The organism is Demequina sp. (assembly GCF_016278775.1).
Classification (GTDB): Bacteria; Actinomycetota; Actinomycetes; order Actinomycetales; family Demequinaceae; genus Demequina.
Map to the genome: position 1 here is coordinate 1 of NZ_JADQBF010000005.1, position 43016 is coordinate 43016.

Sequence of the window (43016 nt, forward strand, 5' to 3'; positions counted from 1 at the left end):
GACCACGTTCATCACGACCGAGCTGGGATACACGGCGAGGCCGCCGGGCACGTAGAGCCCCACGCGGCTGACCGGGACCCAGCGCTGCGAGACTCGAGCGCCCGGCGCGAGGTCCACGCTCACGGGCGGGGGGACGGTCGCTTCGTGGAAGGCGCGCACGCGCCTGATGGCCTCCTCAAGGCCCGCCCGTACGGCGGGGTCCAGGGTGGTCAGGGCCGACTCGATGGCGGCCGGGTCGATACGCAGACTGTCCGGCGCGCCCCCGTCGAAGCGGTCGCCGTACTCCCGCAACGCCTGCTCTCCCCTGGCCCGCACGTCGGCCAGGATCGGCAGGACGGTGGCGAGTGCGGCGTCGACATCAATCTCGGCGCGGGGGACGATGTCAAGAAGTTCACGTGCGCTGAGTGCACGCCCGCGCAGGTCGGTGACGGAGAGCATAACGCCAGTCTAGGAGTCCGCGAGCGGGCGTCCATCCTCGTCGAAGTCGATCTGCTGGCTCGAGCCGCCCTCTGCCCACGCGATGGTCGCTGCCACCTCGCCCGAGGCTGACCACAGTCGTACAGTGACCGTGCCGCCGACCGTCTGGTTGATGACCTGTGCAGCGCTCGCGGTCAGCCGGTCCATCGCGCCGGGGCGGTCGAGAGGGCGGGCACGGCCGTCAATCAGCTCCACGCGCACGCCACGGGCACGAGCCGAACGGGTCGCGGCCACGACCACCGGTGTCGTGAGCGACCGGGCGCGAACCGAGTCCTGCAGGTTCGCCTCGGCCAGCCCGTACTCGCGCCGATCTTGGTCGGTCATTACTGGTGACTGAATGATGCGGGTGAGCAACGGGGCGGCCTCCGCGGCCAACTCTTGAGTACGCGCCTCGCGCGTCTCGCGCTCCGCCTCGGTTGCCGCGGCCGACGTGACGAGGCTCACCGATCTCGCGTTGAGTTCTTTGATCCGCGCAGACGCGCGGCGCAAACCACGCGCGAACAGGCTGCACACAAACAGCACCGCAGCGCTGGTTTGGAAGGCAAGCAGTTGGCCCACGAGTCCTCGCCCGGTGTCGAGCGCCCACACCGTCTGCACCAAGAGCATCATCCCGAACGACGTCCAGGCCAGGCCGACACGACCCCTGAGTGCCATCAGGAACAGAACCCACACGTTGCTGATGGCGTACCAGGCCTCGCGGCCCGGTTCGTCGGCAACAATCTGCCAGGCCACGAGCGCCACGGACGCCGGCACCGCGAACGACACGATCGCCGCGTCGCTCGCGGGCATCGGATCTCCCGAGGACCTCAGCATGAGCAGCGCGGGCCCAAGGAGTACCGCAAGCCCCGCGACTACCATCCACGGATTGGCGACCCGGTCGAGGGTGGTCAGCGCGAAAGTCGCGGTGCATGCGGCAAACAGGCCATACACAAGCCACGCGCTCACGCTGCCGATGCCGAGCAGCACCGAGACGTCAGACTCGGCGCCTCCCACGGGGGCACGTCCGCCCGGTGCCGCCGCACCCGTGCGTGGGCTCAACGATGCCGTCGCGCTCATGCGAACCTCACCCATCGAAGTGTCACTACCGTGCCGCGGCCTGGGCGCGAGTCAATGTGCGCGCTGCCGCCCGCCAGGGCCTGCATTCTTTCCATCACGCTCACCCGCAGTCCCATTTTCCGCTCGTTGACGGCACGCACGTCAAAGCCCACGCCGGAGTCCTCCACCGCCACCTGAACCACGTCGTCGGCGATGGTCACGTTGACCACCCGCGTCACCAAGCGACCGTCCGGCGCGGCGTGCCGCAGGCTGTTGCGCACAGCCTCGGCGGTCGCTTCGGAAAGGGCCTCAACCACCTCGGCCGCTATGCGACCGGTGCCCCACTCGCGGTGCCAGAACTCCACAGTGCCCTCAACATCGGACGCTGCCGCCCGCAGCGCCGCCAACACATCTTCTGGTGAGTAGTCGACCGCCTGGCTGGAGCCCGATCCGATGGTGCGAATGCGCTCAAGCGCGGCCCGTGCCGCTCCCGTCACCTCGTCGGTCAGCGGGCTGGTGGCCGCGAGTCCAAGGGCCGTCATCACCTCGTCAAACACGATCGAGTTGATGCGGGCCTGTTCGCGACTACGGGTGCGACTAGCGGCGTCTCGCGCCGCAAGCGCGCGTGTGTGTTGCTCCAACGCGTCCTGTTTGTCTCCGGCAGACACGAGTGCAAGCGCCGCGCCCGCCAACAGTCCGGAGAACAGCACGGACAGCACGCCGCTCAGGATGCCCTCAAGCCATGGCCCCTCCGTGGAGACGCGTTGCGTGACGGCGACGAGCGGCAACTGAGCAAAGACGTACAGCCACACTCCCCAGTGGCGGTAGGCCGCTGCAGCAATAAGCACGGGGATTGCGTTCACGGCCTGGAGCCACGGGCCTGCGTCCATTCGGTCCACAGTCATGAACGCCAGCCAGCTCGCGTGCACCACGAAGAATGCGATCGGGATCACTTTGGCGTACCCAGTGACTGCCCGGATGGGCATGAGGAAGGGCAACACGATTAGCAGCGCCGGCATGACTGCACCCACCGCGAACGCGACGATCGCGTACGCGGGCATGACCGCCTCGCTTTGGTCCAGGAGCTGACCCACGCGCAAGCCCACGAACACCACGGCCGCGATGCCGATGGAGATGTAGAGCACGCGCTGGATGCGTTCGCGCGCCACATGGTTTCCCGTGACGGGTGGTGTGGTCACCGCGCCCGCGACGGTGCGCGCCTCACTCACCTTGGGTGGTGATGGTAACGACATCGCCGCCTCCCTCCCTCAGACGCTGCCGGTCTCAACTTAGCGACAACTGGTCCTGCTCGCCGGGCGATGAAGTCGGCGTGTGTGACAACGCCAACAATCCCTAGCGATTCTTGTGCCGTCTCGACGGCACGGAGGCGCGCGGCACCACCGCAAGCAGCTCGCTGGTGGACAGTTCCTGACCGCGTAGATCGATGGGCCTCAACACGCCCGTCAGGCGACCGGCGCCACGGGAACGCCGTGTGATGGCGCCGCCTCCCCCGCAAGAGTGATCGGACGTACCCCGCAAGAGTGACGGGACGTACGCCCCTCATACCTACGGTTGCGTAAGTTACGCTTGCCGAAACGACGGGAGAGGCCCCCCATGGCGACTCACATCGCAGCATCACCCCACGCTGGCCACACCGAAGGCCGGAGCCTACCGAGCATCATCCAAGGCGGCATGGGCGCCGCAGTGTCTTCGTGGCGCCTCGCTTCGCAAGTCGCACAGGCCGGACAACTGGGCGTCGTGTCAGGCATCGGCCTCGACATGGTGCTCGCGCGCAGGTTGCAGGATGGCGATAAGGGCGGGCACATGCGTCGCGCCCTCGCGGCCTTCCCCGTGCCCGAGATCGCCGAGCGCGCCCTCGAGGAGTACTTCCTGCCAGACGGTCGCGACGAGGCACAGCCCTACGCGGCCGTACCGAAACTGGTGATCGAGCAATCTCGCGAAGCCCAAGAGTTGGCGGTGCTAGGCAACTTTGTCGAGGTCTGGCTCGCCAAGGAGGGCCACGACGGCTTGGTGGGCGTCAACTATCTCGAAAAGGTGCAGATGGCCACACCTACGGCGGCCTACGGCGCCATGCTCGCCGGGGTCGATTACGTGCTCATGGGCGCGGGCCTGCCACGCGAGATTCCTCACCTGCTTGACCAGCTTGCCGGGCACGCCACGGTGGCTTTCCCCGTCGACGTGGTGGGGGCCGAGCGGGGCAGCTACTCCGTCACGCTCGACCCTGTCGACCTCCTCGGGACCGCCTTGCCGCCACTCAAGCGGCCCCACTTTCTCGCGATCGTGTCCGCCCACGTGCTCGCGGAATACCTCGCCCGCGACGACGCGATCCGTCCAGACGGCTTTGTGATCGAGGGCCCCTTGGCGGGCGGCCACAACGCACCCCCGCGCGGCAAAGCCGTCCTCGACGACGCTGGGGAACCCCAATTCGGTCCTCGCGACTACGCGGACCTCGCGAAGGTCGCCGCGATTGGTATGCCGTTCTGGCTGGCGGGCACCTACGGCACACCGGAGGGCCTCGTCGCCGCCAAAGAGGCCGGGGCGGTCGGCGTGCAAGTGGGCACCCTCTTCGCCCTCAGCAACGACGCCAACTTCGAGCCGTCCATCCGCAAAGAGCTGGTGTCCCACGTGGCCGACGGAACACTGCGGGTCACCACCGACTTGCGGGCCTCCCCCACCGGATTCCCGTTCAAGGTGGCCGAGCTGGAGGGCTCCCTGTCCGAGCCGGAGGTAGTCGAGGCACGTCCGCGGCTGTGTGATCTGGGCTTCTTGGGAGTTCCATTCGTGAAGCCCAACGGCAAGGTGGACAACCGTTGCGCCGCAGAGCCGGAAAGGCCCTTTGCGCGCAAGGGAGGCAAACCGGAGGATGCGGCCGGACGGCTATGCCTGTGCAACGCCCTGATGGCCAACGTCGGCCTGGGGCAGACGCGCGCTACCGGCTACGTCGAGAAACCACTCATCACGCTCGGTGCTGACCTTGAGGGGCCGCGGCGACTCGCTGAGCGCCACCCCGGAGGATGGACCGCCCGCGAGGCTCTGGAGTGGTTACTCGCGCCCACTGACGGCTAGCCAGCCAGGCGCGCGCGGTGGCCAGGATGGAGCGCGCGGTGGCCAGGACAAGGCACGCGGATCATTGCGCGGCGTCGGCGTCGAGGGGGCGCTTTCCGATCCAGCCCAGGTGAGTGTGCTGAAAGTCGTCGCTGTGCTTGAGTCCGTACCCGAGCGCCCGGTCGACGCCCACGTGGAAGGCCCACGAAGTCGCCACGATGATCCACGCCTCCGCGCCTGTCGCCGCGAACACGGCCGCAGCCGCCACCGGGCCCACGTACGAATGCCCGGCGTTGTACACAGCCGCGCCGATGCGAGGCCCAGCCGTGTACCCGGCCGCCGACACGTCGAACGCCAGGAACAAAGCGAGCGGCCACCACCACGCCTGCCCGAAGCCGATCACGAGCGACGCCACCGAGGCGACCGCAATGGCCGCACCCTCAAGTTTCTGCCACGCAATCACGGTCATGGCGCCACCCTAGCCCGCAGGCGTCTCGGGGGACCGCCCCACGGAAACCATGTTCGGCCGCACTGTCAGGGGTCACGGCGACCGTGGCGGCGCCGCACGCCGTTCGGGAGGTTCGGTGAGCCCGACCGCCCTACACGGCCAAGCAGCTGGGCCCCAGCGCCGCCTTCAGGTCGCCGTACAACGCCGACGACTTCTCCACCCTGAACTCGTCGCCCAGGCGCATCGTCAGCGGCTTGTCGCCGCCCGTCAGCACCATCCGCACCTCCACTGTGCCTGGATGCGACCGCAGAATCCCCTTGACCTCTTCCACCAACGGAGGGGTCACGCGTGCCGCTGGCACGTTGATCGCCACGGGCGCGTTGTCCACCACGTTGACGTTGGGGATCCGCAACTCGATCGCGGAGAACTGCAGGCCACCGTCTCCACGCTCCCGTGAACGGGCCTTGATGGTGACCACCGAGTCCTCCGTGAGGTCTCGCGCGTAGGTGTCGTAGGTCTTGGCGAAGAACGACACCTCGACCTCGCCCGTCATGTCCTCGAGCACCACGATCGCGTAGGCGTTGCCCGAGCGCGCGATGCGCCTATCCACGCGCGTGATGAGCCCGGCGAATACGACCTGCTCGCCCTCGCCGAGCCCATGCGCCGGTGTGGCATTGAGGATCTGGTGCGTCGCCTCGGCGCGCAGCACGTGGTCCAGCCCCGACAGCGGGTGATCGGACACATACAGCCCGAGCATCTCCCGCTCCAGGTTGAGCAGCGTCTTCTTGTCCCACTCCGGCACGTTGGGCACCTCGACGCGCACGCCGCCGCTGAGGTCGGCATCGCCGCCGAACAAGTCGAACTGCCCCGTCGCCTCTTGGCGCTTGAGGCCCACCACGGAATCGACTGCCTGTTCGTGGATGAGCGACAGCGACTTGCGGGTGTGGCCCAGCGAGTCGAACGCGCCCGCCTTGACGAGCGAGTCGATGGTGCGCTTGTTGCACACCGATGCGGTCACCTTGTCCAAGAAGTCGGGGAACGACGCGTAGTCACCCTTCGCCTCTCGCGCCTTCTGGATTTCCGCAACCACGTTGGCGCCGACGTTGCGCACCGCGGTGAGCCCAAAGCGGATGTCTTTGCCAACGGCCGAGAAGTTCGCCTTGGAGTCGTTGACGTCAGGCGCCAACACCGTGATGCCCATGCGGCGGCATTCGGCCAGGTAGAGCGCCATCTTGTCTTTGTCGGTGCCCACAGAGGTGAGCAGCGCCGCCATGAACTCCGTCGGATAGTGCGCCTTGAGGTACGCCGTCCAGAACGACAGCACCCCGTACGCGGCCGTGTGCGCCTTGTTAAACGCGTAGTCGGCGAACGGAACCAGCGTGTCCCAGAGCTTCTTGATTGCCTCATCGGAGAAGCCGTTCGCCTTCATGCCAGCGTTAAACGGCTCGAACTCCTTGGCGAGCACCTCTGGCTTCTTCTTGCCCATGGCCCGCCGCAGCAGGTCTGCCGCTCCGAGCGTGTAGCCGGCCACGATCTGCGCAATGCGCTGCACTTGCTCTTGGTAGACGATCAGCCCGTACGTGACCTCCAGCACCTCGCGCAGCGGCGCCTCGAGTTCCGGGTGGATGTAGTCGACCTGCTGGCGGCCGTTCTTGCGCTCGGCGTAGGCGGTGTGCGAGTTCGCGCCCATGGGGCCCGGCCGGTACAACGCCAACACTGCGGAGATGTCTTCGAACGTGTCCGGCTTCATCTGGCGCAGCAGCGAGCGCATGGCCACGCCGTCGAGCTGGAACACGCCCAGGGTGTCGCCACGCCCCAGCAGGTCGAAGGTGGCTTGGTCCTCGAGCGCCAGATCCTCCAGCACCAAAGGCGGCTTGCCGTTGTCGACGATGTTGTCCAATGCGTCGTCGAGGATCGTCAGGTTGCGCAGCCCCAAGAAGTCCATCTTCACCAGGCCGAGGCCCTCGCACGTGGGGTAGTCGAACTGGGTGATGATGACGCCGTCTTGCTCGCGCCTCATGATCGGGATGATGTCGATGAGCGGCTCGGACGACATGATGACGCCAGCCGCGTGCACTCCCCACTGACGCTTGAGGCCCTCGAGCCCTAGCGCCATGTCGACTACTTCGCGCGCCTCAGGGTCGGCCTCGACCGCCGCCCTGAAATCGCCGCCCTCGTTGTAACGATCGTTCTTCTCGTCGAACACGGCGGCGAGCGACAGGTCGCGGCCCTGCTGGGGGTCGGGGTACGCCTTGGTGAGCAACTCGCCCAGCGCGTACGGCTTGCCCAGCACCCGCGCGGAGTCCTTGAGCGCCTGCTTGGCCTTGATGGTGCCGTACGTGACGATCTGGGCGACCTTGTCTTCGCCGTACTTGTCCGTCACGTAGCGGATCACTTCGCCGCGACGACGCTCGTCAAAGTCGATATCGAAGTCGGGCTTGGACTCGCGTTCGGGGTTGAGGAACCGCTCGAAGTACAGCTGGTGTTGGATCGGGTCCAGGTCGGTGATCCGCATGGCGTAGGCGGCCATGGAGCCGGCACCCGAGCCGCGGCCAGGCCCCACGCGAATCTTGTGGTCCTTGGCCCACTTCACAAAGTCGGCGACTACCAGGAAGTACCCCGGGTAGCCCTTGTCCGCGATCACATCGATCTCGAAGTTGGCGCGGTCCTGCACGTGTGCAGGAATCTGCTCGCCAAAGCGGTCGTGTAGCCCGCGCTGCACCTCCTTGACAAACCAGGAGTGCTCGTCCTCCCCCGGCGGGACGGCGTAGCGCGGCATGTAGTCGGCGGACGTATTGAACGCCACCTCACACTGTTCGGCGATCGCGAGGGTGTTGGTGAGCGCCTCCGGGTGCCTGTCGCCCCACAGGTCCCACATCTCTTCCGCCGTCTTGACGTAGTAGCCGTCGCCGTTGAACGCGAAGCGCTTGCCGCCCTGGTCGTAGGTGGGCTCGTCGAGGGTCGCACCCGACTGGATGCACAGCAACGCCTCGTGTGTCTTGGCGTCGTCCTTTGACGAGTAGTGAAGGTCATTGGTGGCCACCAGCGGCGCGCCCAGGTCCTTCGACAGACGCACCAGGTCCTCGTAGACCCGCTTCTCAATCTCGAGATCGTGGTCCATCAACTCCACGTAGTAGTTCTCGCGACCGAAGATCTCTTGGAACTCCCCCGCCGCCTTGAGCGCCTCGTCGTACTGGCCAAGGCGCAGCCTGGTCTGCACCTCCCCGGACGGGCAGCCAGTGGTAGCGATGATGCCCTTCGCATAGCGCTGCAGCAGGTCGCGGTCCATGCGGGCCTTGTAGAAGTGCCCCTCGAGAGACGCGTAGGACGCGAGCCGGAACAGGTTGTGCATTCCCGCCGTGTCCTTGGCCCACATGGTGGCGTGCGTGTAAGCGCCACCCGAGCTGACGTCGTCCCCCGCCTGACCCTCCTGCCCCCACTTGACGCGAGAACGGTCCGAGCGGGCTGTGCCTGGGGTGAGGTATGCCTCAAGCCCGATGATGGGCTTGACTCCGGCCTCCGTGGCCTTCGACCAGAACTCGTAGGCGCCGAACAGGTAGCCGTGGTCGGTGGTCGCAATGGCCTTCTGGCCCAGCTCGTTGGCGCGCTGCATGAGGTCGGTGATGCGGGCGGCGCCGTCCAACATCGAGTACTCCGTGTGCACATGGAGGTGGACGAAGTCGCGCGACGGCATGGAGTCGATTCTAGGCGCGGTGGCCGACAGCCAGGGCCGCCGACGCGCTGCCTCCGGCCTCCTTCACACCTCGCCAGGGCGGCGTTCTGGCGCCCGCGCCGCGTACCGTCCCTGACACTCACCGGACACTCCAGGCGGCGTTATCGGCGTGTCGTCCGGCGAGTCGCGGCGCCGGGTGTCAGGGACGGTACGTTTCGCGCACGCGCGGGGTCCGCGACAATAGGCACATGACCTCCTCGCGCCGCACCGACCCTGGCGCGCCCGCACGGGGCGGGGGCCGGGGCGCTGGCGGCGGCGCATCTCGCGCCAAAGCCGCGGCGGCTCGAGCCGCCGTCGAGGTCCCGACGATCACCTACCCCGCCGAGCTCCCCGTCAGCGCAAGACGAGAGGACATCGCCGCGGCAATCCGCGACCACCAGGTCGTGATCGTCTCCGGCGAGACGGGCTCCGGCAAGACCACCCAGATCCCCAAGATCGCGCTCGACCTCGGCCGCGGGCGCACCGGGCAGATCGGGCACACCCAGCCGCGCCGCATCGCCGCGCGCTCGGTGGCTGACAGGATCGCAGAGGAACTCGGCACCACTCTCGGCGATATCGTCGGCTACCAGGTGCGCTTCAACGACACCTCATCCGAGAGCACGCTGCTCAAGGTGATGACCGACGGAATCCTGCTGGCACAGATTCAGCGGGATCCTGAGCTGCTTGCGTACGACACCCTCATCATCGACGAGGCCCACGAGCGCTCCCTCAACATCGACGTGCTGCTCGGCTACCTCACCAACCTGCTCCCCCGCCGCCCAGACCTCAAGCTCATCATCACGTCCGCCACGATCGACTCGCAGCGCTTCGCGCGGCACTTTGCGCCTGGCGGACCCATCAGGGACGACGAGGGGGCTGGTGGGGACGCCGCGGCGCGCCCCGCCGCCCCCGTCATCGAGGTGACGGGCCGCACCTATCCCGTCGAGATGCGTTACCGGCCGCTCGCTGGTGAGACGCGCGGCGAGGAACGCGACCTCATGACCGGCATCACCGACGCTTGCGACGAGCTCATGCGCGAGGGGCCAGGCGACATCCTCGTGTTCCTGTCGGGCGAGCGCGAGATCCGCGACGCGGTGGAGACCCTCGAGGGCCACCTCGGCCCACGAGCGCGCGACCCCAAGCACCCCCAGGCAGTGGAGATCCTGCCGCTCTACGCCCGCCTGTCTTCCGCCGAGCAGCACCGCGTCTTCGCGCAGCACTCCCGCCGCCGCATCGTTCTCGCCACCAACGTCGCCGAGACCTCGCTGACGGTGCCCGGCATTCACTACGTGGTGGACCCCGGCACCGCCCGCATCTCTCGCTACTCCAAGGCGACCAAGGTGCAGCGCCTGCCGATCGAGCCCATCAGCCAGGCGAGCGCCAACCAACGAGCTGGCCGCGCCGGCCGCCTCGCTGACGGCATCGCTCTTCGCCTCTACGCACCAGAAGACTTCGAGTCCCGCGCAGACTTCACCGAGCCGGAGATCCTGCGCACCTCTCTCGCGTCGGTGCTGCTGCAGATGATCTCGGTGGGGGTGGTGTCCACTCCCGACGAGGTGGCCGCCTTCCCCTTCGTCGAGCCGCCCGACACGCGCGCCATCAAGGACGGCATCCAACTGCTGTCCGATCTGGGGGCCGTCACCACGAACCGCACCGGCAGGGCGCGACTCACGGTGGTGGGGCGCAAACTCGCACGCCTGCCGATCGACCCGCGCCAAGCCCGCATGATCGTCGAGGGCGAGCGCCACGGTGTCGCCTACGAGTCCGCCGTGATCGCCGCCGCGCTCTCGATCCAGGATCCGCGAGAGCGGCCAAGCGACAAGCGCGACGAGGCCGACCAACACCATCGGCGCTTCTCCACCCCCACGTCGGACCTGCTGGGCTACCTCAACCTGTGGGCGTACCTACGGGACCGCCAGCACGAGCTGTCCGGTAGCGCATTCAGGCGGATGTGCCGGTCCGAGTTCCTCAACTACCTGCGCGTGCGGGAGTGGCAGGACCTAGTGCAGCAACTGCGGCAGGCGGCCAAGCCGGTGGGGATTCACGTCAAGGCACGCGCGGCGCAGCCCGTCACGTCGGAAGACGGCGTGTCCCAGTTCCTCCACACGTGGGACGAAGACGCCATCCACCGTTCCGTGCTCGCGGGCCTCCTCACGCAGATCGGCATGCAAGACGAGGGCAAGGTCACCGCATCCGGCTTCACGCACCTGCGCGGGGAGGCCAAGGCGATCGCGATGAAGCGCGCCCGCAAGCGCGCCACCAATGAGTACCTCGGCACCCGGGGCGCCCGCTTCGCGATCCAGCCGAACTCTCCCCTGTCCAAGAAGCCGCCGGCCTTCGTGATGGCCGCCCAACTGGTGGAAACCAACAGGCTGTGGGCGCGCGACGTGGCCCGCATCGACCCTGCGTGGGCGGAGGAACTCGCTGGCGACCTGGCCAAGCACACCTACTCGGAACCGCACTGGTCCACCAAGCAGGGCGCCGCCATGGCCCACGAGAAGGTGCTGCTCTACGGCGTGCCCATAGTCGCCGAGCGCCGCATCCTGTGGGGCAAGGTCAATCCCGCCGAGGCGCGCGAACTCTTCATCAGGCACGCCCTGGTTCAGGGCGAGTGGACCACCCACCACGAGTTCTGGAAGGCCAATCAGGCCGCCTTGGCGGAAGCGGCCGATGTGGAGGCGCGCACCCGCACCTTCGGCCTGGTGGCGGGCGAGGAGGAGCTGTTCGACTTCTACGACGAGCGCGTCCCCGACCACGTCGTCTCTGCCGCCCACTTCGACAAGTGGTGGAAGGGCGCCCAACGCCAGCAGCCGGAACTGCTCACCTACACGACCGAGCTCCTCATGCCGGACGCCACAGAGGTTGACGCCTCTCAGTTCCCAGACGAGTGGCCCCAAGGCGAGCTCACCCTGCCCCTCACGTACCAGTTCGAGCCCGGCGCCGACGCCGACGGAGTCACCGTCCACGTCCCCCTTGCGGTGCTGCCCCGCGTCACGCCTGACGGCTTCGACTGGCTCGTGCCCGGCATGCTGCCCGAGCTGACCACCGCGACCATCAGGGCCCTTCCCAAGCCCGTGCGGCGACTGCTGGTGCCCGCCCCAGACGCGGCGCGGGACATCGTCGCGTGGATGGCGGCCAACACCCCCGCGTGGGAGGACCTTGCACGGGCCGGGGACATGGCGGAGTCCTACCGGGATGCCTTCACACGGGCCACGCGCGCGCTGAGGGACGTCACCATCCCGGCCGACGCGTGGGACGAGGTGGACGAGCGTCTTCCCTCCCACCTGAAGATGACGTTCCGGATCGTCGAGCACCACGGCAAGCGGGAGTCCATCGTCGACGAGTCAACCCACCTGCTCGCTCTCAAGCGCTCGCTCGCCCCACAGACGGCCGACGCCGTGCGCAAGGCCGTGGGCGCGTCGCCCGACACCAGGCAAAGGGCAAAGGTCGCCGCCGCGGCGAAGCCCTCCCCAGCGTCGTTCGCTGGCGGCCCAGTATCGGAGAAGGCACAGTTGACCACCTGGCCCGCGGACCTGCCGGGCGGCGCACTGCCCGAGGTCATCGAGTCCGACGTGGGCGGCGGGGTCATCGTGCGCGGCTACCCGGGTCTGGTGGCCGAGAAGGCCGGTGCAGCGGTGCGCATCATGGCCGACGCCCCGACGCGCGATGCGGCCCATGCGGAGGGCGTGCGGCGGCTGTTGCTCACGGAATGCGGGCTGGCCACCAAGCGCATCACGTCGCGCTGGACCAGCTCCGAGTCGCTGACGCTCGCGGCATCGGGCTACGAGACCACGGATTCCCTGGTGGCGGACCTGCAACTCGCGGCGATTCGCGCGCTCACGGCGCCAGGCACGGACGACGACGCGGCCGGGGTGCGTTCGGCCGCGACTCACGCGGCGGTGCGGGGGCGCGTGCGCGACCGACTCGAAGACGAGATCTACCGCATCGTGGGGCTGGTGGTCCCCATCGCGGAGGCCGCTCGCGCGCTTGACGCCGACATTCGCTCGACCACCTCGATGGCACTGTTGTCGACGCTCGCGGACGTGCGCGCCGTCGCCCAAGAACTCGCTGGTGACGGCTTCCTCTCACGCACTCCCCCCGACCGTCTTCGACATCTTCCGCGCTACCTCAAGGCCGCGCGTCATCGGATCGACAAGGCACAGTCGCATCCGGCCAAGGATGCCGAGCTGGCGTGGCGCGTGCGAGAGATCGCGGAAGAGGTGGAGCGCGAGCGCGAGGCGGGCGCCGCGAGCGGCCCTGATGCCGCGCGTGCTGCGCGCATCGAGGCGGCGCGATGGATGCTGGAGGAGTTCAGGGTGTCGCTGTTCGCCCAGCAACTGGGCACCGACGGACCGGTGAGCGAGAAGCGGATTCGCGCGGCGCTCGCCGGCGCTACTGCTCGGTGACCACCTTGAAGGCGTCGTGGTGCGAGATTCCCTCGTCCATGTAGGCGTCGCCGAAGATCGTGTAGCCCAGCTTCTCGTAGAACGGCATGGCCTGATCCTGGGCGCTCAACTCGACGCGCACGCTCCCGCTAGCGCCGTGACGCGCGAGTGCCTGCGCCTCTAGTTCGAGCATGAGCGCGCTGCCCGCGCCTGAGTTTCGCGCGACCTTCCGCACGGCAACACGCCCAATGTGCGGTAGCGCTGGGTCCATCGCTCCGAACGCCCCCTCGCCGTGAAACACGTCTGTGTGGGGCGCAAGCAGGCGGCCAGTGGCCAGCGGAATGCCCTCGTCGTCAACCACCAGCGAATGGAACGTCCTCGGATCGGGGTCGAGCTCATCTCTCTCTGCCGCTGGGTCTACGCCCTGTTCGTCGACAAACACCTCGAACCGAATGGCCAGCGCAACCTCGAGTTGCTCTGGCGTGGTGACGGCGACAGTTTGCATGGACTCAACCTCTCAGTTGCGCGAGCGCGACCGCAAGGTCCGCGGGATATTCGGACGCGACGCGAAGCTCGTCTCCGCGTGTGGGGTGTGCGAAGGCGAGCTCCTTGGCATGCAACCACTGCCTGGTCAGGCCAAGCTTCTTGGCTTGCACCGGGTCGGCCCCGTAGGTGAGGTCTCCCACCAGTGGGTGTCGCATGGCGGTCATGTGCACCCGGATCTGGTGGGTGCGGCCCGTCTCGAGGTGCACCTCCACGAGTGATGCGGCAGGGAACATCTCGAGCACCTCGTAATGGGTGATGGATGGCCTTCCGCCCTCAACGACGGCGAACTTGTAGTCGGAACTTGGATGACGCCCGATCGGCGCGTCGATCGTGCCTTGAGTCGGCTCCAGATGTCCCTGTGCCACGGCGTGATACACCTTGTCGACGGTACGTTCCTTGAACGCCCGCTTGAGGGCAGAGTAGGCCGGTCCCGTCTTGGCGACCACCATGAGGCCGGAGGTGCCGACGTCGAGCCGATGCACGATTCCCTGGCGCTCGGCCGGTCCCTCTGCGGCAAGAGTGACCCCCGCGTCGGCGAGGGCGCCCGTGACAGTCGGCCCCTCCCAACCGGGCGACGGGTGCGCCGCAACGCCCACGGGCTTGTCGATCACGGCGATGTCCGCGTCCTCGTAGAGGACGGTCAGGCCACCGGGGATCGTGGGCTCCGGCATGGCAGCCCGCCGTTGCGGGAGATCCACGGCGAGGGTGCCTTCCCTCACGATGTCTGACCTTCCCACGATCGCGCCCTCGAGGCTCACGCCTCCCCCGTCGATCAGCTCGGCAGCCTTGGTGCGGCTCATGCCAAGCATCCGTGCGACGGCCACATCCGCGCGCTCACCGACCAGTGCGTCTGGCACGGGCAAGTAGCGGGTGTCGCTCACGGCGTCGCGTTACGGTCGGGCGCCGCGTTGGTTCTTGCGGGCTCCAGAAGCCTCTTGCCGAACAGACTCGCCAGCATGAAGACCGCGGCGGCGCCCACGATCGCGATGTCCGCGATGTTGCCCACAAACATGTCGTTGTAGTTGATCATGTCGACCACGTGACCACGCCCGAAGCCAGGCTCGCGAAACAGTCGGTCAATCAGGTTGCCGACGGCGCCGCCCAACGCGACGCCCAAGAGCCCCGTCGCGAGCGGGGTTCTGGCGCGCCTGGCGTAGTAGACGAGTCCCGCCGTGACCACCACAGCAACAATGGTGAGGATCCACGTGTAGCCCTCCCCCAGCGAGAAGGCCGCCCCGGAGTTGAAGACGAGTTGCACGGATATCACGTCACCGATCACGGGGTGCTTGACGCCCGGCATGAGCGCGGCGAGCGCCCACTGCTTGGAGAACAGATCGATCGCGATCACGAGGATCGCGGCCAACCAGACGGCTGGCCGAACTCTCAACGGCGCTCCTCGCGCTGCTTGCACGTCACGCAGTACTTGGCACGCGGGAAGGCCTGGAGGCGGGCCTTGCCGATACCCTCGCCGCACGACAGGCACGAGCCGAACGTGTGGGCCTGGATGCGGCGCAAGGCGTCGACGGACTCCTCAAGCATCTCGCGCGTGTTGTTGACGATCGACATCTCTTGTTCGCGCTCCAGCGCGGTCGACCCGGCGTCTGCCTGATCGTCACCCGAGCCCTCGGAGGTGTGCAGCAGGTCGTCCAGGTCGTGCTCGTTGGCATGGAACTCTTCCACGAGACGCTCAACGTCGGCGTTCAGCGTGACGACGATGTCGCGCAGCTCGCCGACCTTCCACGGCTGGTCACCTTCTCGCACGGCGAGCGCCTTCGCGTCGGCGGCCTTCAGGTCCGCAGGGTCCACCTTGACGATGGGAACTTCGGTGCTTGTCATGACGTCCTCACTTGGGTAACGCAGTGAGAGTAGTCGCACTGCGGGGGGAAGGCAAAGCGCCGCGCCCGGCCTTGCGGTCCGACGCGGCGCTGAAGCGTGGTGGTGCTAGGAGTTCCAGCGCGGAGCGTCGTTCGGATTCTCACCGGACTCGTCATCCTTGCTGGGTGGAGCGGGGGACTCATTTCCCTGAGCGGGCGAGACCGGCGCCTGTTGGGGCGTCCACGGTTCGGTCGAGCCGAACGGGTTCTGTTCGCCCTGAGGCTGCTGCTGGTCGCCGAACGCAGCGCCCGACTCGGGGGACGCGGCAGCGGACCGCTGACGCGCCAGGGGTGCGGCGTCGGCGCTCGGCGCGGCATCTGAACGAGGCTCGGTACCCGGAACGCCGAAACCCTCTCCGAAGGCCAAGGGCGCGCCGGGCTCACCAGGGGCATCTTGCTGAGGAGTGGAAGCCTGCTGCGCGTCAGGATCGGAGGCAGACGACCCCACGGGCCCTGCGCTCGCCTTCGCCGCGTTGTGCTCAAGGTCGCCCAGCAGATTCTCCAGGTAATTGCGCAAGTGGCCTCGATAGTCGCGTTCAAAACGACGCAGGTCATCGATGCGGCGCTCCAGATCGGCGCGCTCGGTCTCGAGGTCCTGCATACGTGCGCGGGCGTCGCTCTCCGCCCGCTCCACAATCGTCTCGGCCTTGACCTTGCCCTCGTCGATGAGGCGGTCACGTGCCTCCTCGCCCGCTTGGACGTACTCGTCGTGCAGCTTCTGGGCCATCGCCAACATGGTGGTGGCCGAGGGCGGGTTCGGGTCCGTAGCGGCCTGCAAGAAGCTCTCTGAGCCCGAGGGCGCGGTGGCAGCGGCTGGAGCCGGTGTGGGAGCCGGTGCTGGCGCGGCGGCTGGCACGACGGCGCCACCCGCCTGAGCCTGGGCAAGGCGCTGCTGAAGTTCGTCGCGCTCGGCGGTCAGAGCGGCGATCGAGTTGGCCACCTCGTCGAGGAAGTCGTCAACCTCGTCCTGGTCGAAGCCCTCGCGGTACTTCGTTTTTGAGAAGGCCTTGTTGAGGACGTCTTCGGCGGTGAGCAAAGCCATGCGTCGTCCATCCTTACGTTGGGGCGGCGCCGGGCGTCCGCCAGTTGTTCAGTCATCACGTACTCCCCTTACGTATCGGAAAGCACTTGAGTTCCTCTTGTGCCGGATCTATGGACCCGCAAGGTCCCAACGCACCTGGGTAAGAACGGCACGCATCACAATAACGGCAAAGAAGACCAGCAAGAATGCTACGTCAAGTCTGATCATTCCGATGGTCAACGGGGGCAATACGCGACGCAACGGCTTGATGAGGGGGTCAGTGACCACGTAGACGGTCTCGACCAAGAGCGCGGAAACCCCGGTGGGTTGCCACTCCCTGGCGAACGTGAAGATCCACGACATGGCGATCCTCGCAAGCAGGAACAGCATGAGGATGAGTAGCGCAAACAGCGCGAGGTCAATGGCGAAGATCACGTGTCAAGGGTAGCCGAGCGCCGCGGGTCGGCCGGGCAACTCCAGCTGCTAGTTGCCGAAGAACCCGGCGTCGGCAGCGGGAGGCTGGGTGTCGACCGCGATCTCGACGTGCGCGGGAGACAGGAGGAACACCGCAGTGGTCACCCGCTCGATGTTCCCGTGAAGGCCAAAGGACAGACCCGCAGAGAAATCCACGAGCCTCTTTGCCTCTGCATCGGTCATCTCCGTCAGGTTCATGATGACGGGAACACCTTGGCGGAATGCCTCACCGATGAGGCGTGCGTCGCTGTACGAGCGCGGCTTGATCGTCTGGATGCGGCGCAGGTCGCCGTGGTCCGCCGGCTGGGACCTTTGCTGGCGCACCGCAGACGTCCGCGGCCGGGAGTCGTGTTGTTCCCGCACGTGGGAAACATCGTGCAGGTTCGTGACGGGCGCGAGTTCTTCGTCGGCGTACTCGTAGTCGTAGTCGTCACGATCCGCGACTTCGAAACCGAAGTACTGCATCGCCTTGCGCATAGCGCTCATGGTTTCGCTCCGCTCTTGCTTGCCGTGTCCTGCATCCTCCACGGTAAGTTGTTCCGGCCCCGCGGCTCCGCACCGACACGCCGGACCTCGAAGGCGCTCACGGGAGTGGCCCCTCGCATGACACCACGCCCGCTTGACGTCCAGTGACGTGGTCGCGCCTGTACGAGAACAGGCGCCGATCCTCGAAAGTGCAGTGGCGGTGGCGGACGACGCGGTCGAAGCCGAGTTCGGCGAGCCTGCCTACCACCGCCCGCGGCAGGTCAAGGGCGGGAGTGCCCCAACCCGTGGTTGACATGGCGAGCGGGTGGCGAGCGGCGACCTCAGCACGCACCTGGCTCGACACTTCGTAGCACTTGCCGCAGATCGCGGGGCCGACGCTGAAGGTGACGGATTGCGGGCGGGCCCAACCGTGCCTGACGTCCACGATGGCCGCGACTGCAGCGTCGACGACACCAAGACGAAGACCCTCGCGCCCGATGTGGGCGGCGACCACGGCGCCCGTCTGCGCGTCGTGAGCGAGCAGCGGCACGCAATCGGCCGCGAGCGTCGCAAGGGACAGGCCCTCGACAGTCGTGAGAAGAACGTCGGCCGTAGGCGGCTCACGGCCGTCGAGGTAGGACTCGTCCAGGCGAGCTACCCCCACGCCGTGCGCGGGTTTCATGAACACCACCGCGCCGCCCGCAGACTCTTCCACCACACCGCGGTTGATCGCGACGACGGATGGGTCGTCGCCCACGTGAGACGCGAGGTTGAGGGTGTCGTACGGCTTGTCGCCGGCGCCGCCGTTCCGGTCGGTGAAGAACGCCCTGACCGGCAGCCCGGCGTCCATCACTACTTGAGGAAGTCCGGCACGTCCAACGCGTCGTCGTCCGACCACGAGGGGTGCACGTGGATCGCGTCCGTGCGCGGCTCGGGGTCGCGCCGATGAGGGGGTTCCGCGTCCGCCAGCGAGGTGGGCACGGCGTCCAGTTCCATGGGGGCGTCAACGGGCTCGAGTTCTTCCGCGGACGGCGTGGGCGCGGCGCCCTCGATGGTGCCGAGCGCTCCCTGGTGGCGGCGCACAGGCGGTGCCCCGCCGTCGAACCCTGCCGCGATGACGGTGATGCGTAGTTCGTCGCCAAGAGCATCGTCGATCACCGTGCCAAAGATGATGTTCGCCTCGGGGTGAGCGGCCTCGCGCACCAGCTTGGCCGCGGTCTCGACCTCCTTGATGCCCAGGTTGGAGCCGCCCGCGATGCTGAGCAGCACGCCGTGAGCGCCCTCGATGGAAGCCTCGAGCAGCGGCGAGGAGATCGCACCTTCCGCCGCCACGAGTGCGCGGTTTTCGCCGCGAGCGCTCGACACGCCCATGAGCGCCGTACCTGCGCCCTTCATGACGGACTTCACGTCGTTGAAGTCGACGTTGATGAGGCCGGGGGTGGTGATGAGGTCGGTGATGCCTTGCACACCACCCTGGAGCACCTGATCGGCCGCGGCGAAGGCGCCCAGCACCGACAGGTTCTCGTCCTGGATGTCCAGCAAGCGGTCGTTTGGGATCACGATCAGCGTGTCGACCTCGTCGCGCAAGCGCTCGATGCCCGCCTCTGCTTGGTCATAGCGCCGCCTGCCCTCAAAGGTGAACGGGCGCGTGACGACGCCAACGGTGAGAGCGCCGAGTGCGCGGGCGATGCGGGCCACCACGGGCGCGCCGCCCGTACCTGTGCCGCCTCCCTCTCCCGCGGTCACGAATACCATGTCCGCGTCGCGTAGGGCCTCGGAGATCTCCTCCTCGTGGTCCTCGGCGGCCTTGCGACCCACCTCAGGGTCCGCCCCTGCACCGAGTCCGCGGGTCATCTCGCGGCCGATGTCGAGCTTCACGTCCGCGTCGGACATCAGCAGGGCTTGGGCGTCAGTATTGATGGCGATGAACTCGGCACCCTTGAGGCCGACCTCGATCATCCGGTTGACGGCGTTGACTCCGCCGCCGCCGACGCCGACGACCTTGATCGCCGTGATGTAGTTCTGCGGTGCGGCCATGGCCTTCCCTTCAACATTAAGGTTCAACTTGAGGGTTAGGGTTATGTCAAGTCGATCTGCAATGACGGTACGTGGGCAGTGCCCTCACAGGCCGAATTGGCGCGCGTGTCGCTCCAGAAACCGGCTACGACTCCTGCCGCGTGATCGGCAGCGTCGGGGCCGACACGTCGATCACGTCGGCGGTGGCCGCCGCGCCCGATGCCAACATCACGTCGAGCACCTGGGCCTTCAGAGCGGAGTCCTCGGCACTTCCCCACTCGACCCGTGGCCCATCGCGCAAGGTGAACGAGACCGTATCTTCCGTCTGAGCCCCCACCGTTTCCACCCGGTCCAGAATCGGCTGGGGGAGGTTTCGCACCACGTCAAGCACGGCGCCAAGGATCCGGTCATTGTCGGTCCCCAACGGAATGTCGAGCACCGGCAGGCCCTCAGGCACCACGTCGACCTGTCCCACCCTCACCGCATCGGCGTCCAGCAACACGAAGCCGTCGCCGCTCGCAATCGCCGCCACCGGGTGGCGAGGGGTGATCGTGACGCGCAGCCCAGAAGGCCACACCCGCTCCACCGAGGCGTCGCGTACCCCCGCGAGATCGCCCAACTGGTCCGCGACGTGAGGCACGTTGAGGAGCGCAAGCGACGAACCCTCGTACTGCGCGAGCACGGCGTCGACGGCAGCGGCGTCGACCTCAGGCGTCACTCCAGACACCTCGATCTCGTCGAGGTCGAGCGAGAAGAACGGCGATTGCAGCACCAACCAGACGATCAGCGCCACCACCCCCGTCGCCAGGCCATACTTGCCCCACTTGACGGCGGCGCGCCTGCGCTCGGTACGGCGCCGCTCAGCGAGCCGCTCCCGCATCCGATGCGTCACGGTGTCGACACGCTCGCGCTGCTTGACGGGTTGCCACGCGGGGGCCTGCGGGGCGTGCGCGCGCGCGGGAGTAGACGCAGTGCTGCTTCTGGGCGCTGGCGTCGTGCTTGCCGCTCGCGGCGCGACAGGCGCGCGACGGGCCGGCACCTGTCGGGAAGGCACGGCGCTTGGGGGCCGACGCTCAGCCATCGGCCTTGCTCCAGGCGTCAAGAATCCAGCTGGCGGCCTGAGTCACGGTGCCGGACCCGATCGTCATGACCGTGTCCCCTGGGCGAGCGCTCGCTGCGGCGCGCGCGGCAGCGTCTTCGAGACTGTCGGCCAACTCCACTGTGGACCCCTGGCCAGGCGTGAGGGCGTCGGCGATGACCTGGGAGGTCACTCCAGGAATCGGGTCCTCCCTGTCTCCATACACGGGAGCCAAGATGACGGCGGCGTTGTCGATCGACATGGCGCGCCCAAACTCCTCGCCCAACGCCTGAGTGCGGCTGAACAGGGCCGGCTGAAACAGCACGACCAGGCGTTCCGCGCCAGCTGCGCGCGCCGCGGCCAGCACGGCGGCCACCTCCGTCGGGTGATGCGCGTAGTCGTCGATCACGCGCATGCCGCGCACCTCACCACGCAACTCGAAGCGCCTGCCGGTGCCAGCGAAAGACGCCACTGCCTGCGCCGCGATCTCCGGCTCGACGCCCACCTCCACGGCGGCGCACCACGCCGCGGCCGCGTTGAGTCGCTGATGCACGCCAGGTACCGGGACCGCGAGCGGCATGGTGCGTTCCGCCCACGTCACGTCGCGAGGGCCCACCACCACGTCTGCCGCTCCCGCGCCCTCAGGCCTCGGCGATACGCCGTACCTCACCACGCGCACGCCGGCACCTGCCACGGCGTCGGCCACCCTGGCGGCGCCGGGATCGTCGGCACACACGATGAGCACGCGGGCCGCAGAAGCAAAGCTCACGAACGCTGCTTCGACGGCCTCAAACGAGCCGAAGAAGTCCAAATGGTCAGGCTCGACGTTGAGCACAATCGCAATCTCGGTGTCGTAGTTCAGGAACGAACCGTCCGACTCGTCCGCCTCGACCACCGCTATCTCCGCAGAGCCGCCATAGCCGCCAGCGACCGCGCCCTCCACCCCGAACACGCGCGCCCCCACCGCGTAGCTCGCGTCGATGCCGCATGCGTGCAGAATGTGGGCCGTCATGGCCGAGGTGGTGGTCTTGCCGTGCGAACCAGCCACCGAGATGAGGCGCCTGCCCTCGAGCGCCCAGGCGAGGGCCCGCGATCGGTGCCACACCTCGATCCCCAACTCGCGTGCCCGCGCCAACTCCTCGTTCGCCTCCCGCACGGCGGTGGAGATCACCACCACGTCTGCCCCATCAACCGCGGTCGCGTCGTGGCCCTGACTGACGTTCACGCCAGCGTCCTCGAGCGCGGCGAAATAGGCGCTGCGGCGCTTGTCGCTCCCGGTGACGTCGACGCCTCTGGCCGCCACCAGACGAGCGACGGCCGACATCCCTGAGCCTCCCACGCCGATGAAGTGAAACCTCATGCCTTCGCGGCCCGTTCAATGATGCGGGCGAGACGCTCAGCCCCGTCGGTGATACCGATCGACGCGGCAGCGGCACGTGCGGCCTGGCGAGCCTTGTGATCAAGCACGAGCGGCTCGGCAGCAAGTTCCAAGGCCGCGGCGGTGAGTTCGCCATCATGGACGATGCTGGCGGCCCCTGCATCCACGGCCCCCTTGGCGTTGAGTGCCTGTTCGCCGTTGCCGTGTGCAAGCGGAACGTAGACGGCCGGGAGCCCGAGCGCCGACACCTCGCACACCATTCCCGCTCCGGCGCGGCACACCACGGCGTCGGCCGCCGCAAAGGCCGTCTCCATGTCCAGGACATACTCCCGAATCACGTACATGTCTCGGTAGCGGGCCGGGAGGTTTCCGTGGGCCTGCTCGGCGCCGTCGGCCTTGCCCTTCCCTGTGAGGTGCAGGACGTGGATGCCGTGCTGCACGAGCCGCTCGACCACCTCCGCCGTGACGGCGTTCAGGCTGGCAGCGCCCGTCGACCCCCCCGTGATGAGCAGAGTCGGCGCGTCGGCAGCCCACCCCCACGTGGCCCGCGCGCGTCGGCGCAGTTCTTCGCCGACTGCGGCGTCGCGCAACTGCCTGGCGAGTTCGGTAATGGCTGGCCGCAATGGCAGCCCTGTCACCACCCCGCCCTTGAGGGGCGTGCCCTCAAACGTCAGCGCCACCGCGGCGGCCCCGCGTGCGCCCAGCCGGTTGGCAAGGCCAGGTCTGGCATTGCCCTCGTGGACCACCACGGGCAACCGACGCCGACGCGCCGCCAAGTAGGCGGGGGCCGACACGTAGCCGCCAAAGCCCACCACCACATCGGCGTCGATGGCGTCGATCGCTTTGCCAGCTGCCGCGACCGCGGCGGCGAGTCGGGCCGGCAACCTCACCAGGTCTAGCGAAGGCCTGCGCGGCAGCGGCACCCGCGGCACGAGGTGGAGGTCGATTCCCGCATCCGGTACTAGGTGAGCCTCCAAGCCCTTCTCGGTGCCGAGCGCGGCGACGTCGTGCCCGCTGTGGAGCAACGCGTCGGCCGTGGCGAGCAACGGATTGACGTGACCTGCCGTGCCTCCTCCTGCAAGAAGAACGCTAACCACGACGACCTCCAGACAGCACGACCATCGACCGACGGATCACGGAGGGTCTCGCCTTGAACGCCTCGCGCGCGCCAGGCTCGCTCCGCGCAAACGCCATGAGCGCGCCCAGTCCCGCTAGGGACATCACAAGCGATGAGCCACCTGAGGACACGAGCGGCAACGGCACGCCTGTCACCGGAAGCAGGTTCAACACCACAGCGATGTTGATGAAGGCCTGACCCACAATCCAGGCGCCGATCGCGGCGGCGGCGATTTGGGCGAAGGGGTCGCGGTGGTGTCGCACGATGCGACTCACGGCGATGACGATCATGGCGAGGGCGATCAGCACCACCAGCGCGCCGATAAGCCCGAACTCCTCCCCGAGGATGGCGAAGATGAAGTCGTTGTCGGCTGCGGGAAGATACCCCCACTTCTCACGGCTCATGCCTGGGCCCAGACCCCACAGCCCCCCTGACGCAAGCGCACGCGTGGCGTGGACGGTCTGCAGGCAGTTGCCTTGCGGGTCGCACGTGGAGGGGTCGAGCCACAGGCTGATGCGCGCTGATCTCGTGTCGCCGTCGGAAATGAGCACCATGGCGCCCACCGCCGCCACCGCCGCGCCAGGGGCAAAGAACCTCAACGGAAGGCCCGCGACCCAGTACGCGGCTGCGACGATGACGCACACGACAGCGGCGGTGCCCATGTCGCGTCCGGCGAGAATCAGGACCATCACGGCGGCGGCGGCGACCCCGCCGGGCACCATGATGCGCTTGAAGGTGGTCAACTCGCGGCGGAACGTCGACAGCACCATTCCCAAGTACAGCGCCAGCCCCAGCTTGGCGATCTCGGAGGGCTGCAGGGTGACGCTGCCCACCTCGACCCAGTTGCGATTGCCACCGGACGACACTCCCACCGCGATCACGGCCACGAGCAGCACGAGCGCGGCCAACAGGATCAGCGGCGTGACGCGCTTCCACCACGAGACGCTCTGGCGAGAGCCGATCACGAGGGCAGTCAGCCCCACCGCCAGGGCCGCCAACTGGATGAGAAACAGCGTCCAAGGGTTGCCGCCCTCTTGCCGAATAGAAAACACGGAAGACGACGACAGCACCACGGCCAGGCCGACCAGCAAGAGAATGGAGGTGGCGGCCGCCAACAGGTAGTAGCTTGCCGCTGGGGAACTCCAGGCACTCGGGGGACGCGTGCTTTGGGCCGTCACGTCACCCTCCCTGTAGCGCCCTCACTTCCGAGGTGAAGGCATCTCCTCTGTCCGCATAACTGCGGAACTGGTCCATCGATGCGCACGCTGGAGACAAGAGCACCGTGTCGCCCGGTTGCGCAAGACCGCGTGCGGCGGCCACAGCTTCACGCATCACAGTGTCACCCGGGCCGACGCGCTTGAGCGGGATATCGGCGGCGTGTTCAGCCAGCGCCGTCGCGAGCGGTTCTGCCTCCACCCCGATGAGTACCACCGCCTTCAGCCGATCACGCACCCCCGCGACCAGCGCGCTGAAGTCCTGTCCCTTCGCCAACCCGCCCGCGATCCACACCACGGAACGCGACTGCCGACCTCCGAACGCCGCGAGGGCCGCGTGAGCGTTGGTGGCCTTCGAGTCATCGACGTAGTCCACGCCGTCGACGGCTCCCACAAAGGCGGTGCGGTGCTGGTCAAGCGCGAAGCCGCGCAACCCCTCGCGCACGGCCGCTGGCGGCACGTCCACAGCGCGAGCCAGCGCGGCGGCGCTCAGGGCGTTCGTCACGAGGTACGGCGGGACGTCGCCCGCCACCAGATGGGCGAGGTCGGCTACCGCTCCGAGTTCGAGCGCCTCCGCGCGCCGGTGCGGCGTGAAGGCCCTGTCCACGAGCAAGCCGTCGACGACGCCCAGTTGAGACACCGTGGGAGAACCACCGGTGACGCCAATGGCGCGGCAGCCCTCGACCACGTCGGCCTCCTCGACCATCCGCTCTACCACCGCGTCATGCGCCGGGTACACGGCGGCTACCCGTGCCAAGCGGAACACCCGCGCCTTGTCCGCCCGGTACGCCTCGACGGAGCCATGCCAGTCGAGGTGATCGCTATCCACGTTGAGACACACGGCGGCGGCCGGTGACACCGTGTGCGTGAAGTGCAACTGCAGGCTCGCGATCTCCACGGCGAGCAGCGCGTGGCGTTCGCGAGCGGCGTCGATGACCGAGACGCCCATGTTGCCGCACACCTTGACGTCGACACCAGCGGCGGCGGCCATGGCGCCCACCATCTGCGTGGTCGTGGTCTTGCCGTTGGTCCCGGTGACGAGCACCCACGGCGCGTCAGTGGCGCGCACGCGCCAGGCAAACTCCATCTCGGACCACACGGGCAGGCCGGAGGCGAGGCACGACACAACGGCGTCGGAGTGGGGCGAGAACGCTGCGGATGCCATGACGACGTCGAAGGTCGCGAGGTCAAGGCCCTCCACGCTGGGGTGATCAGCGGCGCCGTTCGAGTCGACGGTGACGGCCTCGGCACCGAGATCGCTCAGGGCCGCAACCGTGGACAGCCCGGCGATACCCATACCCAACACGAGCACGCGCGCGCCCGCGAGGTGGGCGCCGCCGTCGGGCTCGACCGGGGCATCGGCGACAGGCATCAGCCGCCTGGCCCCAGGTTGGCGACCCACTCGGCGTAGAACAGGCCCATGCCTGCCCCCGTGAACAGTGCCGCGATGATCCAGAAGCGCGTCACGATCGTCACCTCACCCCAACCCATCAGCTCGAAGTGGTGGTGCAGGGGCGCCATCTTGAAGATCCGTTTACCCCCCGAGATCTTGAAGAAGCCAATCTGCAGCACAGAGCTGAGCACGATGATGACGAAGAGGCCGCCAATGATGCCGCCGAGGATCTCGGTGCGCGTCACGATGGTGATGCCCGCGATGGCACCGCCGAGCGCGAGCGAGCCAGTGTCGCCCATGAAGATCTTCGCGGGCGACGCGTTCCACCACAGGAATCCCAGGCAGGCCCCCGCGATGGCCGCCGCGAGGATGGCGAGGTCGCGGGGGTCGCGCACCTCGTAACAGGTGGCGGCATCGCTGTTGTTCACGCCGCACAACTGGTTGGTCTGCCAGATCGCGACCAGCACGTAAGCGCCAAAGAAGATGAGTGCGGCACCGGTGGCGAGCCCATCGAGGCCATCCGTGAGGTTGACGGCGTTTGACCACGCCGTGATGAGAAAGTTCGACCAGATCACGAAGCCGATGATGCCGATCGCCGGACCCCAGACGGCGAAGTCGAGCGCGGTGTCGCGCAGGAACGAAATCGCGGTCGAGGCTGGATACACGCCCTGATCATCAGGGAACTGGAGCACGAGCAGGGAGAAGCCGACCCCGACGAGACCCTGCAGCAGGATCTTCCAGCCGGCGCGGAGGCCAAGCGAGCGCTCCTTGGAAATCTTGATGCCGTCGTCGAGGAAGCCCACCAAGCCGAGGCCCACCATGAGGAACACGACCAGCACGGACGAGACGTTCGGGGTGTGCGACGTGAGCAGGTTTCCGCCCGCCCAGCCGATGAGGGTGGCGACAATGATGACCACCCCGCCCATCGTGGGCGTGCCGCGCTTGGTGTGGTGAGACGCGGGACCGTCGTGCCTGATGAACTGCCCGAACTGCTTGCGCGTCAGATAGCGGATCACCCACGGGGTACCCAGCAGCGAGAACACCAAGGCGATCGCCGCCGCAAGGACTACCGCCCTCATGAAGTCTCCCTGGTCAGTGCGTCAGCGAGGCTCCACAGGCCCGTGCCATGCGAACCTTTGACCAGCACGGTGTCACCGGGAGCAACGCGGTCCCTCACGAGTGCAAGGGCCTCGTCAATGGTAGCGACGAACGCGGCCTCCTCCCCCCATGACCCTTCGCGCACGGCCGAGACATACGCCGGGCGGGCGCCAGCGCCCACCACCACCAGGTGCGAGATTCCCAAGCGCACCGCGTCGATCCCCAGGTCGTCGTGCGCCTGCACCGAGGCCTGACCCATTTCGAGCATCTCGCCAATGACTGCCCACGTGCGCCCGCCGTCGGCGATCTCGCGCAAAGCCCTGAACGCCGCGCGCATCGATTCTGGAGACGCGTTGTAGGCGTCGTCGAGGATGCGCACCCCGTCGGCACGCTCGGTGAGCGCCATGCGATGCGGGCTCGCCGGGACCGCCGCTGTCACGGAGGCGGCCGCTTGCGCCGTGCTGACGCCGCATTCGCGCGCCACAGCGACGGCGGCGAGCGCATTGGTGGCGTGGTGATCACCCAGCAACGTCAGGTGAACGCGCTCCCCGTCGACGGAGAACGCGGCGCGCCCGCCCTCGACCCGCCGGTCGCGGCCAGCCACGTCCGCCGAGCCGAAGCCGAACGTGACGGTGCGTGGGGCACGGCCAGCCATACGGGCCACGAGCGGATCGTCGGCGTTGATGATGCCCACGCCCGCCGGCACCAGGCCGTCCAGAATGGTTGCCTTCTCTGCAGCGAGGCCGTCTGCCGAGCCGTAGCCGGCGGTGTGTGCGCTGCCCACCATGAGCACCACGGCGATGTCGAGCGGCGCGATCCGCGCCAGATAGGCGATGTCCCCCGGTGCGGCGGCGCCCATCTCAAGCACCAGATGCCTGGTGTCTGGCCCTGCGCTCAGCACCGTCAGCGGCAGCCCAATCTCGTTGTTGAAGCTGCCAGCGGGGGCGATCACGTCTGGCAGCGTCTGGGCCAGCAAGTCCTTGGTGGTGGTCTTGCCATTCGAACCGGTGATGCCGATCACGGTGATGTCGCCCTCGGTGCGCAACAGCGCCAGGTAGGCGGCGGCGAGCGCGCCAAGGGCCTGCGTGACGTCGGGAACGAGAATGTGGGGCGCGTCGACTGGCTGCGACACCAGGCACACGGTCGCGCCGGCCGCGGCCGCCTGTGCCGCGAAGTCATGCCCGTCGACATGCTCGCCCACAAACGCCACATACAAGCAACCGTCCGTCGCTTCCCGCGAGTCCTTCACCACAGACGTGACGGTCGCGTCCACGTCCGCGGCCAGTTCGCCGCCTACGGCGTTCGCGATCCACTGCGCGCTGATGGGCCTCATGTGTCGGCCTCTGCGGCCAGCAGTTCCTCTATCACTACAGCCCTGTCCGTGTAGGGGTGATGCACGCCATCGATTTCTTGAGTGGTCTCGTGACCCTTGCCCGTGGTGATGACGGTGTCGTCAGGGCCAGCCATGCGCACGGCCGTGCGGACGGCCTCGGCGCGCGGCGCGATCTCGTGGACGTCGGCGAGACCTGGCCGCGCCGCAATGACGCCCTCCATGAGTCGCGAGCGGATGAAGGCCGGGTCTTCCGTCTTGGGGTTCTCATCCGTCACGATCACGACGTCAGCGTGGGTGGCCGCCGCGCGGCCAAGGCCTGGGCGCTTGGAGTCGTCGCGCAAGCCATCGCAACCGAACACCACGAACAGGCGTCCCGGCGTCACCCCGCGCATGGCGTCGAGCACGGAGGCCACGCCGTCAGGGGTGTGCGCGTAGTCGACCACGATGAGGGGGGTGGTTGCCGAGCGCCTCGTCACCACCTCCGTGCGACCTGGTACCGAACGCGCATGGGCCACGCCGTCGATCGCCGCGGCAAGCGGAACACCCACAAGGTGGGAGGCCACGATGGCCGCTGCCGCATTGGAAACGTTGATGTGGCCAGGAAGCGCCACCGTCGCGACGTGGGAAACGCCCTCCGGACCGCGCAGGTCAAACTCCATGCCGCCTGATGCGGCAAGGCGCTCCCCGGTCACCACCCAGTCGGCGGCCGGTGAGTCTGGCCTGGTCGCGACGGTCGTGACCGGCACCTGGGCCTCCGCCGCCATACGCCGACCCCAGGCGTCGTCGACGAGCACCACGGCACGCTCGCTCAACTCCGGCATGAACAGTCGGCGCTTCACCGCGAAGTACTCCTCCATCGTGTGGTGGTAGTCGAGGTGTTCGTGACTCAGGTTCGTGAACACGGCGACGGCAAACCGCGTGCCAGTGACGCGCTCGAGGTCAATGGCTTGAGAGCTTGCCTCGGTGACCGCGGCGCCCACCCCCTTCTCGATGGCGCGCGCCAAGAGTGCCTGCAGGACTGGCGCCTCGACCGTGGTGCGTTCGGACAAGCGATGCTCGTCCGCCACGCGCGCCTCAATCGTGCCCAGCAGCGCCGTGCGCTCATGCGCGCGTCCGAGCGCACCCTCGAGAAGGAACGACGTGGTGGTCTTGCCATTGGTGCCCGTGATCGCGATCACCGGTAGCCGGTGCGAGGGGTCGGCGAAGATCGCGCACGAGGCGAATGCCATGGCTCTCCTGGGGGCCTCGGCGACAAGGATCGGCACTGACACTCCCGCAGCGCGGGCGACCTCGCGCCCTTCCTCGTCCGTGAGGATGGCCGCCGCGCCCGCCGCCACCGCGTCGGCCGCGAAGCGTGCGCCATGGGTCGCCGCGCCTGGGAAGGCGCCGAACAGGTCGCCGGTGCGCACGTCACGCGAATCGACTGTCGCGCCTGTGAGCGCGGCGTCGGCGGCGCCCTCAAGGCGATCGACGCGCTGGATACCCGCCCGATCGGCAACGGCATCGACGCTCACCGGACGTACGTGCGTTGGCCTCAACGCCATCGTCATGTCACTCCCACGTGGTCGGGTAACGCGTCACTTCGCCCTTGGTCGGCGGTACGCGCAACGTCTGCAACGCAAAGGTTGCCACGTCCTTGAAGACTGGGGCGGCCGTTGTGCCGCCCCAGATCGATGACGTGGGGTCATACAACACCACCGAGACCACGATCCTAGGGTCATCAGCAGGTGCAATGCCCACGAACGATGTGACCAACTTGGTGAGTTCGCCGTTTTCGTCTGGCGCCTGTGCGGTTCCCGTCTTGCCGGCGACCAGGTATCCGTCGATCCGGGCTTGGGGCGCGGTGCCGTCCTCCGTCACCTCGACGAGCATGCCCATGATCGCCTTCGCGGTGTCTTCTGAGACAACCCGCACGGGCTCCGCATTCTCGCGCGCGGTAACGGTGCCGTCAGCTGCCTCGAAACCCTTCACGATCGTCGGCGAGATCCGCAACCCCTCGTTCGCGATGACGCCGTAGACCTGAACGGTCTGGACGCCCGTCACGGCAACGCCCTGCCCATACATCGTCGCGTACCTGGTGATCCCGTCCCAGTCCTCGTACGGGTGCAGGATTCCCGACGACTCGTCCGGCAAACCCATGTTCGTGGGCTCTCCCAAGCCGAATGCGCGCATGTACTTGTAGCGCGTCTCGTCACTCATCTGTTGACCCACCTGGATGGTGCCGGTGTTGGACGAGTTCACCAGGATCCCGGCCAGCGTGAGCTTCTGATCGGGGTGCGGGTGGGAGTCGCGGAACGTTCGATACGGCGTCTCGTACTCATACGGCGCCACGAACTCCGAGGTAGGAGTTGCGATCCCCTCCTCGAGTGCTGCCGCCATTGTGATGGTCTTGGCCGTCGAGCCGGGCTCGAAGACGGTGGAGACGGCGCGCGAGCCACGCTGGTTGGCGGGTGTGGCGCCGGGATCGCGCGGGTCGACCGACCCGGAATCCGCGAGCGCCAGGATCTCTCCAGTGCGGCTGTCCATCACCACGATGGATCCCGCACGCGCACCGTACTTGGCGAGCGCCTTTTCCAGCGCCTGCTCCGTGAAGTACTGAATGTCCCTGTCGAGCGTCAGCATCACGGTCCAGCCGTCGACCGCGGGAGTTTCGCTGTGCAGGCCCGTGGGAATCATCGTGCCGTAGCGGCTCTTCTCGTACGTTTGCGAGCCAGCGGTTCCCGTCAGCTCGTCCTCGTACAACAACTCCACCCCGGCCATGCCCACGGCGTCTGTGCTCTCGCCGTCCTCCGCCATGAAGCCGATGACGTTGCCTGCGATGTCGCCATTCGGGTACAGGCGCTCAGAGACCGCGTCCCACGTAATCCCGTGGATGCGCTCGGCCCGCACAAGCTCGAGTTGCTCGGCCGTGACGTTCTTCGCCAGGTACTGGAACGTCTTGTCCCCCACCAGGTCGGCCGCGAGCTCCGACTCGTTGAGACCCAAAATGGGCGCGAGAATCTGCGCCGCGTCGAACGGGCCCTCAGCGACAACCGTGCCATCGTCAGTGCGCTGCCACTTCGCGAGCGTGACCTGGTCGACCGCAACGTCATAGCGCTCGACCGACGTGGCCAGCACCACGCCGTTGCGATCCACGATGTCGCCCCGTGGAGGCGTCACCTCGACGGTGACGAGTCGTTGGGCGAGAGCCTCCTCCGCAAGCGGTGCCGCGTTGACGAGCTGCACGTCGACAAGGCGTGCCACAAAGACGCCCAGCAGCAGGAGCGAAGCGACGGATAGCAGTGTTTGCCTGCGGCCAGGCTCCCCCACCTTGGGCGCGAACGGGTGTGCGCCATCCCTGGCGCGCGTCGCCGACGGGCGAGTCCTGGGCGGCTGCCCCTTTCTCGCCCCCGTTGTTCCCGAGGCAGAAGTGCCCCGCTGCGAGGGGCTGGCGCGCGCCATCGGAGGCTTGCGCCGTGAGTCGGCCGATGCTGCTGTCGTTGGCCGCGTACCGCGCGTGCCGCGCGGGCGTTGCGGTGACGGAGGGCGTGGCCCCCTGGGGCCGTCTGGCGGCGTCACTACTGGCCACCCGCCTCGAGCACCTTGCCCGATTCGAGCGTGACAAAACCCGTGCGCCCTGCTGGCTGCATTCCCAACTCGGCGGCGCGGCGCGCGAGGGCCTCCGGTGCGGCGTTCGCCTCGAGTTGGATCAGCGCGGCCGCGCGCTCCTGGTGGAGCTGAGCAATCTCGATCTTGAGGGCACGCGTCGTGTAGGAGCCTTCAGACATGGTGGTGTTCAACACGAGGACGGCCGACAGCGCGGCCACCACGATGCCGACGCACAGCCAAGCGAAAGGGGCGATGCTCCGCGCGTGTTGGGGTGCGGTGACCGCGCGCAAGTGGGGCGCGCGCGGTGGCGCGGCCGCCGGGACGGCACCCGGGCGCGCATTCGATCTCAAGGGTGCGGCGCTCATGCGGCCCTCCTGGGCGTCGCACGGGTGCGCTCCGCTGCGCGCAGCCGCACAGGCTTGGCGCGCGAGTTGACTTCAATTTCCGCCTCTGGCGCCTTCTCGGCTCCCCTGGTGAGCAGGCGCAGGTATGGCTGGGCGTCGTCCGGCACCACCGGCATGCCGGGTGGCACGGCGATCTCTGTGCCCTCAGCGAAGGCGTGCTTGACGATCCGGTCCTCGAGGGAGTGGTAGCTGAGCACCACGATCCGTCCGCCGACGCGCAGGGCGTCGATCGCCGCCACCAAGGCCGCCTCGAGCACGTCGAGCTCGCTGTTGACCGCGATGCGCAGGGCCTGAAACGTGCGCTTGGCGGGGTTGCTGCCCGGCGTGCGGGTCGCGGCGGGGATGCACGCGCGCACCAGATCGACCAGTTGCGCGGAACGCTCGATCGGTTCGCTCTCACGTCGGCGCACGATCGACCGTGCAATCTTGCGCGCAAACCGCTCCTCGCCGTAGACGTGCAGAATCCGGGTCAGTTCGTCTTCGCTCTCGGTAGCCAGCAGCGAAGCTGCCGTGACCGGGTCGTCGCGATTCATGCGCATATCGAGCGGCGCGTCCTGGGCGTAGGAGAAGCCCCTATCCGCCTCATCGATCTGCAGCGAGCTGACCCCCAGGTCAAACAGGATGGCGTCGGCGTGGGTCGCCTCGACCGTCGCGAGCGCACCCGCGATGTCGTCGTACGTGGCGTGATGGGACGCGAAGCGGTCTCCAGCAACGTCGAGCCGCTCGCCAGCAAGTCGGATCGCTTCGGCGTCACGATCAATGCCGACGACGCGGGCACCAGGGCACGCCGCGAGCAGCGCCTCAGTGTGCCCGCCTAGTCCCAATGTGGCATCGATGGCGACGGCGCCGGGCTCTTGGAGGGCAGGCGACAGTAGCTCGACGCAACGGTCGAGCAGCACCGGCGTGTGCCGGAAACCCGCTGTACTCATCTGCCCTTCCCGTCTCGATGCCGCGTCTCGGGGTCTCCCTCCGAACCTCTGGCGGGGGGAAGTCCGTCAGAGCGTTTCGGGGGAAGGCCTCAAGACGCGGCACTACATGTCGTTCAGCAGCGCCTCGGCCGTTGCCGAGTACGCCTCCTCGCCCTCCGCGAGGTAGTTCTCCCATGCGGCTGCGTCCCAAATCTCCACTCGGGATCCCATCCCCACCACGGCCACGTCGCGGGTGAGCGCGGCGTAGTCCCTCAGCGGGGAACTGATCAAAATGCGTCCCTGCTTGTCCGGCACCTCGTCCTGGGCATGGCCCAGGAAGTTGCGCAGGTAGTCGCGCGCCTGCTTGTTCTCGAGCGGGGCCTTGCGCAGGCGGTCGTGCACCTGCATGAACTCGTCCACAGGGAACAGGAAGACGCAACGGTCGAGGCCACGAGTGGCCACCAGGCCGGACGCGAGCCTTCCCCTGAACTTCGAGGGAAGGATCAGCCGGCCCTTGTCGTCGAGCCTGGGCGTGAACGTGCCAAGGAAGACCCCGGTGGGTCCTAGACCGTGCGTCAGTTCCGACACCACGGCTCACCTCCTCGCGCCACGACTCGCCAGTTCGCCCCACATTACTCCACTTCTCTCCACATTTCTGATGATTATGGCGAACTGCACATCCGCCGCACACATATGCCCAGGTAGAGTGCCAAGACACGCGGTGGAGGGACAAATCACAAACTCCATCGTTTAGGCTCAGGAGAGACATCGAAGGAGCGTTCATGAGCCACCCCTTGCCCACCGAGGCCGAACTTGCAGAGGTTGCGGAGGTCACCGCGCGCATGCGCCAGTCGATCGGCACCGTGCTAGCCGGACTGGATCAGGCGGTCACCGCGACCCTCGCCGTGGTCCTCGCAGAAGGCCATCTGCTCATGGAGGACGTCCCCGGCGTCGGCAAGACCACCCTGGCGAGGGCGCTAGCGCTCAGCCTCGACTGCAGCGTCGGAAGGCTGCAGTTCACTCCCGACCTGTTGCCGTCGGACGTCACTGGGGTGAGCATCTTCCGTTCCGACGATCACCGCTTCGAGTTCCGTCCCGGCCCGATCTTTGCCAACGTGGTCATCGCCGACGAGATCAACAGGGCCAGCCCCAAGACCCAGGCGGCACTTCTCGAATCCATGCAAGAACGAGCCGTCACCGTCGACGGCCAGACGCGCCCGCTCCCCCGGCCGTTCGTGGTGGTCGCCACACAGAACCCCATCGAGATGGAGGGCACCTACCCCCTGCCGGAGGCCCAGCGCGATCGCTTCATGGCGCAGGTCTCGATCGGCTACCCCTCCGCTCGCGACGAGATGGTGATGCTCGACAGCCACGACGGAATCGACCCGCTCACTCAGGTGCGCCCCGTCACGGACACGGAGACGCTCGCTCGCCTCATCGCCGTGGCCCGCCGCATCTACGCGGCCCCGGCGATCAAGCAGTACATCGTCGACCTCGTGACCGCCACGCGGCACGACTCCGCTTTGCGGCTGGGCGCCTCGCCACGCGCCGCCTTGCAGTTGCTCGCGGCGGCAAAGGCTCGCGCAGCCATGGCCGGCCGCAACCACGTCCTTCCTGACGACATCAAGGCGCTCGCCGTGTCGGTGCTCGCGCACCGACTGATCCCCAGCACTGAGGCGCGCCTCGCTGGCCGAACTCCCGCCAAGATCCTCAGCGAAACAGTGGCACGCACGTCCGTGCCGACCGAGGCTCGCGACTTGCCTCCTCGCCGGGAGCAGGCCGTGCTGCCCGGAACTCGCGTCACCGCGGTCTAGGCATGGCTCCACGGCCCAGCTCCGACACCGTGCTCACGTCACGAGGCATCGGCCTCGCGGCTGCCGGCACAGTTGTTGGCGGCCTGGGCGTGGGGCTCGCGACACCGCCGCTGGTGTACGTGGGAGTCGCCATGGTGGCCTCTGTTGCTGTCGGCGGGCTATGGCTCATGCTCTCTATCAACGGCTTCTTGAGCCGATTCCCTTTCGCGCACAGGGAAGTAGTGCCGCACCCGTTGACCGTGGGCGTTCCGGGTCGGGTCACGGTCACGATCAGCTCGTCGGCTGGGCGTCGCGGAGGGGCGCTGAGACGAGCGCTCGCTGAGTCCCTCGACATCAGGGAGCAGGCGGCGGCAGAACTCACCGGCGGCCTGAGCACCAAGGCGACCGTGAGTCGCACCTCCGAGTCATTCTCGCTGTCCTACTCGCTGTTGCCCTCGCGCCGCGGGCGCTGGCCACTTGGTCCAGCCCTCATCCACTCAGCCGATCCGCTCGGCATGCTGCGCTCCGACACCTCCGTGGGCGGCGAGGAACTCATCCCCGTGTGGCCGTCTGTTGTCGACCTCACGGCCACCGCTGGCGTGCTGATGGGCCAGGCCGACCGCGTGGTGCTTGGTGCCCGCAGCCCTTCTCCAGACGATGCGGCGTTGCGCGACTATCGTGAGGGAGACGACTTGCGTCGCGTCCACTGGCCGTCGAGCGCCCGCAAAGGCACGATGCTCGTCAGGTCAGACGAGCGGGCAGGAAAGCGACCAGCCACCGTGCTGCTCGACCTGCCCTACGAGTCGGCCGCCCTCGAGTGGTCGATTTCCGCAGCCGCCTCCATCGGTCTCTCGGTGCTCGACTCCGGACACCCCGTGCGGTTCTTCGGCGGCCCCCTCGGCCCCGAGCACGTGCATCACATCGGGCGCGAACACCCCCAGAGCGCACGCGCCGACTTGCTCGACAAGACGGTGGACCTGACTCGTCCCCCGTCGCCAACGGCGGGTTCGGCGTGGCTGCTCACCGCCATCAGGCGCACCGCAGAGGGCGTCTCGAACGGCGAGGTCATCGTGGGTGTGTTCGAGCCCCTCAACGCCGAATGCCTCGAGGCGCTCGTGCCGTTGGGCGACGCGGGCAGGGCGTGGGCCATTGTGCGCGGCGACAGCGAAGACGACGCGGACGCTCAGGAGACGGCCACGGCGTTGAGACGCGCAGGCTGGCGCGCCACCACGGCGCACTCCCGCACAGACATCGACTCCGTGTGGAGTACCCTGCTCACGGCGGGAGACATCGCATGACCACGCGCGCCACCACCGCCCGATCCCCCTGGTACGCCACGCCCGTCGTCGCGATCGGGATCCTTCTGGGGCTCAACGGTTTCGCGACCATGGTGGAGTGGGGAGAGTGGCTCTCCACGGTCGTCGGCCTGGTCGCCGTGGTAGCGCTGCTGATCATCGTGACACGCCTGCTGACCCGATCACGGCTGTTGCCCACGCTCGTCGGCGCCGCGACCGCCGTCATCGTGAGCGTGCCCACCTTCGCGCGCAACGAGGACGGCGGGGCGCACATGCTGCCCACGCCGTCCGCGCTGAGGGACCTCGCGACCGCCGTCGGCGATGGCGTCCACGAGGCGGCCACCACGGTCGCTCCCGCAGAGATGTCTCGCCCGCTCGTCGCGCTCGTGATGGTGGGCGTCTTCTCGGCGTTCCTGCTCGCGGAACACGTCGCGGTGTCGTGGAGAGCCGCCGCGGTCGCCGGCATCGTGCTCCTCGCCCCGTGGATGCCTGCCGTCGTGCTCCAGCACCGAGTGTCGACGTCGGCGCTGATCGGCGCGATCGCCGCATGGGTGCTCCTGCTTGCGCTGACCACCAGACACACGGGCTCCTTCACCTCCTTGTCGCCATGGGCCGCAGGAACCGCAACGGTCGCCACGGTCGCGCTCGTCGCCGTCGTGGCACCGACGGCGCTCGGCGCTGCTGGCTGGGGGGCCATTCCCCGCTTCTCGACGCCCAGCCAACTCGACACGACGTCGCGCCTCAACCTCGCTCTCGACCTGCGCAACTCGCTCACCGCCAACAGCGCCGCACCCAAGATTGTGTATTTCACCTCGGGAAGGCGACCGGAGGCGTTCCGCGTCTACACGCTGATCGACTTCGATGGCTCCGCGTGGAGCCGTCCAGACACCGCTCCCTCGGCGCAAGCACCGCTCGACGGGGGCGTGCAGTGGCCCGCGCCCGTCAACGGCTGGGAGGACAGGGAACTGGACCGCGTCAGCGTGCAGGTCCTCTCGCAGGCCGAGAGCAGCCTGCCGCTGCCGCCCGTGCCCCGATCGGTGACGGTGGGCGGAGACTGGGCCTACTTCCCCGCGCTCGACGAGGTCTCGTCAGATACCACCTCGACCCAGAACCTCAGCTACGAGTTTGAGGCTGATCTGAACTACTTCAGCGCCGATGCGCTCCGGTCCTTGGGGTCGGCCGCCGGTCAGGACCCCTTGCTTGACCCGAGATACTTGGAACTCGCCGACGCGATCGACGTGGACAACGTCGGCGCGAAGGCACGCGAGGTCGTTGGCGATGCACCCACCCGCTACGACCAGGCGATGGCGCTACAGGAGTTCCTCAGGGACACGCAGGTCTTCACGTATGACACGTCCGTCACGCCGTCAGGGGACGACTCGGTCTCGGTGTTCCTCGACGACCGTTCCGGCTACTGCGTCCAGTTCGCCTCCGCCATGGTGGTTATGTCTCGCAGCCTTGGCATCCCCACGCGATTGGCCATCGGCTTCTTACCTGGCGAGCGCGGTTCCGACGGCGAGTCCATCATCACGGGCGCCAACGCGCACGCGTGGCCAGAACTGTATTTTGAGGGCGCCGGGTGGGTGCGGTTCGAACCGACGCCAGCCGTTCAGACAGGCGCGCGGCCCGTCTACGCCGACCCCACCAACACGGGCGCACTCAACCCGTTCGACGAGTTTCCCATTCCCGGGCAGGGGCCCACCACTGCTCCCACCGCGGTGCCGCAACCCGCTGAGGTTCCCGGCACCGCCCAGTCCGGCGACAGCTCGGCTGCTCCGCCGTGGTGGATGTGGGTGGTGGTGGCAATCGTCATCACCGGCCTGGTAGTCGGCTGGCGGTTGATGCATTCGCGGCGCGTGACGGCCGCCCGCGTCGACGACCCAGAACGCGTGTGGGCGTGGCTCCAGGAACGCCTCCCCCACGGCTTCGCCTGGCCCGACACCTTGACGCCGCACGAGAGCGAGGCTCATGTGCGCCGCGCCCTGTTCGCTGACGCGATGTTCCTGTCGGCCGACGCAGATCGCGCATTGTCAGAGTTGGTCGTCGCGGTTTCCGATCACCGCTACGCGCCACAAGGCGCAACGCCGTCGTTTGACAGCCTGAAAGACGATGCCCGCATCGTGATCGACGAGGTCACCTCCACCAAGGCTCCAGACGCTACAGGTCGCCGCTCTCGCGTCGGCGGGCCAAGCGCTCCTCGACGCGGCGCATAAACGGTTCCTTGGCGGCCCGCTTCTTGGGAGGCTGACCGGCCGGGCCTCGCTTGCCCCCGGAAGACGAGTGCTTGCGGGGCGTCAGGATTGCCCACATCGCTGCGGCGATCATCAACGCGAAGCCCGCGATGCCTATCGGCACCACCTGGGATACAGCGCCGACCAACACCACGCCGAGACCCACAATGACACCCAGTGCGCCGCCGACGATGCGGCCGCGTTGGTGAGGCGCCCGTGACATCGAGCGGCCCAACTTGGGGTCGGCACCGAGGTCGCGCTCAAGCTGATCGAGCACTCGCTGCTCGTACTCCGACAGCGGCATCGTGACCTCCTTTGACCCTGGTCGTTACTCCTAGTGTAAAACGGAACCGAAGCGACGCCTAGCCCAACGCCCACGTCACCCGTGTGGTGGTAACGACTAGCCTCCCACGGTCTGTTCCCGCAGGCGTGCATCCTGCCCCGTTCTCGTCGGTGCATCTCCCACCAGGAATGACAGAGCCGCCGCCCCCTTGACGGGGACGGCGGCTCGTCGCGGTGCGAAACCCTTAGAGGGCGCGAACCTGCTCTGCCTGCGGGCCCTTGGGACCCTGTGTCACCTCGAACTCGACGCGCTGCGCCTCGTTGAGGGACTTGAAGCCGTCGGTCACGATCGCAGAGTAGTGAACGAAGACGTCAGCGCCTCCGCCATCCTGCGCGATGAAGCCGTAGCCCTTTTCCGCGTTGAACCACTTAACGGAACCTTGTGCCATGCCTGTAATTCCTTGCCTTCAGATGCCCGGGACGGGAAGCGGGGCAACTTGCCCTACTCGTCGCCGCAATGCCTTGTCCCGTGCCCCAAAAAGAGGCAGGTCGTGCACACTACGTAATCGCAACCATGCTAAGCATGCCACGAATTAGTCGTTTGGGGGGAAATCTCGGCGTTGTTGGGCAAGAAATCTTTCGAACTCAGCGCCCAGCTCGTCCGCGGTGGGCAATGGCCCGTCGACTTCAATGCCGTCCCGACGCGCAGCCTCGATGGCCTCGTACTGCGTTTCGAGGGTCTCGACCAGTGCCTGCACCTCTTCTGACTCCGCCATCTGGCGCACAATTTCGGCCGTCGCCGTCTCGGCGTCGTCATCCAAACTCGAAGGATCGAGCGCCAACCCGGTGAGCCCTTCGACTTGCGTCAATGCGTGTTGGGCGGCTTGAGGCAATGAGGATTGCGCCAGGTAGTACGGCACGTGCACGGCGACGTTGACCACATCGAGCCCCCACTGGCCAAAGCGGTACTCCAGCAGATTCTGAGCCGACCCAGGGACGGTGACGGTGCCGAACATCCCCGGAGAATCGGGGAGCAAGTCTTGCCTGGTGCCGTGCGTTGTCGAACCAATCGGCTTGGTGTGCGGCACGCCCATGGGGATCCCGTGGGCCCCAACGGTGAGGCCCACTCCCAGCCTCGTCACCGCTTCACGGACCGACGCAATGAACGCCTCCCAACGAATGTCTGGCTCGCTGCCGTGCAACATCAGGAACGGCCTATCCTCCGCGTCACGCACCATGTCGATGGCCAGGTACGGCTCGTCGTACGCCGCCCACTCGTTGATCGAAAACGTCATCTCTGGCCGTCGCGAACGGTAGTCAAGCAGGTCATCCACCGCGAACGTCACGACGCGAACGGGTTCCGCCATGGCCACCACGTGGTCTCGGATCAGCAGGCCCACCCTGCCAGCGTCGACGAAGCCGCGAAGCGACTGCAGCAGCACGGCATCGGAGCCAGATGCGGCCGCCCACTGCTCCACACCTTCGTTGTCCCACGTCATGAGTGCCATGTGATCACTGTGGCACGCCCGCGCGCGCGCAGGGTGCGATATCGCGGCCCGCGAACGCCAGCGCATTCTCAAGACGCCTGGGCCATGAAAGGATGGTCTACTGCCCGCGGGAGTCGTGGGCAAGGTGAAAGGGCGGTCATGCACGACGAGTCCACCGTGACGGCGGGACCCGGTCTCGAAGCGGAACAGGGCGTCGTTGACACTCTCTACTCGCGGCTCGACGCCATCAGGGACGAGGCCAACGTTCGCCTTGTCGAGGTGCGTCGCTCGGGACCGTCTGGGTCGCCGCAGAACCGTTCGGAACGCGACGCCTTCGCCACCCTGTACGAGGACCGCATCGCTCAACTCGACGCCGTCGAGGACCGGCTGTGCTTTGGGCGTCTCGACATGGCCGTTGGCGAGAGGCTCTACGTGGGCCGCATCGGACTGTCGGACGAGGACCACGTGCCGCTGCTGACCGACTGGCGAGCTCCGGCCGCAACCCCGTTCTACGCCGCCACCGCCGCGCACCCCTCCGGAGTCGTGAATCGCAGGCACCTGACCACTCGCGGACGCAAGGTGATGGCCGTCGAGGATGACGTGCTGGATGTCGAGGCGCTGCGCGCCTCCGGCCAGGAGGAGTCGCTCGCCGGAGAGGGAGCCCTGTTGGCGGCGCTCGACGCGCGCCGCACCGGCCGGATGGGCGACATCGTCGCCACCATCCAATCAGAGCAGGACGCTGTGATTCGGGCCCCTTTGCAAGGCGCGCTTGTGGTTCAGGGCGGCCCAGGCACTGGCAAGACGGCCGTGGCCCTGCACCGTGCTGCCTACCTGCTGTACCACCACCGGGAGCTGTTGGAACGGCGCGGAGTGCTGCTCATCGGCCCGTCCGCTTCGTTCTTGAGGTACATCGACCACGTGTTGCCCTCGCTCGGAGAGACGGGCGCGGTGTCGACCACTCTGGCCGGGCTGGTGCGCGGCATCGGCCCCACCGTGCGTGAGAGCGACGATGTGGCGTTGCTCAAGGGCCGCGCCGACATGGCTGGTGTGATTCGTGCGGCGGTGCGCGAGCGCCAACGCGTGCCGCGCAAGGATCAGGAGTTTCGCATCGACGGGCGGCCCGTCGTGCTGAAGCGCTCAGATGTGCGCGAGGCCCAGTCGCGTGCCAGGCGCGATGGCAAGCCGCACAACGAGGCACGGGCGGCCTTCGCCAAGGACATGATCACGCGGCTCGCAAGGCAGGTCGCTGACTACTTGGGGCCAGAGACCGAGGAAGAGGACCGCAAGGAGATCGCCCGCGACCTGCGCGACGACCGCGACATCCGCATCGCCATCAACCTGTGCTGGCTGCCCGTCACCCCCGTGGCACTCCTGCGCGACGTGCTGTCCAAGCGCCACCTGCTCGATGCATGCGCCTCGCGGCTGTCCGTCGACGAGCGCGACCTGCTCTTCAGAAGCGCCGACGCGCCCCTGACCGACGCGGACATTCCCCTGCTGGACGAGGCGGCGGAGCTTCTGGGGGAGCTCCCGCAGGCCGCCGCGCGCAAGGACGACAGAAAGGCAGAGCTTCGCTACGCCAAGGAAGTGCTTGAGATCGTCGGCGGCAACGGGGTGGTGACCGCCGAGATGCTCGCAGACCGGATGCAAGCGCCCACGCTGCAGCGATCGGTGGCCGAGCGCGCCTCAGAGGACCGTTCGTGGACGTACGGGCACGTTGTGGTCGATGAGGCGCAAGAGCTCAGCCCGATGGCGTGGCGCATGCTGTTGCGGCGGTGCCCCTCACGGTCGTTCACGATCGTGGGAGACGTGGCCCAGACGTCGTCCCCCGCCGGGACACGGTGGTGGCCGGAAACGATGGACCCGCAATTCCAGGCGGGCTGGAACCTGCGCGAACTGACCGTGAGCTACCGCATCCCGGCCGCGGTCGCGGAAGCTGCTCAAAGCTTTGCGCGCGCGGCAGGGTTGCCCGTGAGCGAGATCAGCGCGGCTCGCGAGGTGGACGATGCGGTGTCAGCCATCTCAGTCCCGCACGCGGCCGACGTGGTCGAGCGGGCCGTCCTCGCGGCGGCGGGGGAAGCGGCGGCGCTCGAGGAGCGCGGCGGCGGCCTTGTCGCCATCATTGCGTCGGCCGAGATGGTCACCGCGCTCGCCGCTGTCGCGCCAGAGGGTGTGGAGGTGCTGACGGCGCGCGATGCCAAGGGTCTTGAGTACGACGCCGTCGTGGTCGCCGATCCCGCCGCCGTCGCCCACGTGCCCCAAGATCTCTACGTGGCGCTCACTCGCCCCACCCGCAGGCTTGTGCTCGTGCACTCTGGTCGCCTGCCGGAGGGACTCGCCGCGGAACACTAGGAACCGTGGAGGCTCCCGCCTCCGGGGTCAGTCCAGGCTGTTCACGGTGACGACGAACGCGCCCCAAGCCCCGTCGTCGTAGCCATCAACGCCCACGTAGTACGCACCCGTCTCCATCCAACTCGACACCTGCGGATCGCGGTCCACGAAGTCGTCGTTGCTGAGTGAGATATAGGCATCGATAAGACCCGAGTCATCGAACGGACCATCGAGGTAGAGCACCGTGTCGAGTCCGTCGGCGCCAGCCACACTCACGGCGTAGGTGCCAGCCTCGCTGATCTCAAGGCACAGCGTGACTGTCTCTCCCACAGGCAGCTCGCCTGCATACTCGGTTGCCGTGTCGATCTGCGGCAAATAGTCGGCGTTTGCCTGGCACAGACGGCCAGGAACGGTCACGTCAAAGTAGGGCGCCTCGTAGACGGTCACCGGCGTCGGCTCCAGTCCCTGCCAACCAGCAAACTCCAAGGAGACGCCGGTCCACATCACAGTCGGAACCCTGTGGAGCCGCGCTCGTAGGAGACAACGTCGACGTCTCCCGCCCACCCTTCT

36 protein-coding genes are annotated in these 43016 nt (G+C 67.7%); 6 read left to right on the forward strand and 30 right to left on the reverse strand.

Annotated elements, in window-relative coordinates:
- The 3 genes from QZZ33_RS01160 to QZZ33_RS01170 form a co-directional block, all read right to left on the reverse strand.
- On the reverse strand, positions 1-438 hold a 438-nt coding region (locus QZZ33_RS01160; protein WP_291377638.1), incomplete at its 3' end, for a histidinol dehydrogenase.
- A 9-nt stretch (positions 439-447) separates the two neighbouring features.
- Positions 448-1533, reverse strand: coding sequence for a hypothetical protein (locus tag QZZ33_RS01165; RefSeq protein ID WP_291377639.1), 1086 nt, complete (start codon positions 1531-1533; stop codon positions 448-450).
- Complete coding sequence (locus tag QZZ33_RS01170; protein ID WP_291377640.1) at positions 1530-2765, reverse strand: ATP-binding protein; 1236 nt, start codon at positions 2763-2765, stop codon at positions 1530-1532. Before QZZ33_RS01170 ends, QZZ33_RS01165 begins: the two co-directional genes overlap by 4 nt.
- A gap of 439 nt (positions 2766-3204) precedes the next feature.
- On the opposite strand from QZZ33_RS01170, the gene QZZ33_RS01175 reads away from it, so the two are divergent.
- Positions 3205-4599 carry a nitronate monooxygenase gene (locus QZZ33_RS01175; RefSeq protein WP_291377641.1) on the forward strand — a complete coding sequence of 465 codons (1395 nt, stop codon included), beginning with the start codon at positions 3205-3207 and terminating at the stop codon, positions 4597-4599.
- Between the two features lie 61 nt (positions 4600-4660).
- On the opposite strand, the gene QZZ33_RS01180 is transcribed toward QZZ33_RS01175, so the two are convergent.
- Positions 4661-5047 (reverse strand): DUF4260 domain-containing protein, encoded by a 387-nt coding sequence (locus QZZ33_RS01180; RefSeq protein ID WP_291377642.1) that lies wholly within the window; start codon positions 5045-5047, stop codon positions 4661-4663.
- Between the two features lie 130 nt (positions 5048-5177).
- The gene (gene dnaE, locus QZZ33_RS01185) at positions 5178-8720 is read right to left on the reverse strand and encodes a DNA polymerase III subunit alpha (RefSeq protein WP_291377643.1); all 3543 of its coding nucleotides are present in this window, start codon (positions 8718-8720) and stop codon (positions 5178-5180) included.
- 227 nt (positions 8721-8947) lie between these two features.
- On the opposite strand from dnaE, the gene hrpA reads away from it, so the two are divergent.
- Complete coding sequence (gene hrpA, locus QZZ33_RS01190; protein WP_291377644.1) at positions 8948-13144, forward strand: ATP-dependent RNA helicase HrpA; 4197 nt, start codon at positions 8948-8950, stop codon at positions 13142-13144.
- Here the strand turns inward: hrpA and QZZ33_RS01195 are convergent.
- From QZZ33_RS01195 to mraZ, 21 genes are all read right to left on the reverse strand, one after another.
- Positions 13131-13628, reverse strand: coding sequence for a GNAT family N-acetyltransferase (locus QZZ33_RS01195; RefSeq protein WP_291377645.1), 498 nt, complete (start codon positions 13626-13628; stop codon positions 13131-13133). The two genes, hrpA and QZZ33_RS01195, sit on opposite strands and share 14 nt — an antisense overlap.
- 4 nt (positions 13629-13632) lie before the next feature.
- Entirely contained in the window at positions 13633-14550 is a 918-nt protein-coding gene (locus QZZ33_RS01200; protein WP_291377646.1) for an RluA family pseudouridine synthase, read from the reverse strand.
- Entirely contained in the window at positions 14547-15056 is a 510-nt protein-coding gene (gene lspA / locus QZZ33_RS01205) for a signal peptidase II (RefSeq protein WP_291377647.1), read from the reverse strand. Before lspA ends, QZZ33_RS01200 begins: the two co-directional genes overlap by 4 nt.
- The gene (locus tag QZZ33_RS01210; RefSeq protein ID WP_291377648.1) at positions 15053-15505 is read right to left on the reverse strand and encodes a TraR/DksA C4-type zinc finger protein; all 453 of its coding nucleotides are present in this window, start codon (positions 15503-15505) and stop codon (positions 15053-15055) included. The genes lspA and QZZ33_RS01210 overlap by 4 nt, the downstream gene beginning before the upstream one ends.
- A 105-nt stretch (positions 15506-15610) precedes the next feature.
- Positions 15611-16585: a DivIVA domain-containing protein gene (locus QZZ33_RS01215; RefSeq protein ID WP_291377649.1), complete on the reverse strand. Its 975-nt coding sequence runs from the start codon at positions 16583-16585 to the stop codon at positions 15611-15613.
- A gap of 108 nt (positions 16586-16693) precedes the next feature.
- Complete coding sequence (locus QZZ33_RS01220; RefSeq protein WP_291377650.1) at positions 16694-16999, reverse strand: YggT family protein; 306 nt, start codon at positions 16997-16999, stop codon at positions 16694-16696.
- 48 nt (positions 17000-17047) lie between these two features.
- A complete protein-coding gene (gene sepF, locus QZZ33_RS01225) occupies positions 17048-17524 on the reverse strand; it encodes a cell division protein SepF (protein WP_291377651.1) in 477 nt (158 codons plus the stop codon).
- Positions 17525-17621: 97 nt separating this feature from the next.
- Entirely contained in the window at positions 17622-18353 is a 732-nt protein-coding gene (locus tag QZZ33_RS01230) for a polyphenol oxidase family protein (RefSeq protein ID WP_291377652.1), read from the reverse strand.
- 2 nt (positions 18354-18355) lie between these two features.
- On the reverse strand, positions 18356-19540 hold the full coding sequence (ftsZ, locus tag QZZ33_RS01235; RefSeq protein WP_291377653.1) for a cell division protein FtsZ: 1185 nt from the start codon (positions 19538-19540) through the stop codon (positions 18356-18358).
- A gap of 124 nt (positions 19541-19664) precedes the next feature.
- Positions 19665-20399: an FtsQ-type POTRA domain-containing protein gene (locus QZZ33_RS01240; RefSeq protein WP_291377654.1), complete on the reverse strand. Its 735-nt coding sequence runs from the start codon at positions 20397-20399 to the stop codon at positions 19665-19667.
- A gap of 193 nt (positions 20400-20592) precedes the next feature.
- Positions 20593-21957: a UDP-N-acetylmuramate--L-alanine ligase gene (gene murC / locus QZZ33_RS01245; protein WP_291377655.1), complete on the reverse strand. Its 1365-nt coding sequence runs from the start codon at positions 21955-21957 to the stop codon at positions 20593-20595.
- Positions 21954-23072, reverse strand: a complete 1119-nt coding sequence (locus QZZ33_RS01250) for a UDP-N-acetylglucosamine--N-acetylmuramyl-(pentapeptide) pyrophosphoryl-undecaprenol N-acetylglucosamine transferase (protein WP_291377656.1) — start codon at positions 23070-23072, stop codon at positions 21954-21956. The genes murC and QZZ33_RS01250 overlap by 4 nt, the downstream gene beginning before the upstream one ends.
- Positions 23065-24270, reverse strand: a complete 1206-nt coding sequence (locus QZZ33_RS01255; RefSeq protein ID WP_291377657.1) for an FtsW/RodA/SpoVE family cell cycle protein — start codon at positions 24268-24270, stop codon at positions 23065-23067. Before QZZ33_RS01255 ends, QZZ33_RS01250 begins: the two co-directional genes overlap by 8 nt.
- A 1-nt stretch (position 24271) precedes the next feature.
- Positions 24272-25678, reverse strand: a complete 1407-nt coding sequence (gene murD, locus QZZ33_RS01260) for a UDP-N-acetylmuramoyl-L-alanine--D-glutamate ligase (RefSeq protein ID WP_291377658.1) — start codon at positions 25676-25678, stop codon at positions 24272-24274.
- Positions 25678-26778: a phospho-N-acetylmuramoyl-pentapeptide-transferase gene (gene mraY / locus QZZ33_RS01265; RefSeq protein WP_291377659.1), complete on the reverse strand. Its 1101-nt coding sequence runs from the start codon at positions 26776-26778 to the stop codon at positions 25678-25680. Before mraY ends, murD begins: the two co-directional genes overlap by 1 nt.
- Positions 26775-28130 carry a UDP-N-acetylmuramoyl-tripeptide--D-alanyl-D-alanine ligase gene (murF, locus tag QZZ33_RS01270; protein WP_291377660.1) on the reverse strand — a complete coding sequence of 452 codons (1356 nt, stop codon included), beginning with the start codon at positions 28128-28130 and terminating at the stop codon, positions 26775-26777. Before murF ends, mraY begins: the two co-directional genes overlap by 4 nt.
- Positions 28127-29644, reverse strand: coding sequence for a UDP-N-acetylmuramoyl-L-alanyl-D-glutamate--2,6-diaminopimelate ligase (locus QZZ33_RS01275; RefSeq protein WP_291377661.1), 1518 nt, complete (start codon positions 29642-29644; stop codon positions 28127-28129). The genes murF and QZZ33_RS01275 overlap by 4 nt, the downstream gene beginning before the upstream one ends.
- A gap of 37 nt (positions 29645-29681) precedes the next feature.
- The gene (locus QZZ33_RS01280; protein ID WP_291377662.1) at positions 29682-31439 is read right to left on the reverse strand and encodes a penicillin-binding protein 2; all 1758 of its coding nucleotides are present in this window, start codon (positions 31437-31439) and stop codon (positions 29682-29684) included.
- Between the two features lie 248 nt (positions 31440-31687).
- Positions 31688-32083: a hypothetical protein gene (locus tag QZZ33_RS01285; RefSeq protein WP_291377663.1), complete on the reverse strand. Its 396-nt coding sequence runs from the start codon at positions 32081-32083 to the stop codon at positions 31688-31690.
- Positions 32080-33051, reverse strand: a complete 972-nt coding sequence (rsmH, locus tag QZZ33_RS01290) for a 16S rRNA (cytosine(1402)-N(4))-methyltransferase RsmH (protein ID WP_291377664.1) — start codon at positions 33049-33051, stop codon at positions 32080-32082. The genes QZZ33_RS01285 and rsmH overlap by 4 nt, the downstream gene beginning before the upstream one ends.
- Before the next feature lie 102 nt (positions 33052-33153).
- Complete coding sequence (mraZ, locus tag QZZ33_RS01295; RefSeq protein WP_291377672.1) at positions 33154-33618, reverse strand: division/cell wall cluster transcriptional repressor MraZ; 465 nt, start codon at positions 33616-33618, stop codon at positions 33154-33156.
- 194 nt (positions 33619-33812) lie between these two features.
- On the opposite strand from mraZ, the gene QZZ33_RS01300 reads away from it, so the two are divergent.
- From QZZ33_RS01300 to QZZ33_RS01310, 3 genes are read left to right on the forward strand one after another with little or no spacing between them, the layout of a single operon-like run.
- Positions 33813-34844: an AAA family ATPase gene (locus QZZ33_RS01300; RefSeq protein WP_291377665.1), complete on the forward strand. Its 1032-nt coding sequence runs from the start codon at positions 33813-33815 to the stop codon at positions 34842-34844.
- Positions 34845-34846: 2 nt separating this feature from the next.
- Positions 34847-36121, forward strand: coding sequence for a DUF58 domain-containing protein (locus QZZ33_RS01305; protein WP_291377666.1), 1275 nt, complete (start codon positions 34847-34849; stop codon positions 36119-36121).
- The gene (locus QZZ33_RS01310) at positions 36118-38331 is read left to right on the forward strand and encodes a transglutaminaseTgpA domain-containing protein (protein WP_291377667.1); all 2214 of its coding nucleotides are present in this window, start codon (positions 36118-36120) and stop codon (positions 38329-38331) included. The genes QZZ33_RS01305 and QZZ33_RS01310 overlap by 4 nt, the downstream gene beginning before the upstream one ends.
- Here QZZ33_RS01310 and QZZ33_RS01315 read toward each other — a convergent pair.
- From QZZ33_RS01315 to QZZ33_RS01325, 3 genes are all read right to left on the reverse strand, one after another.
- Positions 38276-38653, reverse strand: a complete 378-nt coding sequence (locus QZZ33_RS01315; RefSeq protein WP_291377668.1) for a DUF3040 domain-containing protein — start codon at positions 38651-38653, stop codon at positions 38276-38278. The genes QZZ33_RS01310 and QZZ33_RS01315 overlap by 56 nt on opposite strands.
- A gap of 223 nt (positions 38654-38876) precedes the next feature.
- Entirely contained in the window at positions 38877-39080 is a 204-nt protein-coding gene (locus QZZ33_RS01320; protein ID WP_226095660.1) for a cold-shock protein, read from the reverse strand.
- Positions 39081-39224: 144 nt separating this feature from the next.
- Entirely contained in the window at positions 39225-40139 is a 915-nt protein-coding gene (locus QZZ33_RS01325) for a PAC2 family protein (RefSeq protein WP_291377669.1), read from the reverse strand.
- A gap of 138 nt (positions 40140-40277) precedes the next feature.
- On the opposite strand from QZZ33_RS01325, the gene QZZ33_RS01330 reads away from it, so the two are divergent.
- Positions 40278-42467 carry an AAA family ATPase gene (locus QZZ33_RS01330; RefSeq protein WP_291377670.1) on the forward strand — a complete coding sequence of 730 codons (2190 nt, stop codon included), beginning with the start codon at positions 40278-40280 and terminating at the stop codon, positions 42465-42467.
- A gap of 27 nt (positions 42468-42494) precedes the next feature.
- On the opposite strand, the gene QZZ33_RS01335 is transcribed toward QZZ33_RS01330, so the two are convergent.
- Positions 42495-42953 (reverse strand): hypothetical protein, encoded by a 459-nt coding sequence (locus tag QZZ33_RS01335; protein WP_291377671.1) that lies wholly within the window; start codon positions 42951-42953, stop codon positions 42495-42497.
- Positions 42954-43016: the final 63 nt, after the last annotated feature.

Coding starts and splice junctions, on each gene's coding strand:
- ftsZ (WP_291377653.1), bottom strand. CDS start 19,540: ATGGCCGCACCGCAGAACTACATCACGGCGATCAAGGTCGTCGGCGTC.
- QZZ33_RS01300 (WP_291377665.1), top strand. CDS start 33,813: ATGAGCCACCCCTTGCCCACCGAGGCCGAACTTGCAGAGGTTGCGGAG.
- QZZ33_RS01230 (WP_291377652.1), bottom strand. CDS start 18,353: ATGGACGCCGGGCTGCCGGTCAGGGCGTTCTTCACCGACCGGAACGGC.
- QZZ33_RS01170 (WP_291377640.1), bottom strand. CDS start 2,765: ATGTCGTTACCATCACCACCCAAGGTGAGTGAGGCGCGCACCGTCGCG.
- rsmH (WP_291377664.1), bottom strand. CDS start 33,051: ATGAGTACAGCGGGTTTCCGGCACACGCCGGTGCTGCTCGACCGTTGC.
- QZZ33_RS01195 (WP_291377645.1), bottom strand. CDS start 13,628: ATGCAAACTGTCGCCGTCACCACGCCAGAGCAACTCGAGGTTGCGCTG.
- QZZ33_RS01330 (WP_291377670.1), top strand. CDS start 40,278: ATGCACGACGAGTCCACCGTGACGGCGGGACCCGGTCTCGAAGCGGAA.
- QZZ33_RS01305 (WP_291377666.1), top strand. CDS start 34,847: ATGGCTCCACGGCCCAGCTCCGACACCGTGCTCACGTCACGAGGCATC.
- QZZ33_RS01165 (WP_291377639.1), bottom strand. CDS start 1,533: ATGAGCGCGACGGCATCGTTGAGCCCACGCACGGGTGCGGCGGCACCG.
- QZZ33_RS01320 (WP_226095660.1), bottom strand. CDS start 39,080: ATGGCACAAGGTTCCGTTAAGTGGTTCAACGCGGAAAAGGGCTACGGC.
- QZZ33_RS01215 (WP_291377649.1), bottom strand. CDS start 16,585: ATGGCTTTGCTCACCGCCGAAGACGTCCTCAACAAGGCCTTCTCAAAA.
- QZZ33_RS01175 (WP_291377641.1), top strand. CDS start 3,205: ATGGGCGCCGCAGTGTCTTCGTGGCGCCTCGCTTCGCAAGTCGCACAG.
- murF (WP_291377660.1), bottom strand. CDS start 28,130: ATGAGGCCCATCAGCGCGCAGTGGATCGCGAACGCCGTAGGCGGCGAA.
- hrpA (WP_291377644.1), top strand. CDS start 8,948: ATGACCTCCTCGCGCCGCACCGACCCTGGCGCGCCCGCACGGGGCGGG.
- QZZ33_RS01315 (WP_291377668.1), bottom strand. CDS start 38,653: ATGCCGCTGTCGGAGTACGAGCAGCGAGTGCTCGATCAGCTTGAGCGC.
- QZZ33_RS01210 (WP_291377648.1), bottom strand. CDS start 15,505: ATGACAAGCACCGAAGTTCCCATCGTCAAGGTGGACCCTGCGGACCTG.
- dnaE (WP_291377643.1), bottom strand. CDS start 8,720: ATGCCGTCGCGCGACTTCGTCCACCTCCATGTGCACACGGAGTACTCG.
- QZZ33_RS01240 (WP_291377654.1), bottom strand. CDS start 20,399: ATGCGGGAGCGGCTCGCTGAGCGGCGCCGTACCGAGCGCAGGCGCGCC.
- mraY (WP_291377659.1), bottom strand. CDS start 26,778: ATGAGGGCGGTAGTCCTTGCGGCGGCGATCGCCTTGGTGTTCTCGCTG.
- QZZ33_RS01325 (WP_291377669.1), bottom strand. CDS start 40,139: ATGGCACTCATGACGTGGGACAACGAAGGTGTGGAGCAGTGGGCGGCC.
- QZZ33_RS01310 (WP_291377667.1), top strand. CDS start 36,118: ATGACCACGCGCGCCACCACCGCCCGATCCCCCTGGTACGCCACGCCC.
- QZZ33_RS01180 (WP_291377642.1), bottom strand. CDS start 5,047: ATGACCGTGATTGCGTGGCAGAAACTTGAGGGTGCGGCCATTGCGGTC.
- sepF (WP_291377651.1), bottom strand. CDS start 17,524: ATGAGCGCTATGCGCAAGGCGATGCAGTACTTCGGTTTCGAAGTCGCG.
- murC (WP_291377655.1), bottom strand. CDS start 21,957: ATGAGGTTTCACTTCATCGGCGTGGGAGGCTCAGGGATGTCGGCCGTC.
- QZZ33_RS01285 (WP_291377663.1), bottom strand. CDS start 32,083: ATGAGCGCCGCACCCTTGAGATCGAATGCGCGCCCGGGTGCCGTCCCG.
- murD (WP_291377658.1), bottom strand. CDS start 25,678: ATGCCTGTCGCCGATGCCCCGGTCGAGCCCGACGGCGGCGCCCACCTC.